We start from the raw sequence: 52640 nt of genomic DNA, 5'->3' as shown, positions 1-52640 counted from the left end.
CGGCTCCGTGTTCGGCACTCCGCTCGCCGGTACGGTCTTCAGCATCGAAGTGGCTGCGCCGAAACGCATGCGGTTCCGAGCCTTGATTCCCGCTTTGCTTGCCGCATTTACAGGTCATTATGTTACGCTTGCCTGGGGAGCGCATCATAGCCATTACAGGATTGGCCCGCTGCCCGAGCTCGATTGGCTCGTAACGGCGCAGGTGGCGGCGGCCGCGATACTGTTCGGTATCGCCGCCAAGCTGTTCATACGGCTTACCTCGTCGCTGAAATGGCTGTTTGTCCGGTATGTGCCTCATCCCGCGGTTCGCCCTATTGTCGGCGGTCTTATTATTATTGCACTCGTATATTGTCTCGGAACGCGCGACTACTTAGGTTTGGGACTTCCGTTGTTAGCGGATTCGTTTGATGGAACGGCAGCCCCTCAAGACTTTGCTTGGAAGCTTCTTTTTACATCTCTCACATTAGGAGCCGGCTTCTTTGGAGGCGAGGTCACGCCGCTCTTTGTCATTGGCGGCACGCTCGGCAGCGCATTGGCGCCGCTGTTATCGCTGCCCTCGCCGTTCCTGGCCGCATTGGGTCTTATCGCCGTCTTTGGAGCCGCATCAAGAGCTCCCCTCGCTTGTTTGTTGCTTGGAGTGGAGCTGTTTGGTCCAGCAGGTATTGCCTACTTCGCCATGGCATGCGGGATCAGCTACTATGCCGCCTATGGACGAGGCATCTACGAATCCCATATCCGTCACTACGTCCCGAAGCGTTGACGGTATCCGCACTTCCGGCACAGCTCTTCGACGGCTTCCCTGCGCGAGAAGCCGTCGTACAGCTTGACAGCCCGCTCTCCCTCCACAATATCCGCGAACGGACTATTGTGAATATTGCCCAGGTTAATGACTCCCTCCCCATCGAGGCAGCACGGAATGACCGTTCCGTCGATCAGCACGCCAGCCTGATTGCGAAGCGCATGACAGAAACCTTTTCCGTCATCCTCAGGCTCCTTCAGATCGGGCCACTTGAATTCCGGATCCTGATTAAGGTAGATCCTATCCTGGATCTTTACCCCTGTACCCGGCTTAAATTTCTCTTCAATGTGATAGTCGAGACCGTACGCTTCTTCGATCATGGAGAGCAGCTCTCTGTTTTTGTCCCGCTGTTGGTTAACTTCGTTATCCATATCCAGATTCCATAGCCTGTACGATACGATGAGATCGCTCTGGGCTGTCGCTTCGCGTACGAAGTCCAGGATAGCGGCCAGATAGCCGGCTTTATCCTTGGAGCCCGCATGTCCATCGAAGCTGTGAAGCGAGAAATTCATTTGTCGGAGGGCGGGTTTGCCCAGCAACTTGGAACGATTTTTGGAAATCAGCGTCCCGTTCGTCGTAATATTGACCTTGAAGCCCTTCTCATGGCTAATATCCAGCAGCTCGTCCAGCTTGGGATGCAGCAGCGGCTCCCCTTTGACATGGAAATAAATATAGTCGGTAAAGGGTTTTATTTGATCCAGCGTTTTAATGAAATCCTCCACCGAAATAAACCCTTTCGCCCGCTGCGTAGGCGGACAGAAGTGGCAGGATAAATTGCATATACTCGTTGTTTCGATATAGAACTTCTTAAATCGTTTCATGAACCGAGCCCCATCTATTTAGAATTAGTAACCTTCCGGCAGAAATCGTTCCCTAACTTCCTTGGTTGGCAGCAAACATTGCTCCGACTTGCCGAACCAGCGGTATCTGTTGCGTGCGATGAACCGATAGACGGCATCCCGGATTGGCGCGGGTATGACGATCAGCGCGTAAGCCAGCGAACGCCAGCCGCCAAGTCCCTTCCATACCCGGAGAGCTGCTCCCGACCGGTTGTAGTAACGGCCGTTAACGGCAAGGATGAAAGAATCGAAATCATCCATGTCCCCGTCCCCGCCATCATTCATTGCCTTGAGAATCGACCGGCCAGCGGGAGATTGCAACGCAGCGAATCGGAAGCGGGCGCGGGAATCGCGCTTTACCAAATAACGAACAATATCTTGACACAGGTAGCAGTGACCGTCAATCAAGATGACAGGCTGTTCGATCCGCCGCTCCTTCTTATTTTGTTCATCATTCTCCAATTCTCTCGCCTACTTTCCTCCAGCAGCTTCCCTCATCCTATCATAGATTCGGCATTCTTGCACTTGACCTTGCCGGGCATCCTGTACTATAATCAAACGAACCGAATATGGCAAAGGGATTCTAGGGTTCCGCGGCGCTCGCGCCGGACTGGTCCGAGGGAATCCGCGCGATAGCCGTTCTATTGCGAATGACACGGAGGGACAAAAGCCCGGGAGATATCGATACGATATTTCCCGGGCTTTTTTTGTTGTGATGCCCGCCACGGATTGTTTGCGCCCGCAAATGCCATGCTAGGTTTAACAAAAACGGAGAGGAGCAGATCTACATGTCTTCATCTAACAACAAATATTGGTTTATCGTCGTCATCGCTGCTTGTTTCGAGGTTATTTGGGTCATCGGCTTAAAACACGCGGACAGCGTATGGGAGTGGATTGTAACCGGGGTGGCTATCGTAGTCAGCTTTGGCTTGCTCATTTACTCCTCCAGGATATTGCCAACGAGCACCGTCTATGCGGTCTTTGTGGGATTAGGAACCGCCGGCAGCGTCATCGCGGAGATGACTGTATTCGGCGTACCGTTTAATTGGGGCAAGATCGCCTTTATTTCCTTGTTGTTAACCGGCGTAATCGGACTCAAGCTGGTTACGCATGAACGCGAAGGAGGAACATCGTCATGAGCTGGTTGTTCGTCATTTTAGCAGGAATGCTGGAAGTCGTCGGAGTCGTTGGCATCTCGGAGCTGAACAAGCGTGTATCTGCCCGAAGTATCCTCATGCTGGGCGGAGGCTTCCTTGCCAGCTTCATATTTATGTCGCTTGCCATGAAGGACCTGCCCATGGGCACGGTATATGCGGTTTGGACCGGCATCGGAACGGTGGGAAGCGCGTTAGTCGGCATCCTGTTCTACAAGGAGCCCCGAACGCCGCTCAGGCTCTTTTTTATGGCCCTCGTGCTTGCCAGCGTAATCGGACTCAAATTAATCGGCTAGGCTGTTCTTGAACAGACAACACCCCTTTCTACGGAGTAAACCTTCGAGAAAGGGGTGTTGTTGTTTCCTTATTGAGCTGTTAGAAATCGTTTTTTGGTTTGCGCGGCTGCGACTTCGCCTTGTTCTGAACCGGAGGAAGATGTCTCATGCTGCGGAGCATCGGCCCTTTGCAGATGGGACATTGCTGCTCTGTCGCTGCCGCGAATTCATCGCGTACCCACGCTTTGCATTCGGTATTTTTACATTTCCATATTTTTGTAGGTTTTAAGTTCGGTTTTGTACCGTCGCTTGTTGTCGTCACGTGAGTATCTAGTTCCTTTCTTTCGCCAAAAAATGCATGATGCTGTGATTTATTAAGATAAGTATACCGGAATGACGCACACAGGCTTGGAGGCCTCCGTGGAATGTCCCGTCCAAGTAAGCGTTCCTTGCTCCTTATCCACCAGATAGGTGACGAGATTATTGCCGTCGCGGTTGGCCGCGATCAAATAATTGCCGATCGGAGTTAAAGCAAAATGACGCGGATGGCCGCCTTCCGTCGAGATATGCTGAACAACCTTTAGCTCGCCGCTGCCTTCCTGTACTTGGTAGACGACGATACTGTCATGGCCGCGGTTTGAGCCATACACATACCTGCCATCGCCCGAAATCGTAATTTCCGCGCAGCCGTTCTCTCCGTCAAACTCTTTAGGCAATGTGCTGATTGTCTGAATCTCGCTTAACACGCCGTTCTCTGCGTCATATCGAAATGCCGTTACCGTTGAATCCAGTTCATTAATGACATAGGCGAATTCGCCGCCGGGATGGAACACGAAGTGCCGTGGACCTCCTCCGGTACGAATGACCGTTTCATTGTGGTAGATCAACTTGCCTTGCTCATCATCCAGGCGATAAGCTACAATGCGATCGAGCCCCAGATCCTGCACGAACAGGTAACGTCCATCGGGACTATAGAAGCTGGAATGCGGGTGAGGCTTGTCCTGCGGATCTACGCCCGTGCTCGCTCCGACGTGCTGGGCAGTGTCCAAAACAGCGCCGATCGTTCCCTTTTCTCCGATTGCGGACAATCCAATCATGCCGCCGTGATAGCTCGTTACAGTCAGAAAGCGGCTATCGCGGTCACGCTGAATATGACATGTTGTATTGGCTGCCATCTCGGCGCGATTAAGCTCCGTAAGCTCGCCCGTTTCCTTATCGATAGCAAACGAGACGCCAATCCCGACTTTATTGCCCGATTCCTTCGTAATGTCCGCTATCGCATAGAGACGGCCGCGAGCGGCATCCACGTTTAAGAAGGTCGGATTGCGCAGACCCGCGTATTCGTGTTTCAGCGTCAAGCTTCCGCTCTTTTCGTCCAGCGTAAACACCTTGACGCCGTTATCCTCCTGGTTAGCGTAAGAACCGACAAAAACGTACAATGGGCTCTCTTGCGTAGACATGTCTGTATCCTCTCCCTGCTGCCGTGATCTATTTTGTGCAAGCGGCCCCGGTTCCATACCGCAGGCTTGTTTGCACCTTCAGGACTTCTCCGCCCAAGCTTTTTTTAACGTCTCCAGGAAAACTTCCGGCGGCTGGGCACCGGACACCGCATATTTGCGATCGATGACAAAAAATGGCACGCCGCGAATGCCAAGCCGGCTGCCTTCCTGCTCCTGCGCCCGGACGGAATCCGCATAGCTGTCGGATTGAAGCACTGCCAGCGCCGCGTCCTTGTCCAGTCCGACCTCGTCTGCAAGCGCAGCGAGCTGTTCTGGATTATCGATGTTCAAGTTGTCCGTAAAATAAGCCTTAAGCAGGCGCTCGGACATGGCAGCTCCCTTGCCTTGCTCCTCGGCGTAATGCGCCAGCCTGTGCGCGTTAAACGTATTAAGCGACAAAGCGCCATCCAGGCGGAACGTCAATCCGACGGCTGCCGCTTGTTGAACTACGCCATCGCCAGTCGACTTTGCTTGTTCCAGGCTCATCCCGTATTTGCGCGACAGCATTTCATGGGTAGTCATGCCGAGGGAAGAATCCGTACTTGGATCCAGCTCGAAGCTTCGCAGCTCTGTAACAACGCTGTCCTTGTGCTCGAAGCTGGCAAGCGCGCTTTCGAACTTTCTTTTGCCAATATAGCAGAACGGACATACATAATCCGACCATATTTCGACCTTCATCTTGCACCTCCCAGTTATGTACCGATCTATTATAGCATGTCTTCACAAAAAAAAGCATGTCGATGGAAGCAGCAACATGCTGCTCCACGATCATGCTTTATCTATTAGACAGCAAAGATGTGACGGCCGATTTTGCCAATCTGCTTGCGGGACCAGATCCAGGATGATGTTGCCGTATCCGGGTTAAAATAATACAAAGCTCCGCCTGACGGATCGTAGCCGCGTACGGCGTCCAGCGCCGCCTTATATGCTGTCGTATCCGGCTTCATGTAATATTGACCGTCGTCCACTGCGGTAAATGCGCGCGGCTGCTCGATCACGTCTTTTACCGTATCCGGGAAGCTGGCATGAGCCACTCGGTTCATGACTACCGCGCCGACTGCTACCTGTCCCGCGTACGGTTCTCCTCTCGCTTCGCCGTATATAATTCGCGCAAGCAAGTCAAGCTCGTGTCTGTTGACCGATACCTTCTTAAGCATCTTCCATGTCGCAGGTCCAGCGATTCCGTCCGCTTTCAAACCGTAATCCCTCTGGAACAGCAGCACGGAATGGCGGGTAACGCCGCCGTAGTAAGAGGTGAGTCCTTCATTGAAGTAACCTAACGTCTTGAGTCTATATTGGAGATCCGGCACATCCGCGCCAGTGGATCCATATTGTAAAGTGGCCGGTGCCGCCGCCGAAGCCGGCTGCATCACAGTCCCTAACGTCAATGCAAACAGGACGGCGACCATGGCGCCGATTCGAAGTTTGTTTATCATCTTGGCATCATGCCTCCTCTTCCGATTATCGCCGGCCAATGCTGGCAAGCGACTCGTAAGAGTGTAACATAGCCCCGGCTGGAATGTAACCGATCTGCAGAAATTACATATAATTGCTATTTCTTTAAAAATACTCGTCCATGTAAGTCACCGAGCCTGTTGTCCCCGGCTGTTGCCGTTGTTACAATAAGAACATAGAGTCGGCTTATAAGCCGACCAGGCTGTGGTACAGGAGGCGTTAGTGCATGAACCTGCTTAAGCAGAAGGACCGTGAGGAGCTTGATGCCAAGCTTCCATCTATGCCTTGGTATATCGAGCAATTTATCGCTTATAAGCTTCCCGATTTGTCCCCTTCCTCTCTCCTCGAGTATGTAAGGGATTACGAAACATTTATGAAGTGGCTGATGGCGGAAGGATTGACGGAGGCATCTTCTTACCGCGAAGTCAAGCTGACTGAGCTGGAGGTGCTTAAGATGGAGAGCATCGACAACTACCGGATGTTTCTTTCGACGCACAAGCCGGAGCGCAATAATCGAACGACGATCTCGCGCAAGCTCTCGTCCCTTCGCTCTCTCTTTCATTATTTGAGCCAAATCGCGGAGGATGACGACTTCTATCCTTTGCTAAAGCGTAATGTTATGGCCAAAGTTACGATCAAACGGACGCATAAGCCCAAGGACACGGCGGCCAAGCTGGAGGGCAAGCTGCTGCAAGAGGAAGAGATAGCGGAATTTATGGCTTACGTTAAGGTCCATTACGGCACGGACGTAGCAGACAATAAACAAGCCTCCCATTCGTTTCAGCTAAATAGCGTTCGCGATGCTTGCATCATTAGTTTTATCCTTCATTCCGGACTGCGCGTATCCGAGGTCGTCAACTTGAACGTGGACGATATCGACTTAAAAAAGAAGCTTTGTTATGTTTTTCGCAAGGGCAAGAACGACGATACCTTTAAGACGCCCGTATACTTCCGTCAGGAAGCCGTCGAAGACCTGACTGCGTATATCGCCATTAGGGAAACCAGATACAAGTCGCCGCGCAAGGAGAAAGCGCTGTTCCTCGCCATCGCTAACGGCAAAAATGAAGGCTCCCGCATGACGAAACGCGCGATTCAGGCCATGGTGATCAAGTATGCCAAGCGATTCGGCAAGCCCTATCTCTCCGTACATAAACTCAGACATTCGTTTGCGACGGACTATTATTTGCAAAACGATATCTACAAGACGCAGGAGCAGCTCGGACATGCTTCTCCCGAGACGACGCAAATCTATGCGCATCTGACGGATAAAACAATGGCGGAAGCCATCGACAGAAGACAAAAAGAGGGCAAGCCGGATTGACGCCTCCCAGCGTCTCCCGCTTGCCCTTTATGTTGGATCTCCCTTTTTATCCGCTGACGGCTTTATTGTCCGGCTGCGAACTATAGCTCCATATCGACAGGCGTAATGCCTTCTTCAACGGCGAATTCGAAATCCTCGATGTCGTATACCTGTACCGGCACTTCCGCATCGATAAGCTTATCTTGAAATTCGAATTGATCGGACAACAGCGGAACGTTAAGCTTGAGGCTGGAAAGCAGCAATTCCGTCTCGACGGGGTCGAAAATCTCCCCATATTGCGCGTTGTCCACGGCATTGACGATTGTAAATTGGATACTGTCGTTCAGCAGCAACGGAGCGCTCTCTCTCCACGGCACCTGCAAAGCCTTTTCGATCTTCTTCCGATTCAGGGAATCCTCGAAGAATGCAATAAGTTCATTAATTTTGGCCTTGACGTGCGCATCATCATCCGGGTCATCCATGACGGGCTCCTGGCTATCTCTCATATCGTAAAGCTCCGCAATCGATGTATATGGAATGACATAATCAACGGGACGACTCGGGACGAGCAGATGGCCATACGTGGCTACCATTACTGCTTCGATTACAAACCGTCGTTGCATGGCTTCTCCCCCTGTAAGATCTTGTTGGTGGTTTACTTAAGCGTTTCCTCCTATTATACAATATTCCGTAGGCTGTACAAGACAGACATTCGCCAAATTTGCCATTGGCGAAGCTTCGGGGGTAATATAGAGGAAAATGTTTGCACCCGTTCTAATGTAAAGTTAGTTTATCATTCAGGAGGATCGGCATCATGTCATTGGAATCAGCCATAATAATCGGGGCGGGGCCTTGCGGACTGGCGGCTGCCATCGAGCTGCAGCAAGCAGGCCTGAACCCGCTTGTCATTGAAAAACGTAATATCGCATACTCCATCTCCCAATACCCTACGTACATGAATTTCTTCAGCACGGCGGACAGGCTGGAGATCGGCAATGTTCCGTTTACGTCCGCCAACGAGAAACCTTCGCGGATCGAAGCTCTGCACTACTATCGAACTGCCGCACAGCGTCATGGGCTGCGTATCCGGCCTTACGAAACGATCACTTCCATCGAACGCAGGGAGGACGGCAGCTTCGTACTGGGAGGACATGACCGCCACGGAGATGCATTGTCCTACGAAAGCAAAAACGTCATCATTGCGACCGGCTACTTCGATCATCCCAATATGATAGGCATTCCCGGCGAGACATCGGAAAAAGTGAGCCATTTTTTCCGCGAAGCGCATCCCTATATCGGCATGGAGGTTGCGATCATCGGCGGACGCAACTCTGCCATCGATGCCGCGCTTGAACTGGAGCGGGTCGGCGCCAGAGTCACGATCGTGTACCGCGGCGAGGACTATTCTCGAAGCATCAAGCCCTGGGTACGGCCTACCATCGAGAACAAAGTAAACAATGGCGCCATTGTTATGAAGTTTAATTCCCGAGTCGTCGAGATTACTCCACGCGCGGTTATCATCGAATCTCCCGAAGGCATAACGGAGCTTCCTAACGATTTCGTGCTTGCTCTCACAGGTTTCCATCCGGACCGCCAATTTCTGACCGCTTCAGGCATAACGATGGAAGACGAAGGTTACCCGACGTTCAACGAAGACACGATGGAGAGCAATGTACCTGGAATTTACCTTGCCGGCGTAGTGGCCTCCAGACATGAGGCGAACGAAATTTTTATCGAATCGGGACGTTTCCACGGGCAAAAGATCGTTGAGGATATAAGAAGCAAATTATAAGCTTGCTTATAGAGGATATTCACTCACTTATAATCACTGCTTTGCTGCCAAAGACGCAAAAGGACCTCGCATTCCACCATGTCGTGGATTTCGAGGTCCTTTGAATTGAGCATCTTTAATCCCGGGATTTTCTTCGTCTGCTTCCCGAAGCACGTTCGGCGGAAATTTGTTCCTCCACCCAACGACGATGCCCTTCGAGCTGTTCCTCGCCTGGCTGAGCTTCTCCATATCTCACAGAAGCATAACCTCGGACAAACTCCTCGCCTCCCGGCCTTTCGCCGTCGCCGCCTCTCCACTGCGCCAAGTCATGCGCAACTTCTTGCGGCGTGAGATAAGGCTGCGGCTCGTAGCCTTGGCGCATACTCCCTCGCAGCCATCTTCGATACAACCAACGCATCCGCTCTTTTCCCTCCGAAATCTCATCCCAGCCTGGCTCGGAATCGCCTTTGGCGCCACGGCGAGACTTCAGCTTGTCAGCCATCCGGTCTCTCCATTTGGTTAATGACATTAAGCTCTCGATCTCATCTGTATAAGCTCCTTCGTCTTGGCTTATAGAAGACTGTCTTTGAAGCAGCCTGTCCAGCCAATTCCTGCCTATAACAGCTAACCGCTTAACCAGCCAATATAACAAGAATAGAGCTGCGGCTATGATCAAAATCGTGACGACAATCTTGACGATTTGCTCCAGCCATACCAGCCATTGAGCGGGCTCGCCTCTCTCCATCGGCGGCATCTCAGGCTGTTGCTGCGGCGGCTGATCCGGAGGGGGCTGCGGCGGCTCCTCTCCGTTGCCCAGCCTGGCAAACAAACCTCTTAGCCCTGCCAATACAGTGTCCTCAATCCATTGCTGGATTTGCCGAAAAGCCGCAAGCACAAGCATAAAAACGGATAAGGCTACTAGCAGCCACCTATTGCGCCGACGCGCCTCAACCAGCGTCCTGGACTTGGAACCATCCACGGACTCCTTCGACAGATGGCGGTCATTCAGGATGTACAACCCCAAAAGGACAGCTAGAATGCCGCATAACGCCAAGACGATTCGCAGATCCGCAAGCTCATGAAGGAACCAATAAGAAAAAGGAATACACAACATATAAGCCAGTACTCCGACGCCCATCTTCACTGTATGGAACGACTCCGCCCAGCCTTTTCGGATCATGGCGGCTCCTTGCTCAGCCATGCCGATGCCGCAAACGATGGCCGCGATCCATAACTTGTAATCGCTAAAGCCCCCGCCAAGTCCGCCAATTACAAGGCCCGTACTGGCGGCTAAAACAAGCGAGATTAACCAACGCGACGCAATACGCATGACGGGACGGCGATCCGCAATCGCAGCAGCGACAACATATACAGCGAGCAACAACAGGCACCAAAGGATGATGAACGCTGAGGGGATGAGATACAGCCCAGCCGTCAGCCAGATCGGCATAAAAAACAATAGCTCGGCCAGCCCCTTGGCCACGTTCTTGAGAAGGGAATTCGATGATCGCCATTCGTTCATGCGCCAGCCCTTCCTTCCTGCAACGAGTCGCCATCTGCCAACGCCTTGGCGGATGGCAAAGTCCATACGGAGACGGCATGTCCAAGTCCGCGCAGACGTTCCGACTCACGCTCCAGCTCGTCATTCCAATAGGCGGATATAATGAGCAGGTCGAGGCAATTATAGCCGACTCCCGTTTCCTGCGCGAGCAGCGTACGGAACGGCTCTGTCCGCTCCAGCTTCAGCCTTGCCATCGTATCCAGCAGAATGTTCATCTGATCATGCCCGCTTCTGGGGAGTACGCGAACGGAGTCTATTTCGCCCACCTTGGCCATATTCGCCGCGAAACCGACTTCCATGCCTTCATTAATTACCGCCAGCGCCGCTCCTGCCGCCCATTCGATGCCCAGCTCGATTAGGGCCTCGTTCGTCACCGTCCGCCACATGGATTCTCCGTCTTCTACATTCACGTAGATCATCAGCGTCCGGCTCGCCGTGTAAGCGTATTGATGGACTTGCAGACTGCCCGAGCGGGCCGTTGCCTTCCAGTTGACCTGACGATAGGAATCGCCGGGCTGGTAAGCTCGGGCTCCCGCTACGACAAATGGATCAGGGACGATAAATCGTCTAACCTCCGTCTCGCCTTGCCAGCTATGATGCGGCAGCTCATGCACGGGAACGTCCGCGGCTTTGGGATATACGAGAAGCTCGCCTTGCAAGTGGATCTGCTGGGAGACGCCAATGCTCCCGAACAGATCTCCGCCCGTCATCGTAATCGAACTGAGGGTATACACACCTCTGCGGACAGGCGTCAAGCGATGCGTGCGCGTAAGCTTCGTATAGGGAGCAAGACTGAAGAAGCTGCGATGATTCTGGTAATGCTGGCCGCTGCTGACGGCGAAGTTGTCTCCGCCCCGGAACTTCAGATGAGCCGACAATTGCGATTCCGCCCTCAGCCATGGGACGGGGAGCCACTTCTCATTCGACAATTCCTCGATCAGCTCGATCTCGTCGCCGCGCACGCATGTGTTCTTCTGGAACCGTCTTGTATACTTCAAGTTTCTAAGCGAATAACGGCGGAATAACACGCCCTGCACGTATATAATAAGAGCGGCAGTCAACAGGAACCAGAAAAAAATCATGCCGTCAACCTACGGTCAGCCCGGCTTCCGCCGGCACTTCCGTTCCCTTGATGATATCGTCGATAATCCTCTCGGCTTCTCCTTGGGCTCCTCTTGCCATTCCGCGAAGCGATAATCGATGGCACATCACCGGCTTAGCCATTGCTTTTACATCATCAGGCGCGACGAAGTCCCTGCCTTTGAGAACGGCATGCACCTGAGCAGCGCGCAGAAGCGCTTGACTGCCACGCGGACTGACTCCGATCGCCACATCCTCCCGTCCCCGTGTACGCTCAACCAGCTGCAGCAAGTATCGGAGCACGTCGTCGTGAATCGGAACCGTCGCATATGCGCGCTGTGCCGCTTCAATCTCGGCTGAGCCTGCAATGGCTTCCAATCGGGCAAGCGGATCCTCCGACTTGAATCGCTTTAGCAACGCCATGCCTTCGTCCTGACTCGGATAGCCCATCCTCACCTTGAACAAGAAGCGGTCGAGCTGCGCCTCGGGCAGCGGGAACGTGCCTTGATGCTCGACGGGATTCTGCGTTGCGATGACCATAAACGGACGATCCAGCGTTTTCGTCTCTCCGTCAATGCTCACCTGTCTCTCTTCCATACATTCCAGCAAGCTGGACTGCGTGCGTGGCGTCGCACGGTTAATTTCGTCCGCCAGCAGCAAATTCGTAAAAAGCGGGCCGGCTCGGAAGACGAAGTCGTTCCGCTTCTGATCATAGAAATGAATGCCGCTGAGATCGGATGGCAGCAAATCAGGCGTAAATTGTATCCGTTTGAAGTCGAGCGACAACGATTTTGCGAACGACTTGGCCAGCATGGTTTTGCCGGTGCCCGGCACGTCCTCCAGCAGTACATGACCGGAGGTGATCAATCCGATCAACAGCAGATCAATCACATCCTCCTTGCCTACGATTACTTTCCCGATATTCGTCTTCACATCTTGCGTCAGCGTCCTGATGAAATCATATGACATCCATTCCACAGTCCCTTCTTGTTATTGACCTTGCCCTGCCCGCTCCTGCTGAAGCTTGCGGAGATCGCTCCAACGGATCATAATAACCCCTTCGTCCTTCAAATGCCGCTTGATCTCCTCATCCCGGAAAATATCGTACTCCATCACCCGCTTCGCAGGCTCCAGATGGAAGACGTTCAATTCTTCGTTAGCAACGGAAGGATGGATGATCAGCTCGGTTACGCCCGGTTGCAATCCCGACAATAAGGCTTTCATCGACGACTTGAAGCCGTCGTAGGTTTCATTCTCCTCCAGGCGGAAAGGCAGTCCCACCAAATAATCGAGAATGACCACGCCTTTGGAATCCGCGAGCGCGGCAACTTGCCTGGCCTGTTCCTCCACATGCGGCGGAGCGACCTGTCCAGGCTCCGTCGTCACAAATCTCGGGAGGCGGAACGGCAGGCCGTACGCCGCGCATACGTCCAGCACTTGCGACATAAAGTGTTTGCCTGTCTGCAGGCCGTACAGACTGCCCATATGATTGTCCGCATGGGAAGGCTGCATGCCCAGAGCTATCGCGCGTTCGACTTGATTTATCAACTCGATTTTTACTTGCTCGCCATCGGCATGCTCCTCGAACGATTTGGAATCGGCATGGAAATATCCTTCCTTCGTTACGAGCGAGGATACATCCGCATTAGTCGTAACAGGTCCCCACTTATAAGGCCCCCACTCGCTTGTGAAGGTAAAGTGGATGCCAACATCCAGATTCGGACGTTCGGCACTCCATAACGCAGCCTCTCTCGCCCAGGCACACGGCGTCATCAAAGTAGCCGAGCTGATATCGCCCGATTCCAACAAGGCCTGAGCCGCTATGTTCACAGAATGGTTTAGACCGTAATCGTCTGCATTTACTAACAGCAATCGGTCAGATTCCTTATATCCTAACGCTTGTGCAAGACTCATTCCTGATTCCTCCTAAGTAGTGTGAGTTCAAAAATCAAGAGGGTTAAACGCAAGCCATTCGCAACCAAAAGCGCAGTTGTCCACTATGTCCGCCAATACTTCCGGACCGTCCAGACCATCGCGGTAACGAACGGCGAAGTGAAGCGCTACGTCAAGTAAACGCAGCCTCATTAGCGTCGGAAGCAGATTCCTCTCTACGGAGGTGAGAGGGACCGCGGTCTGGAAGGCCCGCGCGGCGAGCTCCAACCGTTCCTTGCTTCCTGTCGCCAACTCCGGCTTCAGCAGATCAACCAGAAGGACGGCAAGCTCCATGGCACGGCAATCCATCGTGACGAATTCGAAGTCGAGAAGGCCTGAGATGGCGTCCCCGATGCTCAGCGCGTTTCCGAAGCAAATGTCGCCATGAATCCATTGCTGCGGCAATTGGGCCACGCTCATGCAAGCCTGAAGCGCGCGTTCCCTTTCTTTTTGCAAATATTCCAGCTTCGGGATCCGTTCGGCAATGCCGGCATCGCTGTCGGCAAGTCCGAGGAGCGAAGCCTTGTCCATGGAGGCATATGTCTCTGCCAAATCATAATAGGGGCTGTACCCGGAAACTGCTCTGAATTTAATGCCGCTAAGGATTCGGCTTAGCTCGCCGCATGCCGATCCGAGCGCCTCCACATGGGTACTTTTCTCTGGCGAAGGACGTTCTCCTTCTATGTAGTTAAACAGGCAAGCAAGCTTGCCATCCGGTAGTTGCGTTATTGTACTTCCATCCAGGTTGTAGACAGGACTCGGGATCCGGAACGCTAATTTCTCGTTCGAAAGCGCCTTCAACATGTCATGCTCCTGACGAACGGTATCCGCATCGCCATGGTTGTTATAGAGTCTGAGCACGTATTTGTCCATGCCGCAGCTGATGATTCGTGTCGTATTGTTCATGCCGCTGACTGCGGCATCTTCTATGCGATAAGGACCTTGCCAGCCATATCGCGACGCTGCGTTTGCCGCTTGTTGTTCAATGTCGGACACCATGCTTCTCCTCTCCGCTCGGGTAACGTTATGCTCCGCCGCGAAGCTTGTCCAGCCGCTTGCCCAGCTGCTCTTGCCAGCTGGCAGCCAGCTCTTTCGCGCTCAGCAGCTTCAGGATGGCGGACTCGTTATCCTTTTGATGATACATGATGAGATTCGCCTCCATGACGGTAATTCCGGCAGGATGGCGTTCTGCGATCTTAAGCTTCTCTCCGGCAGCCAAATATCCTTCCTTCAGCACTCGGAAATAAAAGCCGGAGTAACCCGTCTGCTGAACTCGTGCAGGCAGCTCCGGGAGCTCATTGCGAAGTCCCAGCTTGTAACAAGGCTGCCTCGGCTGGCTAACCTGCAGCAGAACTTCGCCTGCCGCTACGATATCGCCAATGCAGAGCTCCTGTTCCGTCCAGGATCCGATCGTCAGATTTTCTCCGAAGGCTCCTGGCAGAAATGGCCTTCCGAATTCGGACTCCCAGTAAGGATATCGGGCCGCGCTATATACGCATATCGCTTTGTCCGGTCCTCCATGGTTGATCAAGTCGCCTTGACCATCCCCCTCCAGGCCATTTGCACCTGCAAATACCGCATCCGTTGTTGATGCCTTGAAAATGCCGCTGAGCACCTCCTTGGCGCCATGGGCAATAAGGACGGGTTTCCCGACCTGCAGCGATAAGATGGCAGGCGTGACCGCCGTATGTACCATGCAACTGCCCCTCCTAGTAACTGTTCTATCCTTCTTATTATACGCCCAGGAGGGAGATCATGGCAAAAACTCGTTTATTTCCCGACCAAACCTGCCACCTTTCATAACTTCTCCCTTTTCGACACATTCTCCTCCCATTATTGGACGGCGCTGTCGAAACAATCTTCATTCTGTAAAAACTTGCGCTTCCCCGGGAAATGATTATTATAAACAGACCTTCATTTCCCAACCTTCCCCTTCCATTTCCCGTTACTCTCTTCCCTGTCATAATTGTCTGAACATTCTCAAGATTCTTGTGTCGACGTGTTCATAATCCCGGCTATCCTTCTCAATGGCTTGACGGTTGCTTAACCGCAATTAGGCCAGCGCCCGCAGTCCCGGCAAGCATGACGACTGCAGCAACGATACCTCCGAACGAATGAACGATACCCGCTGTCAAAATAGCGCTGAATACGAGCCAGACCAACGCCACCAAGCGGATGGCTTGCCCCCAATTCCCCAAATGCCAGGGAGGCGGCGGATCGCTGGCCCCATGTCGCGATTTAAATGCCTCTTTCGTCATCCGACGCTTGGCCGCCCCAGCCTTTCGATCCACTTGCCATCTGAGGCCGATCGGGATTGCGGCTGCTAGATGCAATAAGACAATCGAAGCCGATACAAGGGCCATAAAGCTCTCGTTTGCTTGCAATACAACTGTACTGACAAGCAGCGAGATAGCCGCCGTTGCGGCAAACCAAATCGCGTACAGGGGAGCGTTTCGTCGATAGGAGAACATCGACAGCCTGCTGCTGAACGGAATCGCTCCATCCCTCGCCAAGCTAAACGCGACTCTGGAGCAAGACGTCATTGTTTGCAGACCGCTCTGCCACAAAGAGAGGAGAATTAGCGCCGGGAGCATGTAAGAGCCTCCCCAGGCAGCGGCGGCATATTCCGTAAAACTCGTAAGTCCCGTCGTTTGAAGAACACCGTAAGCTTCCCCAAGCACCCCGCTTCCAGGCAGGGCGATAAGCGACATAAGCAGCAAAACGATCAACAAGCCTATATACGTATAGGAGCTGGACAAAAAAATTCCCCACGGGACGCGTATACGCGGCTCCACGATCTCCTCTGCTCCATGCCCGGCCCCATCCATGCCCGTAAACAAGGCAGACAGCAACAACAAACCGATGACGAACGGCAGCAGCCCGACAGGATCCGTTAAGCCGATATCCAGTCCTTGATACAAAACAACGGGAGAATAATCCCCTGGCCAGAACAACCATGTGAGCCCGGCAAGCGCCAATAACATTATGATTAATTGAAGCCATGTGCCCCCTGCTTCTATTTTCTCCGAGATTCCGGATGTATATTGCCCAATTAACGCTTGAGTCAAAACAGCTGTTGCGGCAACGATAAACAACGAAATCGCCGAGCTTTCATACCCCAATCGCGAGGCCAGCAGACCATCAGCCAAATATGCAAAGCCTCCTATAAACAATGCAAGCTTGACCATTTTTCCCGCAAGCTGAAGCCAACCCGCCCTCATCCCCCACTTGCGTCCTCCGAGCTGATAAGCGGCATGGTAGACGCCTCCTGCAGTCGGAACTCCCGAAGCCAGCTCGGCGATTGCCGCGCTGACGCAGAGTGATAACAACGCGACCAGCGGTAAGCCGAACCCAATGACAGACGGTCCGCCGGATACGAGAGCCGGACCAAATAATAAGGCGGCGCCGCCGACCATGCCCATTGCGTTAAACGACTTCGCGGCGGCGGACAGACCTCCCCCCTTACGGGGCAGAACCTGCGGCAGACCGAACCGCTGGAGCTCGCTTTTATCCTGTGCGGCTTGCATGTCCTTGCCATATGGAATCAAACTTTGGTATGTGCCGGCACGCAAGCCTCGCTGAGCCTTCCGGGCGACCAGTACACTGAACAAGCACGGAATGGCGGCAAGCAGCACGCCTAATATTGCAACGACCATCGTATCGCCTCCTACGATAATGTATGATCGCGCTTCATACAGCATGACCCTTATTGCCGGCAAATACCGCCAAGCGCACCAAGAAGCGCCCCGCCAACAGGCAGGACGCTTCAATTATTACGATATTTTATTTATGGAATCTACTATAAGTCGTTTCTACCCTTCCAGCATTGGAGCAAGCGGTCCATCCTCCGCAATGATAGCTTGCAGTTCGTAAACCGGGATAGGGAAATAAATAAAGCCGTATACGTAAGCAGCCAATTCATACAATTGGAAGTAGATCACAAGCGAACGGTCGGCAACGTAAAACGATTGCTCCGGCGAGATTGCCTTGAAAGGCTCTAGCGTTTCGATTCCCCTTGCCTTGATTCCAGCCGCCACAATCTTGCTAATTACTTCAACATAATCGCTTCCGGGCTTAAAGAGCTGTTCAAGCTCATAAGTATGGCCCGTCGAAGATCGGAACGTCAGGGAGACCTGAAGCGTCATGCCATGAGCTCCTCCCGTGTAGGCATAGTTGATCAACGACAAGCTGAATACGTCCTTTTCGTTCGTCTTGAGCTCGAAGTAGCCGATCATCTCCGCTTTGGGGTCTTCCAAGCTTCCCTGCTCGTGAACAAGCTGGCGGACATGGGCCATAATCGTTTCGTTCATAAGCAAGTCGGCGCCTGGATGAGAGCTCCCCGACACTTGCGGTATTTTAATACTGGCCTTCGGAAATGTAAATACTACCGTCCGCACGACGAGCGGATTGGGAGTAGGCATAGAAGAACACACCTTCCTGTCTTGAAAGATGCTCTATTCTATGCTCCGTTCTGCCTATTCCATTCGAGATCCATCCAAAAATGCAATTTTCCCGAAATAAGTTAATCCAACTGTCGTTTCTCTCGTTCGGTCAATCTGCGGCCGTACACATCAAGCACCAGCTGCCCTCCGTTAAGGCCGAGAATCCGGTCCGCATACCTTTCTGCCCAGTCGCCTTGATGCAGGACGGCTATGACGATAATGCCTTCATCCTTGCATAGCGCTTTCAACTCGCCCAGCACGGCATCCGCCGCATGCGGATCAAGTCCGGATACCGGCTCGTCCGCCACGATTACCTTTGCACCGTGCACAAGCGCCCTGGCAATCGCCATTCGCTGACGTTCGCCGCCGCTGAGATGCTTCGCTTTCATATGGGCCTTGTCGATCAAACCGCGCTTCTCGATCATGTCCATGGCGCCCATGTAATCGTCATTGCGCATCATGCCTGTCCATCGTCTCCACGCGGGTGTCTGACTGACGGAACCGATAATGACGTTTTTGAGACCTGTTTTGTCCGGATTCAAGTAAGGCTTCTCTTCCAGATAGGCTACCTGGCGTTTGACCTTCATCTTGGCAGACCAGCCGCCCCCGAGCACGTCCTTGCCGTCGAAATGATAGCTTCCGCTCGACCATGCTTCCTGCAAGGCAAGACATTTCAGCAGCATCGACTTGCCGCTGCCGCTGCTTCCTTTCACCGCGATAAAATCCCCTTCGTAAGCATCGAAGCTGATGTCGCTGAGTACTTTCGGTCCTCCGGGAATACGTTTCGTCAATCCTTTTATCCGTAGCATCTTCCGCTCCCTTTCTGTCGCTGCAAAAGCTTCTATAAATCTAGTTTACGTGAAATAAAAAACACTTTCCACCCGAACAAATGTTTGGTATAATAAAAATAGGAACAAACGTTCTAAAACTTCATAAACCCTATAAGGAGGCTAGATCACCATGAAGACCAACTGTGAGAATTTCCGCTATGTCGAGAAAGCACGTCCACACCGAGATTTGACTTTCAAGTTTTACAATGACGGGAAACTTGTTATCATCGATAACAACACGGAGGAGGTGATACGCCCCAAGGATTTAAGGGGAGATAGCCGTGACTTCTACGTACGCAAGCGCATCGCATTCATTAAAAATGTCGTGGCTGCTTCGCAATTGAAATACGCTTAATTCCGACTTGATTTATTATATAGGAATAAGGGGCTGTTCAAGTCAATGCGACTTTGACAGCCCCTTTGTTGTAGCGCTTAAGCAACATAGCGATCAGGCGATTCCCGTTATGGGAACGGCTTCCCTTGGCTAACTCTGCTGCTTGTTAATGCCATTTAAGCTTGGCGGGCGTTTAGCCCCCTTCTCCGCTTTGACCGTCACTTCCGGTTCGTTGATGCTGGATTCGTTGTAAAGGTTGTCCTTTTTGTTGCTTTTGTTATGCGGCATGTCCTCACCTCCACTACCATTATGCGAAGGTGAGGACCAATCTATGTAGCTCCTCTGGATTGACTCTGCAATGGCTTTACGGTAGATTGATCATACACAGCTATACCCTTGCCAAAGGAGACTGCACATATGAAACAACAGATCCTGTTCGATCTCGACGACACGCTTATCTATTGCAACAAATACTTTTTCTTCGTAGTGGACCAATTCGTTGACTCCATGACCACCTGGTTTCAAGGGTACGAGGTCGTAACGGCTGACTCCGTAAGGGAGATGCAGCACGAAATCGATGTTGCTCTTATTGGGAACAGCGGCTTCAAGAGCGAACATTTCCCACAATCCTTTATTGATACCTACGCGTATTACAGCGATCTGACCGGACGCAAGCGCTCAGCCGTGGAAGTCGATTTCCTGTGGAAGCTGGGTCTTGGCGTCTACGAACATCAGACAGAGCCTTATCCCCATATGGAGCAGACGCTTGACGCGCTGGCCGAGGCGGGACATGAGCTTCATCTCTATACAGGCGGAGAGCTGCTTATCCAACGCCGCAAGATCGAGCAGATGAATCTGGAGCGTTACTTCGGCTCGCGCATCTACATTCGCCAACTGAAAAACAACGATGCCTTGGAGCAAATCCTGAAGAACAGCGATTTCGATCGGAAACACACCTGGATGATCGGCAACTCCATCCGTACGGACGTCGTACCGGCGTTAACAGCCGGCATCCACGCCATTCATATGCGGACATTGGAGGAATGGCAGTACAACGTCATTGGCATTAACGTGCAGCCTAAAGGCGCGTTCCTGACGCTGGATCATCTGCAAGATGTTCCTCCGGCGATTCACCGCTTTATTGGCAAATAATAAATAAAGGTACACAAACTAATTCTCAACAGCCAACTCGCCGTTTGCGGCGTTTCGAACGACAATGCGGCCTTCGATGCTGCTGCCGTCATCCAGGACCAGCTTCAGCTTGGCTGTCTTGCCTTTCTCCGCAAGCGCCTTGACCTGCGCCTCCGTCAAGTTTCGGCCGAAGCTTTCCTTCCAGATGACGAACTTGCAGCCGCTGCGATAATTGGAGCAGCCATAGCCTTTGCGTCCCATAAAGAGGCGACCGCCGCAGCCCGGTCTCGGACACGCCGCTATAGTCCGGGGCTCTCCGTCCTGGACCTGCTCCGAAGATTTACTCGTTGTTTTTGACGCTGTTTTTACTGCTGTTCGACTCGCTGCTTTTACAGCTCCACTGGCGGCTACGCCGGTCTCGCTTCTCCCTGCGGCTCCAGTTCTCCCTCTTGTAGATGAGCGTGGTCCACGAGCCGCCCCTTTTCCTCTGCCGCGCTCCGCCGACTGCTCAGACCCAAATGCCGCTACATCCGCACGCGACTGCAGTCTGACCTTCTCCACAATCATAGTGGCGAACTTCTTCACGTTGTCCATGAACTGCAGATTGGATGCCCCTCCGCGCGCAATTTCAGTCAGTCGTTTCTCCCACATCCCCGTCATTTCGGGTGAAGTAAGCAGCTCTACGCCAGCCGCACGGATGAGCTCGATGGCCGTCCTACCCTTCTGCGTGACCAAAATCCTTTTGCCTTGCATCTCGATGTAACCCACATTTTTAAGCCGTTCTATCGTGGCCGCGCGCGTCGCAGGCGTTCCGAGCCCGGAATCCTTCATGGCATCTCGAACTTCCTCATCCTCGATCTGCTTGCCTGCGCTTTCCATCGCTTTAAGCAGCGTGCCTTCCGTATAAGCTTTGGGAGGCTGAGTGTCCTTCTCCTTCATCGCCGCATTCCGGCACAACACGGGACGATCGCGGTCAAGATTAAAGGGCTCGTTCACTTCGTCTTCTTGCACGGCATCCTCTTCTTTGCCCTTCTTCGTGCTTTTCTCATTGCCTTTGCTCTGGTCCGCATAAATCGCCTTCCAGCCCAAACTGAGCAATTCCTTTACGTTCGTTTTGAAGTTTTCTCCCTCTACCTCCGTCACAACGGTATGCGTTTTATATTCCGCTGCCGGATAGAAGTGGGACAAGAATCTTCGGACGATCAGATCGTACAACTTCTGTTCATCGGGGGACAATCCTCCGGCTTTGCGATTGGTAGGCAAAATCGCATGATGATCCTCGACCTTGGCGGGATTGCATACGAACTTATTCCCCTTATGGACCAGGGAACGGTTCGCGCCTTCGGCCCATTCGTTATAGGTCGTCCCTTTTAACGATTGCAAGGTTTTATGCATCTCAGGGATGTTCTGTTCCGTCACGTAGTTAGAGTTGGTTCTCGGATAAGAAATGACCTTGTGTTTCTCGTACAAGGATTGGGCGGTGTCTAACGTCTTTTTGGCCGAGAAGCCGTACTTGCCGTTCGCTTCCCTCTGCAGCAAGGTCAGGTCATACAGCTTGAACGGGTATTCCTTGACATCCTTGATCTCGTAGGTGGTAATCCTCCCCGATTTGCCCTTTACCTTGGCCGCAATCGCTTCTGCTTTTTCCTTCTCCGTCATCCGTTCGCCTTGCCACATCCCCCGATACGTCGTATCGTCCTGGATGAAGGTCGCCTCCACCTCAAAATATTTCAGGGACGTAAACGCCTCGATCGTTTTCTGCCGATCGTAAATTAGGGCCAGCACGGGAGTCTGCACGCGCCCTACGGAAAGCAGGACATTATGCTTCGTCGTAAACGCGCGCGAGCCGTTCATGCCGATCAGCCAGTCCGCTTCGCTGCGCGCGGTGGCAGCCTTGGTCAGATTGTCATACTCGCTGCCTTCCTTTAGCTCCGCGAATCCTTTGCGAATCGTCTCCGGCGTCAAATCGGAGATCCAGAGCCGCTTAACGGGCTGCTTCAGCTTCAAGTGACGTTGAATAAGCGAGAAGATGTATTGCCCTTCCCGCCCGGCATCGCAGCCATTTACAAGCGAGCCGCATCGCTTGGCCAGCTCCCCGATGACTTTAAGCTGGTCGATCGTTTTGCGATTGGGCACTAGCTTGAATTGATCAGGAATAATGGGTAAATGCTGAATATTCCACTTCTTATATTTCTCATCATAAGCGTCGGGCTCAGCGAGTCCGATTAAATGACCGATCGCCCATGTAATGATATACTGTTCGCCTTCGATATAAGTTCGATGATTTTTCGCCTTCGGTTCAATAGCGGAAGCGATGTTGCGTCCCATATCCGGCTTTTCTGCAATGACCAGCGTCTTCATCATGAGCTCCGCTCCCTCTCTTGCTTCATTCCAGGCTGCTAGGATCCATCCAATGACATTACAATGTCACGCATGATCAAGCTGACGCCTTTCGACCAGTTTGGATCCTCCGCGTATTCTCTGTTAATCCAGACAATAGGATCCACATCCGACGGCCTGTCCTTGCTGAGACGATTAATCGTCCTAGCGGCTATAGCCGATGATTGTTCGATATTCGTATTAAACTCTTCCCAGCTGTGGAAGACGTTAAATGGATTATTCGCAATTTGTTTGGCCTTCTTGTGAGTGACAGGCACGAACCCCTGCTCTTGCCCCGTAATCGCGAACAGCAATGCAGGATGAATGTCGAATTGCTCCGCGGTGTTTAGAATCGCATCCAAATAATGCTTTTCCGCCAATAACGAATTCCGTTCACTTAAATAAGCCATTAACCGTTCCCGATCGACTTCAGCATACCGCAATCCGGCAGGCAATTCGTTAAGAGCGGCCGGTGGAGCCTCGACAAGCTGCTGATCAGGCACTGGTACAACGACGGAAGGACGCCCTCCTTGCAGGATGGGGGTTGCTGACTGCCACGTATATAAGGTAATAGATGCAACGATTAGCAGACATAGAAGGCCATACGTTAGCACTCGCCGACGCATGCGTTTGTTATGACTGTCTGGCATTGCAGCCGCGTTAATCGGAGACTCGCTTGACCAATCCCTTATTCCGATCTCCGCAGTACTTAATTCTGCAGTTGATTGCAGCTTGCGCTCCTGCTCCCTGACCCACCGATCAAGAGGCCGGCGTATCGCTTCATCATTGTGATCAAGCTCTATACATAGTTGGAAAATATCATCGCTGCAGACAGATCGATTCTCCTCTAATACGATCGTACGGATCAGTTGGCTTGTTAATGCATGTTTAACAGCCCCGTCGAAATCGGGAAGCTGTCTGTAAATGATTCGCGATACCGCATCGGCAACGATCTCAGCGCGCTTGCGGCTTGGCATCCCGGCGTATTTGTTCAATACGTAATTTCGTATCTGGCGTACGTCCCGAGGTGTAAGCACATAAGCTTGATCGGCTGTCATCCGCAGTTCCCCTCCTACGAATCTCTTACACCGATTCTACCATAACTTCCCTGCTTACGGCGAAGTTAGATTGGCGATTTCGCTTTGAACCGCTTCGCTGGCAATAAAAGCAGCAATTTGCTCCTTCTCCCCCACTGTGAAGCCGTATTCGCAGTCGCAATCCTCATCTTGCGGCAGCATTTGTACGACGGTCCCGTCATGCGTGCAGATGACCCATATCGTAAAGGCGATCATATCGCTTGGGACCGATGTCTCTTCCTCCAGCCCAGGCTGCAAGTAAATATCGACCCATTGTTCATCCCTGCGCTCGATACGGAATTCGAAGGAGCTGAATTTGAGCTCGGCGACCGTATCCAATCCATATTTGATCATCGTTCATTCCTCGCTTTCTATACGATAATACCATAAAAGCAAGAAAAAGCGCCCGAGGGCGCTTTTACCTTCTCTTGACTCTTCCATGTCCTATGGAAGACGTTCCTCGGCTGCGTTAAGGCAGCATTGAGGAACCCATCAAATATTTATCAACTTCGCGAGCTACCTCGCGACCTTCGTTAATCGCCCATACGACAAGGCTTTGTCCGCGGCGCATATCGCCTGCAGCGAATACTTTATCAACGTTGGTGCTGTATTCGCCGTATTTCGCTTTGACGTTGGAACGGCGATCTTGCTCTAGACCGAGCTGGTCGATCAGCGTCGACTCCGGTCCTTCGAAGCCTACCGCGATGAAAACCAGATCTGCCGGCCATACTTTTTCCGTACCCGGGATGTCCTTGTAGATTCTGCGCCCCGTCTCATCGACCGTACGTTCGATTTGAACGGTGTGCAGTTCCTTTAGATTGCCGTTTTCGTCGCCTACGAACTTCTTCGTAAGGACGGAGAAAGCACGGGGATCATCGCCGTACAACGCTTTGGCTTCTTCTTGTGCGTAATCCAGCGTATACACATTCGGGAATTGCGGCCAAGGATTTTTGATCGGATCGCGCGTAAGCGGCGCCTTGCCGACCGTGCCAAATTGCGTAATCGACTTGCAGCCATGGCGCAATGCCGTTGCGACACAGTCTGTTCCTGTATCGCCGCCGCCGATAACGATCACGTTTTTGTCCTTGGCGGAGAGGTATTTGCCATCCTCCAGATTGGAATCCAGATAGCTTTTGATCGTACCGTTCAAGTAATCCATCGCCATATGAACGCCGTTTAGATCGCGGCCTTCGATCTCTACGTCGCGCGCCTTCGTAGCGCCTCCGCATAGAACGACAGCGTCGAACTGCGCAAGAAGCTCACTTGCTGCAATATCCTTGCCGATCTCGGTATTCGTCACGAACTCGATGCCTTCTTCGATCATCAGATCAACACGTCGTTGTACGACATGTTTTTCCAGCTTCATTGTCGGGATGCCGTAAGTGAGCAAGCCGCCGATACGGTCAGCGCGCTCGTACACCGTTACTGTATGCCCGGCTTTGTTGAGCTGTGCCGCCGCAGCCATCCCGGCAGGGCCGGATCCCACGACGGCAACTCGTTTGCCTGTACGCATTTTAGGCGGTTGCGGAACAACCCAACCTTCTTCGAAACCACGATCGATGATCGCTTGCTCGATCGTCTTGATTGTAACGGCATCGCCGATCAGGCCTACCGTGCAAGAACCTTCGCATGGAGCAGGACAAACGCGGCCGGTAAATTCCGGGAAATTATTTGTTTTGTGCAGGCGTTCCAGCGCTTCGCGCCATAACCCTCTATAGATCAAGTTATTCCATTCTGGTATGAGATTGTTGACCGGACAGCCGGAGACGGATCCAGCCAGCTCTATGCCCGTATGGCAGTAAGGAGTGCCGCAGTCCATGCAGCGCGCGCCTTGCGTGCGAAGCTGCTCGTCTGACAGATGCTTGTGGAACTCGTTCCAATCTTTAATGCGCTCAATCGGGTCGCGATCGGCTGGCAGTTCGCGCTGATATTCCATAAATCCCGTTGGTGTAGACATGATCGCTATTCCTCCATCCGTATTCCCGTTTGCTGCATCTCCTGCTCTCTCTAAAAATATATCGGGAATCCATTCATTTTTCAACCGTTTCAACCCGTTGTAAATTTCGGTAACTATAATATAATATCCTAGCATTCCGGTGACGGGATGGTTAATGGATTATCCGTACAATCATTTGCACTTATTGACAAATCGTTCGTCAAATCATGTCTACACCGCAGGAAGCAGTCAAATTCATCTATAGTCGCTCATGGGTTACGAAAGTGAAGGCGTAGGCATTGCGTTCATCCGGCTCCTTGCGATCGCCGACGATACGCCGCCATTCCTTTGGATTGAATTCGGGGAAAGCTGCGTCTCCACCTATGATCTCTGTCTCAACTTCCGTCAGCAATATTTTGTTTGCGTAAGGAAGGAACTGCGCGTAAATGTCGGAGCCTCCGATAATCATCAGCTCTTCGTCCTCCGGGATCAATCGAAGCGCTTCTTCAACGGAATGAACAATCTCGCTGCCCGGAAGCTCGAGGTCTGTCTGACGGGTCAATACAATATTGCGTCGATTGGGAAGCGGCTTGCCGCCTAGCGATTCGAATGTTTTGCGTCCCATCAATACGGTCTTTCCCAAAGTGTTCGCTTTGAAAAAAGCCATCTCCGCAGGAAGCTTCCATGGCATGGCATTGCCCTTGCCTATTGTACGATTGCGGTCCATCGCCGCGATTAATGTTATGGTCAATGTTCTAACCTCTCTTCCGGGGCATCAGACTGCTACCGGCGCTTTGATCGCCGGATGCGGATCATAACCTTCCAATAACAAGTCCGAAAGCTCGAACTGGAATACAGAACACTTGTCCGGATTTATGCGCAAGATCGGCAACGCTTTTGGCTCGCGGCTCAACTGAGCTTCGATTTGCTCCAAATGATTGCTATAAATATGCGCGTCTCCCAGCGTATGGACAAAGTCACCGACTTCCAAGCCGCATTCGTGCGCCACTAGATGCGTCAGGAGTGCGTAGCTTGCTATATTAAACGGGATGCCCAAGAAGATGTCGCCGCTGCGCTGATACAGCTGACAGGACAGCTTGCCTTCCGCCACGTAGAATTGGAACATCGTGTGGCACGGCGGCAAAGCCATGGTCGGCACATCCTCCGGATTCCAGGCCGATACGATTAATCTGCGCGAATCCGGATTGCTCTTGATCGTGCGGATGACATCGCCAAGCTGATCGATCGTCTCCCCCCGCGCGGTCTTCCATGCCCGCCATTGTTTCCCGTAGACATCCCCTAGCTCGCCATAACGCTCGGCAAACGACTCGTCTTCCAGAATTTTGGACTTGAAGGCAGCCATCTCCAGCTTGTACGCCTCCGCGAACGTTTCATCCCGTTGGGAGCGCAGGCCGAAGTCGGTCATATCTGGACCCGAATATTCGCTGCTTTCCACCCATCGCTTAAACGCCCATTCATTCCATATATTGTTGTTGTTTTGCAACAAATATCGGATGTTTGTATCGCCTCGCATGAACCAGAACAGCTCGCTCGCAATCATTTTAAAGGATACGCGTTTTGTTGTTAATAATGGAAAACCTTCCGACAGCGGGAATCTCATCTGATAGCCGAACGTCGAAATCGTGCCCGTACCCGTTCGGTCTTCCTTGCGGACGCCATTTTTGAGCACGTCTCGCAGCAACTGCAAATATTGGTTTTCGCTGCTCATAACCCTATCGCTCCTTGCTTATTTATCCCAGTATTATATCACGCCTTTGACGTTCTGTCGCTCTTGCGAGCCTTCCGAAGCTCATGTCTCGCCGGAGCGCTGGCATGAAGCTGACGTTCCAATTCCGACTCGGGGAACACTTTGGATATCTCGGCAGGCTTGCCGTTCTCATCCAGTGCCACAAAGGTAAAGAAAGCAGTAACAGTCGTTTTACGTGAGCCTGTGTACAAATTTTCGGAGTTCACGGACACATAAATTTCCATGGAGCTGCGTCTGGTCCACGTCACGAATGCTTCCACTTCAATAACCTCGCCTACATGGATAGGAGCGAGAAAATCAAGGCTGTCTGTCGACGCAGTCACAACCCGCATGCGAGCGTGCCTCATGGCGGATATGGCCGCAACTTTGTCCATGTATTCCATAAGCTTGCCGCCGAACATTGTATCATGATGATTAGTATCCAGGGGGAAGATGAGCTGTGTCATCAACGTTCTGGAGTCTTTGGACGGTTTGGCTGGAAGCTGAACCTTTTCGTTGCTTTCAGACATCATGTTATCCATCTCCTTACGATCATTAACGCCGTTAACGAAAAGATTGACAATGAGCAAAAGAGGCCGCGCCGCATCCAATGCGGCGAGACCTCTTGTCGATTATAGGATAATACTCAATTATTTGACGAAAGTGTGGATCGGATGTCCGAGCGCAACCTCGGCAGCGTCCAGCACGATCTCTCCCAGTGTAGGGTGAGCGTGAATCGTCAGAGCGATATCTTCAAGCGTAGCGCCCATCTCGATAGCCAGAGCAAGCTCGGCGATCATGTTGGATGCTTCCAGACCGATGATTTGCGCGCCAAGTACAAGACCGGAGTCAGCGTCGGATACCAGCTTCACGAAACCTTCGTTGGCGTTAAGCGACATGGCGCGGCCGTTGATCGCGAACGGGAATTTGCCCACTTTTACATTGTGGCCTTGCTCCTTCGCTTCCTTCTCGCTCAGGCCGACGCTTGCGCATTCGGGATCGGAGAAGCAGACGGCAGGCACGCATTTATAGTCGACAACGCTTGGCTGACCAGCAATCGCTTCTGCGGCAATGCGTCCTTCGTACATCGCTTTGTGCGCAAGAGCAGGACCTGCAATAATGTCGCCGATGGCGAAGATATGCGGGATGCTCGTGCGGCATTGCTGGTCGACTTCGACCAGACCGCGGTCCGTCATTTTGACGCCGATCAGGTCCAGACCTAGCTCGCCGTCCGTATTAGGACGACGGCCGACCGTTACGAGCAAGTAATCAGCCGTTACTTTCTCTTCTTTGTCGCCTACCGTGTAAGTGACCGTAACGTCTTTGTCCGTTTGCTCCGCGCTTTTCGCTTGCGCGCCGGTAACGATATCGACATTCGTTCCTTTCAGCTTCTTCGCGACGATCGAGGACATGTCTTTGTCGAAGCCAGGCAGGATGGAATCGGAACCTTCGATTACCGTTACTTTCGTGCCGAACTTGGAGTACATTTGGCCAAGCTCGATGCCGATGTAGCCGCCGCCGATAACGACAAGGCTCTTCGGAATTTCAGGCAGGCTCAGCGCGCCTGTCGAGGAAACGATGCGGCCGCCGTAAGGGAATGCCTTCAACTCGATCGGACGGGAACCCGTAGCGATAATGCAGTTCTTGAAACGGTAGCGCGGCGCTTCTTGATCGTTGAAGACGCGTGCTTCGTTCTCGTTGATGAACATGACTTCGCCATGGAAATATTGGATTTTGTTCGCCTTCAGCAGGGAAGCAACGCCGCCCGTCAGCTTTTTGACGATTCCGTTTTTGAATTCTTGCATCTTGTTAAAGTCGACCTTCGCTTCTCCCACTTCAATGCCGAATGCGGAAGCGTGGCTGATGGACTCGTATTGATGAGCTGCGCTGATCAGAGCTTTGGAAGGGATACAGCCAACGTTAAGACATACGCCGCCGACATGTTCCTTCTCTACGACCAATACGTTTTGGCCGAGCTGAGCCGCGCGGATGGCGGCTACGTAACCGCCGGGGCCTGCGCCGATGACTAGAGTGTCAATATCCAGGGAAGCATCTCCAACTACCATATGTTAAACCTCCATAATGAACAGTTCAGGCTGCGCCAGAAGCTGTTTAATGTAGTTCATAAAGTTCTGAGCCGTTGCGCCGTCGATGAGACGATGGTCGAAGCTCAGGGACAGAGCCATAACCGGAGCGGCGACGATTTCACCGTTGCGAACAACCGGCTTTTCCGAAATCCGGCCGGTACCTAGAATAGCGACTTCAGGGAAGTTGATGACCGGCGTAAAGAACATGCCGCCAGCGGAACCGATATTCGAGATCGAGATCGTGCTGCCTCTCAGTTCATTCGCCGTCAGTTTGCCGTCGCGGCCGCGAGCTGCAAGGTCGCGGATGGAATCGGCAACCATAAACAGGTTTTTGCGATCTGCGTCTTCGATAACCGGAACGATCAAGCCGTTGTCCGTATCCGTTGCGATACCGATATTGTAATACTTGCGATAGACGATCTCTTGATTTGCTTCGTCCAGCGTCGAGTTCATGATCGGGAACTGGCGGCAAGCGGCCACGAGCGCCTTAACGATGAACGGCAAGTAAGTCAGCTTGGAGCCTTTTTTCTCTGCGTATGGCTTGTATTTCGCACGAAGGGCAACCAGCTCGGTAACGTCCACTTCGTCCATAATGGTCACATGCGGAGCCGTGTATACCGATTTGACCATCGCGTTTGCGATTGCTTTGCGGATACCCTTAAATGGTACGCGCTCTTCTGGACGGTATGCCGTTCCGGAAGCTGCCGGAGCCGCGGATTTCGTTTCGCTTGCAGCTGGAGCTTCTTGTGCCGCGCTGGCTGCAGGAGCTTCAGTCGAAGCTGCAGGAGCGCCGCCAAAGCCGTTTACGTCTTCGCGAGTTATGCGGCCGTTTTTGCCCGTGCCGGACACTTGCGCTAAATCTACGCCCTTTTCGCGAGCGAACTTGCGCACGCTTGGCGTTGCAAGCACATGCGAGTTTGCCTGTTTCGCTTCGGATTGAGCCGGAGCGGATGGTGCTGCAGCTGCCTCAGGAGCAGGAGCCGCTTCTTCCTTTTTCTCTTCGGATGGTGCTGGCTGCGCGCTCTCCGGAATGTCGCCTTCCGCGTCGATTACCGCGACAAGCTCTCCGACGTGGCATACCTGACCGTCTTTAACCAATACTTCTAGCACCGTGCCATTAACAGGACAAGGGACTTCTACGATTGCCTTGTCATTCTGTACTTCCATAATAATATCATCGTCCGTTACTTTAGCGCCCGGCTTGATGAGCACTTTGACGATTTCGCCTTCATGCAGGCCTTCGCCTAGCTCGGGGAATCGATATTCGAATTTAGCCACCAATGACAACCTCCTTTAAGTGGTTGTTCAAAAAGTCCGATTCCCATTACGAAGTATGCCAAGAAGCATAGTCGACATCGAATATTGAATGCAGGCGAAACTTCCGGTGCTCACATAGCTCTGCTATGCTCTGCTCCTCATTTTCTACCTGCCTTCAATCTTCTCGGTACTGATAACCGAACTTTTTGAACTCGATCTTTAAAAACTTCTTAATAACCGTATTCCAATCGGAATGAAACAATAAATTTAGAAATTAATGACTTTCTGAGCAGCGGCGACAATACGAGCCGGAGTAGGCAGCCAAGTGTCTTCGATCTGAGCGAACGGATATACCGTGTCAGGACCGGCTACGCGAAGCACCGGAGCCTCCAGATGCAGAATCGCTTTTTCGTTAATTTGGGCAATAACCTCAGCCGCTACGCCGGAAGTTTTCTGAGCTTCTTGCACGACGATCGCACGGTTCGTCTTTTGGATAGAAGCGACAAGGGTGTCGATATCGAGCGGCACCAGGGAACGAAGGTCGATGACTTCGGCTTTGATGCCTTGTTTCTCAAGCTCGTCTGCTGCTTTAACCGCAGTATGCACCATCATGCCATATGCAATGATCGTCACGTCGCTGCCTTCGCGAACAACGTTCGCTTTGCCGATCTCGATCGTGTATTCGCCCTCTGGAACGTCAGCTTTAAACGCGCGGTACAAATTCAGATGCTCCATAAAGAAGACCGGATCGTTATCGCGGATAGCGGAGATCATGAGACCTTTTGCATCGTATGGATTGGACGGAATAACAACCTTGATGCCCGGCGTTTGAACAGCCAGACCTTCCAGGGAATCCGTATGCAGCTCGGCTGCCTTAACGCCGCCGCCGAAAGGTGTGCGGAATACGATCGGCGAGTTATAGCGGCCGCCGGAGCGGTAACGCATGCGGGCAGCTTGAATGAACATTTGATCAAGTGCTTCGTAGATGAAACCAACGAATTGGATCTCGGCGATGGGACGGAAGCCTTGAAGCCCCATGCCAACAGCCATACCCGCAATCGCGGATTCCGCAAGGGGAGTATCGAACACGCGGTCTTCCCCGAATTCTTCCTGCAAACCTTCCGTTACGCGGAATACACCGCCGACCTTACCTGCGTCCTCGCCAAAGATCAGCACGTTCTCATCCCGTTTCAATTCTACGCGCATCGCATCGCGAATCGCTTCAAGCATATTCATTTGTGCCATGTTGGTTTACTCCTCCCCTATTATTGGAAATCCGCTTTTTGTTCTTCCAGGTACTTAGGCGTTGTTTCGAACATCGTATCGATCAGGCCGGCAACTGTCATTTTTTCCACAGCTTCGGCTTTTTTGATGTTTTCGTTTACGGTCGCTTTCGCTTCTTCTTTAACACGGTTCGTATCTTCCTCGGACCACAGTCCTTTTTTCTCGAGATACTTGCCGAATCGGATCAACGGATCCTTTAACGACCATTCTGCTTCCTCGTCCTTCGTCCGGTACTTCGTTGTATCGTCAGCCATGGAGTGCGGACGGAAACGATACGTCAGAAGTTCGATCAGCGTAGCGCCTTCGCCATTGCGGCCGCGCTCCGCTGCGTCACGCACGGCTTTGATGACGGCCAGAACGTCCATGCCGTCCACTTGCACGCCTTTGATGCCGGCGGCAACCGCTTTGTGAGCGACGGACAATGCAGCCGTTTGCTTCGAATACGGAGTCGTGATGGCGTAACCGTTGTTCTGAACCACGTAGATCGCAGGCAGCTTGTATACGCCGGCGAAGTTAAGACCTTCGTAGAAATCGCCTTCGGAGGATCCGCCGTCACCTGTGTACGTAATGGCAACGCGCTTTTCGCCTTTTTTCTTAAATGCCATGGCAACGCCAGTCGCGTGCAGGACTTGCGCGCCGATGATGATTTGCGGCATCAGAACGTGTACGTCCTCCGGAATTTGGCCTCCGGCTTGATGGCCGCGCGAGTATAGGAATGCCTGGTACATTGGAAGACCGTGCCACACAAGCTGTGGCATGTCGCGGTAGCCCGGGCAGATAAAATCGTCTTTGTTAAGGGCGTATTCGCTGCCGATCATGGAAGCTTCCTGGCCGGATACAGGCGCGTAGAAGCCGAGACGTCCTTGACGGCCGAGGTTAACGGCACGCTCGTCCCATGTGCGGGTAAATACCATGCGGTACATAACTTCTTTCAGTTGCTCGTCAGTTAATTCCGGCAGCAGGTCCGGATTTACCACTTCTCCATCGAGCGACAATACGGACATTGGTGTAACCGGTTCCGTCTGAACTTCGTATGGCAGTTTGCTCATTTTGAACGCTCACCTCAATCAAAATATTTGAAAAACGGGTATCTCTGTTATAGAATTATTATAAACCTGTTTAACAAAAATGGTCAAAGCAAAAAACAAAAAAACCGTTGTTTTTTCGCTGATTCAGGCTGTTCTGTTAAGAAATTGTATATGCTACAGAATCCAATTCCCACTATAACAGCATAATACAACTGTTTCCCTTCGGACGTATGTTGCACTTTACCTTACTATTGTTTGCCCACATCTGCCGTATTCCATTCCAAATATAAAGGAGATTTCTCGCATGACGGACGATCGTTATTTAAAGAGAACCATACTGAAGGAAACCGTACCCAGCCGCTATCTTGCGGAGGGAGAACGCCAATTGCGCATTTTCCTTCCCCCGGGATATAACGAGCTGTTAAGTTATCCTGTCGTATATTGTCAGGATGGCGAAGATTTTTTTAATTTCGGCAGAGTTGCTACATCCGCAACAAAGCTCATCCTCGATGAAGGTCTGGAACCTTTCATCATCGTCGGCGTCGATGTCGACAAGAAACACCGCACCGACGAATACGCCGCCGATGGCAGCCGTCATGGAGCATATCTTCGGTTCTTTGCAGAAGAGCTGCTGCCGTTCGTAGAGGAACGGTATCCCGTTCGCAAAGAGCCGGAGGATCGACTGCTCGCAGGAGATTCATTAGGCGGTACGGTTTCGCTTCACTTGGCGCTTGAATATCCTCAGCTGTTTACTAGAGTCATATCCATGTCCGGCGCCTTCTTTGCCAGCTCGCAAGCGGTCATCGATCGAAACTATGATCTGGAATGGCTGGATATCTATATGATCGTCGGGCTTCAGGAAACGGAATACGAAACGACGGACCGCGGCGTACACGATTTTCTCGCGCTCAACCGTAATGCCAAAGCTCTGCTGGAGCACAAAGGCGCCCGCATCTACTACGAAGAGAAGGACGGGAAACATCAGTGGGGCTTTTGGCAGAAAGAGATTCCGGCTGCTCTCGCTTATTTCATCGAGGTGGAATAATACCTCGCCAGGCGAACAAAAGACTGCATGCAGTACAAGCCCGACATGCAGTCTTTTTTGTTGTTTAGGGGATTAAGAATGAAGGCGGCTTCCTTCTTGAGATCTTAAGAATGGATTTTCCTTCCTCACAGGTTCTTCTCCGCCCGGATCCGTCCCAGCAACGCCTTGCATCCCGCTTCCACCAGCTCATAAACTTCTTCGAAATTGCCCGAATAATAAGGGTCTGGCACATCCGAGATGCCGTGACCAGGCAGCAATTCCATGAATGTAAATACGGCTGGGTCCCCTTCCGCTCCATTGCGGTCGGAAGCGGCTTGGAAGACAGCCTTGGCGTCTTTCAAGTTTTTGGCGTCCATGCAGACGATATAGTCGAACCCATTAAAATCGCCGCCATTTACTTGTCTTGCAGTCATGCCTTCATACGTAATACCGTGATGATCCAGCAGCTTGCGCGTGCCTTCATGCGGCGGATGACCGAGATGCCAGTCGCCCGTTCCCGCCGAATCGACCTTGATAGCCTCCTCCAACCCCTCCTGCTTCACCAGATGACGCATAACGGCCTCCGCCATCGGCGAACGGCAAATATTGCCGAGACATACGAACAGTACATTGGTAGTTGCGCTCATGACTTATCCAACTCTTTCTTTTTCATTTTATTATTCCGTTCCGCCGCAACCGCAGACGCAGCGAATGCGCCCCTTAATGATCGGCGAGGCAGCCGCCACTTGTAATAGACGGACATCATGCGGAACATAATGATGATGCCGAACAACACCAGCAGTTCAATCGACGTTTTGGCCCATCCAAGTCCAATGCATAGTCCGCCAAGCATCGCCCACACCGCGTAGATTTCGTCCTTGAGCACGAGCGGCTTGCGTCCCGCAAGCACGTCGCGGATAATTCCCCCGCCAATTCCCGTCAACATGGCTGCCACAAGCACTGCGCTTATAGGATGCCCCATTTGGGTGGCATATAAGGCGCCTTGGATGGCGAACGCCGATAAACCGATGGCATCAAAGAAGGCCTCGCTCCTTCTCCATCGTAAGATCCAACGCACCGGCAGAACAAAGGCAATTGTCATGGCGATAAGCGCCACCTTGAACAGATAGCCCTGACTCCACAGCATCGTGACCGGCATGCCGATAAGCAGGTTTCGAATAACACCCCCGCCGAATGCCGTAACGAGCCCAAGCACGTATACGCCCAAAATGTCGTATTCTTCCTCCATCGCGACTACCGCTCCGCTGACCGCGAACGCAATCGTGCCGATCAAGCTGAAGACATTAAAAATATCCATACCCACCGCCCCGATCAATGTAGCGAATGATCGCCTTATGTCCTTTCCCATTTTAGCGCCGCCCCGCAACTTCCGCAACGACAATTTTCGTCCAGATTTGCATTGCCCTATATACGCTGCGGGCGCTATACTGTACACAGCTTTAACCTGCATGGAAAGGATGTTGAATGGCATGCTCGACAGCTATACAATCGTCATTACTTCGGGAGGATCTTTAGGAGACTGGGCAATCCCCTATGTGCGAGAGGGCAAAGTGCTCATCGGCGCGGACAGCGGAGCACTATTCCTGATCGAACAAGGTTATCGTCCTGATATCGCGATCGGCGACTTCGATTCTGTGACGGCTGAAGAGCTGGAACGGATTAAGGACAACAGCCGCAAGACGATTCAGTGCGATCCCATCGACAAAAACTTTACCGACACCGAGATGGCCTTCCGTCTTGCGCTGGACATGAAGCCAACAAATATTGTGCTGCTGGGCGCGCTCGGCACACGCTTCGATCACTCTCTGGCGAACGTCCATCTGCTTGCGCTCGCGGACGAGAATGGCGTCGCCGCCTCCATCGCGGATGCGACGAATCGGATCAGCTTGATCTCGCAAGATGCATACGTGGATCGACTGGAGCATCCGCAAGTGTCTCTGCTTCCATTGTCGCATGCCGTGACCGGCATTACGCTGGAGGGGTTCCAGTATCCGCTTGGCGACGCCACGCTTACAATCGGACAATCATTGGGAATAAGCAACGTCCTCCTTCAAGAAAGAGGCATGATCCGCCTCAAGCAAGGACGCCTTCTCGTTATCCAAAGCCGGGATTAGGATCGTTCGTCCGGTTTGATGATGATTTCGACGCCTTCCGCATGCTTGCGGTTCATCAGATGGCGGGCCTTGCGGTTCTCCTTCGACTCGAATACGATATCGAGGTCATACGATTCGCCAGGGTACAGCTTCTCCTTGGCGATATACGGCTTCACGCGCTTGTGATTGAACTTCAGCTTCTGCCCCTGTACTTGAACGATTAAATTGCCGCGTTCATCCGTCTCCTTAAATACGACTCCGGCGCACTTTAGCGGGTAGATCCATACGACGTCGCCTTTGGCGTAAGCTCGCGTTTTGCCACCTGGAGAATCAGCAGGTAAATCAGCCTCGCCGGCTGCTTCATGGCTTTCCTGCCTGGCGTCATCATTGCCCGTAATCTGGCTGTTGATATCGCCGCTGATCGCCGCAGGAATTTCCAAATACGTTTCGCTCCCTCCTTTAAAACTCAGCAATTCCTCCGCCCTGGCCATAACGGTCTCGGGAATTCCAAATCGTCTCGCGATCGCGAAAGCATGACTGTCGCCCGCTTCCCCTATCTCCAAACGATAGAGCGGCCTGAGCGTATCGGGATCGAACGCCATTCTCCCGTTCTGACAGCCTTCGGTTCGAGATGCGAACGTCTTGATCTCGTTGAAATGGGTCGTTGCGGCCAGCTTGGCGCCTTGGCGCTTCAACTGCTCCAGAACGGCGATCGACAACGCGATCCCTTCGGAGGGGTCCGTTCCGGCTGCAAGTTCATCAAGCAAAAGCAGGGACTTGCCCGCAGCCAAACGGAGCATATCTTTTAAGACTGATATATGGGACGAGAATGTGCTGAGCGACTGCTCCAGACTTTGCCCATCGCCGACATCCGCTTCGACGTGCGCAAACATGCCCAGCACGCTTTCCGGCGCCGCTGGCACAAGCAATCCGCATTGGTTCATGATGACCAGCAGTCCCATCGTCTTTAACGTGACCGTCTTGCCGCCGGTATTGGGTCCCGTGATCATAAGCTGATTCCACTTCAGTCCCAGCTCGACGCTTAGAGGCACACAGCTTTCTCCAAGGAGAGGATGCCTTGCTTCTACAAGCGACACGATCGGTTTGTCGGACAAACCGACGCGAACGCCGCAGCAGCTTCTTGCATACTTGCCTCTCGCAATGATGAAGTCGAAGATCGCCATCGCCTGCACGTTCGTTTTCAACTCGGAGGCATATTTTTCAGCTTCGTCTGACAAACGCGACAACACGATCGTTCGTTCCCTCTCTTCGGCCGCTTTCCATTGATGGAGCTCCAGCTGCATCTCCGCCACTTCCACGGGTTCGATAAACAAAGTCTGACCGCTGGCCGATTCGTCCAGTACAGTACCGGGTACATTTTTGCGGAGCTCCCGCTTGACAGACAACACGAATCTTCCGCTTCTTTTGCTAATGACGGCTTCTTGCAGACTGCTCTTGTATTTCCCCATCGCTCCAGCCATACGTTTCCCGATTTGATCCTCCACGATATGTGTCTGACGCCGAATATAGCTTAAATCAGGACTTGCCTCATCTGTCAGCATCCCGAATCGAATACATGTGTTCAACTGCTCGCGCAGATCAGGGCAGTCGTTCATGGAGTCCGCATATCCGGCTATCGTTGGGGCTTGCTGTCGCTTGGCGTTCATATACCTTTTCATTTGGTACACAGACGACAACCATACGCCAAGCTGCTCCAGCTCCTGCTCGTTATATATTCTGCCCTTGCCTAAAAGAGAAAGGAAAGGATCAATGCCTTCCATGGCTGACAAAGGGATGCTGGCACCTCCTGCAAGCAGATTTGCAGCCTCCTCCGTCTCGCGGAGCCATGCGGCTACACGAGTGTAGTCTCCGCTTGGCCGCATGGCTTCCGCCAATTGGAGTCCCGCCGAGGAAAGAGTAAAATGCGCCACTTGTTCTTTCACTTTATGAAATTCCAGTTTTCTCAACGTTTGTTCGTTCACTTATCAACAGCTCCTTTTTTGAGAAAAAAAAATAGACAGGAACAGAACGCGGGCGCGTTCCGTTCCTGTCCAGTTATGGGCATGGCAGTCCAAACTTCTGCATGCTTACGTTCCGTTCTCCCTGGAGGCCGACGAAAAGGGTAACGGAAAATAGACGCAAAAAAACCGTGCTGCAAAGAGCACGGTGATCAGACTGTCAGCCCGTAGGTAAACAGACGGAAATCCACATGTTCTCAACTCTAGGATTCGAATTACAAAATACACCCTGCGTAGTCCGTTCTGCGAACAGACCTATAGCGGGAGAACTTCATAATTCCAATATGATCCTTTTTTAAGAGTTAAGAACACCGGCAGTCATTAAAATTTCCCCTTCCGAATACCAAAAACTATCCCCATCATACAAAATGAAGTCGCCTTCGTCAAGCGTTAATGGTTCCGTTAAACTTCGCAGCCCTTTTCAGTCAGGAACGGGTTACCTCGATTTGCATGCCTGTATGCGCAAAAGCCATTCCTGCCGGAAGTTCATCCCCTCTGGCTACATCGATGTCGTGAGACATATGTGTCAGAATGGTCCTTCCAGGCTTCCACTTCCGCGCCAGTCCGATCGCCTCCTCGACATCATAAACGGATCGCGTCTCCATCGGATATGGCTCTCGGAAGAAGCTTGTTCCCAGAATAATCAGATCCGCCCTTGCCATCGGCTTCTGCTGTTCCTCTGTCAGTTCAATCGCATCCGGGCAATAGATCCAGCGATACCCCGTATGAGCGTGTTGGAACGAAAAAGCATAAGCGTATCCGTTCTTTCCATGATTGACCCTCCAGCTGCTAGCCTTCCAAGCCCCAATCATCATCGGAGCGTCGAACGGCTTGAACTCGATTCGGCTGGCGATCCACGGGAATCTCTGAAGGATTTCCTCAATAACCTCGGTCGGGGCGTGAGCCGCTCCTGTCTTCCCCGTCCAGCGGCAAACATCATACCACTCGGGTAGACCGCCAATATGATCGTAATGGGCATGCGTAATAAGCATACGGTCTATATCCCGCAGATGGGCCGCTTCCATTTGCCGACCGAAGTCCGGGCCGCAATCGATCCAGGTTGTTCCTGCATCGGCATCCTGCCATTGCAAGGATGGCCGCAAGCGCAGGTTTTCGCCTGTCCCTCTCGCTTCCATGCACACCTCGCATTCGCAATAGATGCGAGGCACTCCCTGAGAATCTCCCGTCCCCCGAAATATCAATGTACTCATAGAGCGAGCAGACGTACTTCTTCCCGGGATCTCAGCTGCTGGATCATGTCCAGCCATGCTTGAGGCTTATTCGGCAGCGCGGAATAATAAGTCGTCAGGAACTCTACGACGAGCGCGGCAGGAATGGCATCAAGCTCCTCGCTGCGGGGTAGAAAACAGAGATCCAACTCGGACACCGCTTCACCCGTATGCTCCCAGGAAGGATGAACGTAAGTCAGGTCCAGACGCCGGTATCCGATATGCGACAATACCTCACGACGCACAATGGGATTCATTGGAGATACGCCGCCGAATTCATGCGAGACCGCCCGATAGGGATCGTATACCTCCGCAAACATGCCGATAGGCTCCGTACCTGATTGCTCCGCAAGCCGCTTCAAATCCTTCTCCCTGTTCGTCAGCAGGAATCGGCCGATTCCGAGTGCAGGCTTGCCAATGATGGTGAAATCCGTCATCGCTACGCGCATGTCCGGATAATAGCGATATTCGGTCGCGCCGACCACAGCTTCCTCCTTGAGCGCAACATAAACATGGATGCCGGGATCTTGCAGCGGCTCAGCCCAAAGATCATAAGCCAACACTTCCTCAGGCGGGAATATCGTGCCAAGCAGCTCATGGAGGGAGCGGAAATGCGGATCTTGAATAGATTGGATACGATGATAAGTCAACATGGATATTCCTCCTGCGTGTCATATATGTAATGAAGTAGGTTAACTTTTGAATGGATTACGCCATTCCATCAGAACGGCATAGTTGAGCGACTGCTCATCCTCCAGATAGCCGTCCGCGATGCCCACCGGCATGCGGCCGCAGCGCAGCAGGAACGAAATGACGGGATCGTTCCACTCGCCGGACAACACTTTGGCTACGTATTGTTCGGGAGTCTCCGTGCCGGCTCGTTCTCCGTACCCCGGCATGCGGCCTCCTCCAAGCAGTCTGTCCAGTCCAAGATGGACGACCGTCTCGTATAAGGTCTGCATCATCCACTTGCCCAGACCCGATTGACGGTAAGCAGGAACGACTCCGATATCTACCACGTACAACGTTTGGCCTCGCGGGTTATGATTCCGGATATAACCGTCATCGGTTACCGCCGACCAGCTGTGATCATGGCCGTAATCCGCCATATCGACGATGAGCCCGGTCATGGAGCCTACAATAACGCCATCGATCTCGGCGCATATTGCGCCCTCGGGAAATGTCTTTACATGGCAGGCAAGCTGCTCCTCGTTCCATAGCAGCTCTTCCGGGAAAGGCGGCGGGAAACAAGCCTTCTGAACATCGATCAGACCAGCGAAGTCGTCTCTGCCGTAATTACGAATGACAGCTTTGACGAGCCGGCCCTCCGACCGAACATACAGCTCCTTCCTCATCGCGGGCTCCAGTCCGTATACAGATCGACTCTACGGTCTCTCCAGGTCATGACCGATCCATCCTTCCTAACCTGCTCCAGCAAGGTTAGATCCAGATCGCCAACGACGAGCATATCATCGTTCACGATTCCTTCCGCGATAATGCCGCCTGGCGGGAACGGAATATCGTTCGGAGCAATTATGGCGGCCTGTCCGAAGTTGGCGCGCATAAAGTCTACGGTTCGGAGCGAGCCGACCGTTCCTGTCGTCACGACGTAGACCTGATTTTCGATCGTTCTCGCATGACAGCAGTATCTTACACGGTAGAACCCATGCCTGTCATCCGTGCAGGAAGGACAGAAGATGACATCCGCGCCCTTGGCTCTAGCCATTCGAACAATTTCCGGAAACTCGATATCGTAACAGGTTAACATCGCGATCGTACCGAATTCCGTCTGGAACACCTCGACGCCTTCCCCCTTGGACATTTCCCACTCCGTCACTTCAGTTGGCGTGAGGTGGATTTTGTCCTGGGTATCGATCTTCCCGTCCGGATGGAACAGGAAAGCTCGATTACGGCGTTTGCCGCCCTGGGTAGCGACTACATGCGTTCCGCCTATGATATACATGCCGTATTCGGCAGCAAGCGACCGGAACAACTCCACATAAGCATCCGTAAAGGTTGGCAGGAGATCGATCGGAAGTGCCTGGCCATGCTCATCTCCGATCGACAGCAATTGAGTTGTCATAAACTCCGGGAATAACAAGAACTGAACGCCGTACTCCGACGCGTTGCGTACGTAATGAGTTACTTGAGCACGGAATTGCTCGAAGTCGGTTATATCCGTCAGCCGATATTGCACGGCAGCCGTACGAAATTTCATGATGCACCTCCGGTATTAGTTCGTGTTCAACCTCTATTAAGATTTCCGCTGCTTGAATTGCAGGGTGATCGTCGTCCCGAGATTCGGCAGGCTAAATACGTCGATCTTGCCTTCGTGCATATCGACGATCCGTTTCGCGATGGACAATCCTAATCCTACGCCTCCCGTCGTGCGGCTTCTTGCGCTGTCCACACGGTAGAATCGCTCAAAGAGATGCGGGATTTCATTTTCCGGAATGCCCATGCCTTTATCTTTCACTTCAATTTTGACGATGTTTTTGGATTGGGAAACAGAGATGTCGATCGGCTCCTTGGAGTATTTGATCGCGTTGTCCAATAGGGTAACGAGCAGCTGACGAATTTTATCTTTGTCGCCAGACATTCGAATGACTCGGGAGAACGTCTTGACCCGAATCTGCCGCTGGAACGTCGTTTGCAGCATCGTGGACAGCTCGTCTACGACCTGCACCACGTCGAACATCTCCAGCGTGAGCCAATCCTCTTGCTCCGCTTCTGCCAGCATCAGCATCGACTTGGTCAAATTCTGCAGCCTCGTCGCTTCCTTCGCGATCGCATCGATCGCTTCGTCCCGCACGCTTTCGTCATCGCGGCCCCAACGCTTGAGCAGACCCGCGTAGCTGCTGATGACCGTTAGCGGCGTCTTGAGCTCATGCGAAGCGTCGGCGACGAATTGCTTCTGCCGCTCGAAGGTCCGGTCCAGCCGTTCGATCATCTGATTGAATGCCCGCACGAGCTGTTGCAGCTCCGCGGAGTCTTCGCGGCCCGTGACATCGATCTGTCGCAGCTTGCCGCTGCGATCGATTTCCCGCATCGTATTGACCATTTGCTGGATGGGTGCGGTTAACCTTGAAGTGAACCAATAGGTTCCGAATATCGCAAACAGGATCGCTCCGGCGCTCGTGACGCTTAACGCTCCAACAAGCACTTGCAGATAATTGTCGAGCTCATCCAAAATCCGATTGATCTCCAACATCGCGATAACCTGACCATCAGAATATAGCGGGACACGCATGTAGATAATACGTTCCCCGCTCTTGGTCAGCATGCCGGTATGATGATAAGGTTCGAACGTTGCGGGCAGCTCCAGCAAACTGGCGTTAGTACCCGTAATATTCAGCACCCTGTTATTCGGACCGATGATCCTGATCATCTCGTTCGCGTTATGATATTCCTTGAGCAGATCCGGAGAGGAGAGTCCGCGCCCGCTCTGAATGCGAGGGTTCTCCAGCATCAGATTCATCTTGGTCGTAATGACCTCTTCTTCGCTCTCCGTCGTAATTTTGATTACGTAAAAATAGACGAAAATATTAAAAAAGATGAGGATAAGAATTAACCAGAAAATCGTAAAGAGCGTAAACCGTTTGCGAAGCGTCATGCATCCGGCTCCTTAATCATATAGCCGACTCCTCGCACGGTATGAATCAGCTTATGCCGATACCCCTTGTCCAGCTTTTGCCGCAGATAACGGATATACACGTCGACCAGATTCGTCTCCCCGATAAAGTCGTAGCCCCATACTTCCGACAAAATATCCTCGCGAGACTTCTCCTCGTTGCGATTCTCAACCAGGTAAACAAGCAATTCGAATTCCCGAGGCGTCAGTTCAATGAGAATATCCTTGCGGTACACCTTGCGGGAGCGCAGCTCGATGGACAGATCGCCCAGCTTGATAATATCGGAGCCTTCCGCTTCTTTAGGGTACTGCTGGAAGATACGGAGAATGTTGCGGACACGCGCCAGCAGCTCCTCCATTGCGAACGGCTTCGTTATATAATCATTGGCGCCGTGCTCGAAGCCGCTTACCTTGTCAGGGACCGTATCCCGAGCTGTCAATAATATAATGGGAACAGGGTTGCCCGCCTGACGGATCAAGCGCAACACCTCGATGCCGCTCATCTCCGGCAGCATGACATCCAGCAGAATCAGCTGCCACTCGCCCGTGGAAGCCATCTCATAGCCCGACCGTCCATCCGGAGCAACGCCTACGGTATATCCCTCATGCTCCAATTCCAATTGCAAGATTCGAGCGATTCCTGCTTCATCTTCTACGACCAAGACGCGTTCATTCATAACGTGAAGCACCTTCCCTCTAGCAAAAATAATATATTCATCATAATTGAAGGCGCCAGAGGATTGCAAGCCGCATCATATTCGCCGGGGTCCTGGGAACGTCTCACTCCATCAACTTATCGATTAATGGCTGCAAAGCGATTGACAGCATTTGATCGAGCTGCTTGTGATCGGTGAGCCACTTCCCGCTCCAAATCAAGCTCCATAATTTTTCTTGCGGCAGCAGCGGGACGATTGCAGAAGGAGCGTCAGGCAGCATCGACAGCCAATATCTGTCATATCCAAAGTTTGTATGTTTGTTTGCAACATAATGGAAGACGCGACCTTGCTGAAGCGACTCCCCGCGGAGCCGTTTCAGCCTCTCCAGCCGTGCCGGCTGCCACTTGTATACATCGGGATCGGCAATAACGATTATGTGATCGGCTTTGCGAATGAGCGGGACGGATTCCGGAGCTTCCCAATCGCCGGATAAATCCACAATTTCAAATTCGCCTCTGTTCAGGCGAAGCTCTAGCTCGAAACGCGACCATTTGTCATCCTCTTCGTCGTTTGCAAATAATTCATGATCGGCCAGCAGCCACCTTACAGGCGCAGCCGCGCTCTTGGACTTGCCCCGTCCTCTGTTATTAAGCCCCTTCGCTCCTCCCCCCTTCTTCCAGTAAAGCTCTGACTCCCCCCTTATCGCAGCTGGCAGCAACTCGCACCACACCGGAGGCAATCCGGCATATTCGGCAGCCGTCACCGTCCTTCCACGTCTAGCAAGCAGAACGGCCAGCGTAATGGTTAACAGGGTTGCTCCAGCACCTCCCGATAAACTTAATAAAACAACTCGCACAGGACTTTCATTTGTTGCTTCGTTCTCGATTCGTGCAAATCGTGTTTGCTCTCTCTGAACTTTGTCCTCTCCAAGCAAAGTTCTCATCGACGTTTCAACTTCGCGCATCGATTGAAAACGCGATTCCGGATTCCAATGCAGCAATCGTTCCAACAATTCTGCAAAGGAGCCGCGAACAGCTGCCGGCAGCCTGAGCTTCCCTCTCCCGTTGTCCCCATAACGAACGCCTCTTTCATCAGAAGTAGGTGTTCCTGTCAGCAAACTCAGCATCACGGCTCCCAGGCTGTAAATATCGCTTCGGGCGTCGCTCTGCAATCCTCGCAGCATTTCAGGCGCGGCGTAACCTGATGTTCCGAGCACCATCGTATCGCCTTGCTTTCCTTCCTTGTATATTCTCGATATCCCGAAGTCAATGAGCTTGACCGTCCCCGAACTGTCGATCATGATATTGGAGGGCTTCAAATCCCGATGAATGATCGGTCTCTGCTGCTCATGCAGATATAACAATGCAGAACATAGCTGCAAACCGATCCGGAGCACATCGAGATTCGTCATCGGTTTGCGCGTTTCTACCAGCCACTCGGCCAAGGTACTGCCTTCGATGTATTCCATGACGAGCGCCTCTACGCGATGAGGTTTATCCAGAGGGTAATAGTCCGTTATACGCGGAAGGTTCGGATGATCCAATCTCATCAACGTTGCTGCTTCGGACGATTCGGACGAGTTGCCGCCCTTGGATCTCGTTACCTTAAGGGCGACCCTTCGTCCTGCCAGCTTCGTGTCTCGGGCAGCATAAACAATCCCCATACCACCTTGTCCCGCAACTTTCTCAATGAGGTATCTTCCAGCAAATACATCGCCAATCTGAGGCATCTCACCAGTTTCCGTCTCCTCTGCCATTCCGTTCCCATCCCTTCCGGCCATATATATTCCCAATAATTTGACAAAAAAACATCCCGGCAGCATCTGAAAAAACTCAGATGCTGCCGGGATGCTTCCCCGATAATGCCATATTGGCTACATTATATCATAATGAAGCATGTTCTCAAGCCTTAAGAGGATGTTCAAAAAGTCCGCTTTTGATCACGAAGTATGCCTAAGAAGCCCACTCGACATCGAATATTGAATTCAGGCGAAACTAAGCGGATGCTTTCGAAGTATGTTTCCTCCGGAAACATTGCAGGTGCTCACGTAGCTGCCACTACGCTCCGCTCCTCAGTTTCTACCTTCATCCAATCTTCTACAGCGTTTTTGAAAAAAACGCAGCATCGGAAGCATACGCTATTGTGCTGAAAACCGGACTTTTTGAACCCGCATTTAAAGGCTACTTCTTCTTCAGGAACAAGGTGATTTCCTCGCGGTTATGAAACAGTTGTTTGGCTCCAAGTACTACAAAACCTGTCTCTAATCGTTCCTTTACCTCCCTGATCGTCTGCAGCGGTTTCTTGTGCATCAGCTTGATCGTAATGATGGCCTTTGCGTCCCGCTTCAGGGCATCATTGAGGTCCAGCACGAGACGGGACATCAACATAGGACTCCAACTCATATCACAGACGAGCAGGTCGAAGGAAGCCGCCGCGAGCTTGATATCGGATGCATTTTGCTTGAGATGAAGCAAAGCCGGATGCCCTTTAAGCGACGCATGCATATCCGCCGGATCCACAGCAGTGACCCGAAGTCCGCGCTCTAGCAGCAGCGAGGTCCAGCCGCCCGGTGCGGCTCCGATATCAAGCGCATGGCCGAATTCCTCATACCGAATGCCGAATGCCCGCTCCGCCTCCAACAGTTTGAACTTCGCGCGCGAGATCTGTCCTTCTTCGCGTTGGAAGCGTACGGCTCCGCCAGGCCAATCCGACAGCATCTCCCGAGGCGTGCCGAAGCCAATGTATAAAACGTTATCGGCGCCATAAACGGAGATAATTACATCCGGCTGTTGAACGGCAGGCTCGCTGCCTATCTCCGCAAGTACAGCATCCAAGACGGATTTCGAATCCGCAGGCGTGTAATGAAAGATCGAGCCGGAATTCCGCCTGATATGCACGGCAGTACGACGATTGCCGAATATCGACCTGTCATTGCGGATCAGATCGGCTAAACCGTCCAGATCGCTTGCATCTCCCTTGACGACCAGTTCCCTGTCAATCGGCTGCAAATGTCGCAAAAAAATCGGCGGATTTGCCCCGATCAGTCCGAGCGCTTCTTCCTTGCCCATAGGACAAACCATACGGAATACTTCGCCAGGCGCAAGCTGCGTAAAGCTGGCTCCAGGCAGAAGGCGCCGCAGTTCTTCCATCGCGTACGACGCATATTGTTGATTGGCGGTTCCGATCCATTCGCTCACTATGTATTAGCCTCTTTCATTCATAATCTAATTAACCCCGATGATTTCTTGCGATCTCGTCCAGCAGATCATGAGGCATTGGCCCTCCGAACAGTTGCGTACGATCCGGCAAAGAAGCAGAGAGCGTATGATACATGCTGTTTCTTCCCGATACGCTGGATGTATGCAAGTAGATCCGGCTCGGAAAGCGCCCCGTGCTGACGATATGCCGCACGACTTCGTCCCCGGTAGGCTGCCCCCACCCAAGATCAAAGTCGAGCGACAGAACGTCTATCTCTTCGTACTGGATCAATTGCTTGCATTCTTCCGCATTACGCGCCAATACGAATCCATCCGGGCATCGGCGGTAATCGTCCAAGTAGACATGGATCATGAGGCTCCCCTCCTCGCGGTATCGATAATTACTTCTGGCAATCCGGACAGCTGTAACACTTGCGGCCGGCCACGGAAGATTTTTTGATCGTCCCTCCGCATCGCTTGCAGGTTTGGCCTTCCAGTTCGTGTACGGCCAGCCTCTCGCGATACAGACCCGAGATTCCGTCCCCGGCGAATAGAGGCAACTCCCTCACGCCTCCATGCGAGATGGAATCGCGGACGATATGATTTAATGCGGAGTACAGAGATTCCCATTCTTCATGGCTTAATTCCGCCGTCTTTCTGTCGGGTCGCAGCCCGGCCTCGAACAAAATTTCATCCGAATAGACGGGACCGATGCCGGCAAGCAAACTTTGATCAACAAGAGCGGTTTTGATCGAGCTTCTTTTTTTAGCGTAACGCTCCATGAACTTCGCCAGTGACAGTCGCTTGTCAAGGGGATCGATCCCCCTGTTCTTCATGATGGATTCCAGTTCCTTGACCGACATCAATTCGATGTCTGCCGCCGTTACCCCGTGCAAGGCCAAAAAACGTTCATCGAATCGAATATAGATGGACGCTTCCCTCTCCAGCGTTTCATTCGATGAACCCACATAGATAGAAGCTTCGTCAGAGAGACGGAAAATCAAACGTTTGCCGTTATCCAGATGGAATACGATCAGCTCAGCCCGTCTCTCCACGAACCAGACGCTTTTGCCAACGACATCTTGTTGCAGTTCCATTGCAACCTCGTTAATAAGATCCTCATGAAATTCCAATGCCGTGATTGCGGCTCCGGAGAATCTCTCCGCCAATAATGCTCTGTATAGTTCTAATTCCGGAAGCTCTTGCATCTTGCCTTTAAACCTCCCAGCTAGTGTCCGATAATGAAAGCTTCTGCAATGACGGCAGGTCGGCAGTAAGCTCATCCAGCGTGTCATAGATGATGTCCGGCGTGCAGCCCGCGTGATTCTTGTAGTCGTCGTAATTCTCCCTCGTCGTGAGACCCGTAAGGACAAGCGCGGTACCGCAGCCAGAAGCTATGCCTGCAGCGATATCCGTAGCCAGATTATCCCCTACGACCCATGTCTCGCGGTGAGTCAGCCCAATGCTGTCTAGCGCATAATTCATAAGAATGGAGGAAGGCTTGCCGATAATGATCGGTTCCTGACCGCTGGCCGCCTGGATCATGGCTCCTATGGAGCCTGCTCCCGGCAATAACCCGTGAGTAGATGGTACGAGACGGTCGGGATTCGTAAGAATAAAGGGAACCCCGCTCCGAATATGCTGAACCGCTTGTGCGACACGGTCATAAGTGAACTCTCTGTCTATCCCTTGTACAACGAAATCTGGATGTTCGTCCGATAACCGAAGTCCCGCTTCCGTCAAAGTTTCGCGCAGCCCTTTCTGTCCTATGACAAATACGGAGGAGTGAGGTGCAAGCTTGGCGATATAGACGGCTGCAGCCTGTGCGGAAGTGCATACATCCTCGGGACGCGCGGGAATTCCCATTGCGCTGAGCCGGCTTGCTACTTCAACTGGAGTAGCCGAAGAATTGTTCGTGACGAAACGATAAGCAATGCCCTCTCGCTGCAAGTGGCGAATCAACCGGTCCGCGCCGTCTACAGGACGCGAGCCCTGATACATCGTGCCATCAAGGTCGATCAACAATCCCTTCAAGGCCCCATGCTGATATTGTTTCATTTGGTTAATGCTCCCAATTCTAGTTTATGAATTTTAGACTGTATTCTTTGAATTCGTTTGCGAACGTCCTGCAGCGCTATCGTCTCCTTATCGCTCAAGCGGCGGCCGCCCGATACGCTCTGCATTCGCACAAGCGCCTCGGCGCAATAATGGAGCGACTGATGCAGTTCCTTGCTCCTATGCTCAAAATACATGGATAATTCAATACAGGCATCATGCCCGGATGCAGACAAAGAGCTGCCGGATGCATGAACAACCTTCTGCCACAATACCACAGCACGTTGCCAATTACCAGCCTTCTTATCTCTCGCCGCAAGCTTGTTTAGCGCGGATGGAGAAGGTTCCTCATGCAGCAACGCCTGCCCAAATAATTCCTCTGCCAGCTCCGACTTTCCCATATGCTCCAGCCATAATCCCGTTCTCACCAATTCCTCTGTTTCTTCCGGATACGGAATGCGCCGGAATATATCCTCCCGCAGCAGATGTCCAAAACGGATCGACAAGCAAGCAAGCGCCAGAAGGTCAAGCTCGTTATGAAGAAACACGCCCTCCAAAGGAGCGGGGTCTCCATCCGCCAGAAACTGAAAATATAGCTGAGGAGCAAGAGAGCCGGGAACATCCTCCGTTCGAAAAATGCCCAATCTCTCTTCTTCGATATGGCTGAGCTTGCAGGATGCCAGAGTGTTGCGCCAGATGGATCGCGAAGGATGCAAAAAATCCAGATGAAGCGGCTGCTTGAGTTCTCTCCCCATCGCGTTCATGATCATCCGATTCTGCACAAGCGGCCAATCGAATGTCTTGCCATTATATGTGGCCAAATAACGATAATTGCTTAAGCGCTGCTCCAAATCGTACAGCATGGCATATTCCTCGGCAGGATGGCGAATCAGCGACTGCTCTACGATAAACTTGTTCCCTTGCACAAAGGCAAAGCCGGTCATAAAAGGCACATTGCCCGTCCCAACGCCCAATCCGGTCGTCTCCAGATCCAGATACAAAATAGATTTGGGCTCTACTGGCTGCTGGGCAGCATGGAACTCGGACAATCCCGTTGCCGCTTCAATTAATTCTCCTAATTGATGAGTGCCGTGTTGGTAGTCAAGACTAAATTCCGTTCGACGCACCAAATAATCGCCCTTCGCGCCTCTTCGGAGCGTAACACCGAAGGATGCCCATCCCGGATGCAGCTCCTCCTGCGGCTCGCATTCTGATTCTGACGAAGACACAACCGTTTCGGTCGCCGTGCGAGCTTCGCTTGCAGCGCTGGCTCGAAGCCTGTTCATACGTTCCCGCATGCTCATGCGCCTGCACCTGCTTCCTTCAGCAGCGCCAGCGCCTGTTCTTTGCCAAGCAGCCCGACCTCTTCGATCGGCCCGACGCAAGCCGGACATCCGCTCATACAGCTGCAAGAAGTAATGAGCGTCCTTGCCCGCTTAATCAGCTCGTCGTGTACGTCGTACAACCTTTCGCTAAGCCCGATGCCTCCGGGATAACGATCATAGAAGTAGATCGTCGGTTTTTGCGAATGAATGGCTTTTACTTGAGGCACGACCCGAATGTCGAAGGGATCGCACATGAGATATAGCGGAGCGATATGAACGAGCACGTTCGCAATGCCCAGCAGCGCGAACTGCATTTCGTTTTTGGAACGCGTAGCCGCAGCCTCGTCGCTGAAGGAAAACCAGTAGCTGCTCGTATGCAGCTCCTCTTCGGGCAGGTGAATCGGCCCTGAGCCGATGTTCTCGTGAGTGCCCAGTCGTATTTTTTTAAAAATGGTCGCCTTCGCATTTACGGTTACTTCGCCATATTGCCTAAGGAGCTCCCCCGACGTGGTCTCCTTGTCTACATGCAGCACCTTCAGTTCGACCGCCAGGTTGGCATCCGTATAATACTCGACATCGACCTCGCGCACATAAGCCTTCTTCTCCGGGTAGTCCAGCTTCTCCACCTGGAATTGCACGCCTTCATGAATATAGATAGCCTCTTCGTGGATCAAGGTCGGTGCGCTAAACCGATCAACCTCGCCAAGGACCCTGTGGTCGCTTGTCGTCATATCGATGATAACGAAGTTCTCCTGCGCAGCGGACCTCAACGAGATGTTATGCGCAGGGAAAGACTGTTCCATCCAGAACCAGCGGTCATTGGCGTAATGGAGCACTCTCTCTTCGACTAAAAACTCCATCATATCCTCCAGCTTCTCGCCTCCGAACGAATCCCCTCGCTTGAACGGCAGCTCGTAGGCCGCACATTTTACATGATCGATCAAGATCAGCAGATTATCGGGATGGATCAGCGCCCGCTCGGGAGGACGATTGAAAAAGAAGTCCGGGTTCTGAATCATGTATTGATCCAGCGGATTGCTGCTCGCCACCATAAACGTTACGGAGCTCTCCTGCCGTCTGCCTGCTCTGCCTGATTGCTGCCACGTGCTTGCGATCGTACCGGGGTACCCGTTAAGCACGCAAGCCTGCAACTGACCGATATCGATGCCAAGCTCCAGCGCGTTCGTACTGACAACGCCTCGTATCTCGCCGCTGCGAAGCCCGCGTTCGATCTCTCGCCGCAGCTTTGGCAGATAGCCGCCTCTGTATCCCCGTATGCTCTTGTCGCCAAGCTTGTCCTTGACCAGCTCCTGCAAATAAGTCAGCAGCAGTTCCACGCGCACGCGGCTGCGGGCGAATACAATGGTCTGCACGCCCTGCTTCAGAAGCAAGGCCGCGAGTCTGCGAGTCTCCAGCACGCTGCTTCTCCGTATGCCGAGCTGTCGGTTCACAACAGGCGGATTATAGAAAATGATATGTTTTTCGCCCATCGGCGCGCCGTTGTTGTCGATCAGCGTCACCCGCTCGCCAATCAGCCTCTCCGCGTGTTCGCGCGGGTTGTCGATCGTAGCCGAGGCGCAAATAAATTGAGGTTGGGAGCCGTAAAAGCGACATATTCGTTTAAGTCTCCGGATCACGTTTGCCACATGGCTTCCGAATACGCCGCGATAGGCATGGACCTCGTCAATCACGATGTATTTGATATTCTCGAACAGCTTGACCCACTTCGTATGATGCGGAAGAATGGCCGAATGCAGCATATCGGGATTCGTCACGACGATATGTCCCGCGTTGCGAATCGCCGTACGAACGGTGGGCGGCGTATCGCCATCGTAGGTATGCGTCTTGATATCGACGCCCATGAGGTCGGCGACCGCCTGCAGCTCCGCCACCTGATCCTGCGCAAGTGCCTTGGTCGGAAAGAGATACAACGCTCTCCCTTCGTCGTTCTCCAGCAAGCTTTGCATGACGGGCAAGTTATAGCATAACGTCTTGCCCGAAGCCGTCGGAGTCACGGCGACGACATGATCGCCCCGCCTCGCCGCCCGGAATGCATCGGCCTGATGCGCATACAGCTCCGTCACTCCGCGAAGCCGAAGCCCCTCTTTCCAGATGGGATGCAAATCCTCCGGCAAGGGGACGGACACGGCCGGTCTGGACGGGATGGTACGCCAATGCGTGACATTCGCCATAAG

General features: G+C 52.5%; 53 protein-coding genes and 1 riboswitch. Of the genes, 9 read left to right on the top strand and 44 right to left on the bottom strand.

What is annotated here, in order from left to right:
* On the top strand, positions 1-760 hold a 760-nt coding region (locus PAT3040_RS38595), incomplete at its 5' end, for a chloride channel protein (protein ID WP_258234957.1).
* Here PAT3040_RS38595 and PAT3040_RS12445 read toward each other — a convergent pair.
* The gene (locus PAT3040_RS12445) at positions 742-1620 is read right to left on the bottom strand and encodes a radical SAM/SPASM domain-containing protein (protein WP_087569242.1); all 879 of its coding nucleotides are present in this window, start codon (positions 1618-1620) and stop codon (positions 742-744) included. The two genes, PAT3040_RS38595 and PAT3040_RS12445, sit on opposite strands and share 19 nt — an antisense overlap.
* Positions 1621-1644: 24 nt before the next feature.
* Positions 1645-2100, bottom strand: coding sequence for a thiol-disulfide oxidoreductase DCC family protein (locus PAT3040_RS12440; protein WP_258234956.1), 456 nt, complete (start codon positions 2098-2100; stop codon positions 1645-1647).
* Between the two features lie 110 nt (positions 2101-2210).
* A riboswitch (guanidine-I (ykkC/yxkD leader) is annotated at positions 2211-2318 on the top strand.
* Positions 2319-2426: 108 nt separating this feature from the next.
* On the opposite strand from PAT3040_RS12440, the gene PAT3040_RS12435 reads away from it, so the two are divergent.
* Together PAT3040_RS12435 and PAT3040_RS12430 are read left to right on the top strand one after the other, a co-directional pair.
* On the top strand, positions 2427-2777 hold the full coding sequence (locus tag PAT3040_RS12435; protein ID WP_087569243.1) for a DMT family transporter: 351 nt from the start codon (positions 2427-2429) through the stop codon (positions 2775-2777).
* A complete protein-coding gene (locus PAT3040_RS12430; RefSeq protein WP_087569244.1) occupies positions 2774-3088 on the top strand; it encodes a DMT family transporter in 315 nt (104 codons plus the stop codon). Before PAT3040_RS12435 ends, PAT3040_RS12430 begins: the two co-directional genes overlap by 4 nt.
* 79 nt (positions 3089-3167) lie before the next feature.
* On the opposite strand, the gene PAT3040_RS12425 is transcribed toward PAT3040_RS12430, so the two are convergent.
* From PAT3040_RS12425 to sleB, 4 genes are all read right to left on the bottom strand, one after another.
* Positions 3168-3389: a cold-inducible protein YdjO-related protein gene (locus PAT3040_RS12425; protein WP_087569245.1), complete on the bottom strand. Its 222-nt coding sequence runs from the start codon at positions 3387-3389 to the stop codon at positions 3168-3170.
* 52 nt (positions 3390-3441) lie between these two features.
* On the bottom strand, positions 3442-4527 hold the full coding sequence (locus PAT3040_RS12420; RefSeq protein ID WP_108992897.1) for a lactonase family protein: 1086 nt from the start codon (positions 4525-4527) through the stop codon (positions 3442-3444).
* 78 nt (positions 4528-4605) lie between these two features.
* Positions 4606-5244, bottom strand: a complete 639-nt coding sequence (locus PAT3040_RS12415; RefSeq protein WP_087569247.1) for a DsbA family oxidoreductase — start codon at positions 5242-5244, stop codon at positions 4606-4608.
* Between the two features lie 104 nt (positions 5245-5348).
* Positions 5349-6002: a spore cortex-lytic enzyme gene (gene sleB / locus PAT3040_RS12410; protein ID WP_108992896.1), complete on the bottom strand. Its 654-nt coding sequence runs from the start codon at positions 6000-6002 to the stop codon at positions 5349-5351.
* Positions 6003-6247: 245 nt separating this feature from the next.
* On the opposite strand from sleB, the gene xerS reads away from it, so the two are divergent.
* Positions 6248-7342, top strand: coding sequence for a tyrosine recombinase XerS (gene xerS, locus PAT3040_RS12405; RefSeq protein ID WP_087569249.1), 1095 nt, complete (start codon positions 6248-6250; stop codon positions 7340-7342).
* A gap of 80 nt (positions 7343-7422) precedes the next feature.
* Here the strand turns inward: xerS and PAT3040_RS12400 are convergent, their stop codons facing one another.
* Entirely contained in the window at positions 7423-7944 is a 522-nt protein-coding gene (locus PAT3040_RS12400) for an ADP-heptose synthase (RefSeq protein WP_087569250.1), read from the bottom strand.
* Between the two features lie 191 nt (positions 7945-8135).
* Here PAT3040_RS12400 and PAT3040_RS12395 point away from each other — a divergent pair, with 191 nt between their 5' ends.
* Complete coding sequence (locus PAT3040_RS12395) at positions 8136-9113, top strand: YpdA family putative bacillithiol disulfide reductase (protein WP_181376588.1); 978 nt, start codon at positions 8136-8138, stop codon at positions 9111-9113.
* A 115-nt stretch (positions 9114-9228) separates the two neighbouring features.
* Here PAT3040_RS12395 and PAT3040_RS12390 read toward each other — a convergent pair whose 3' ends face one another.
* The 9 genes from PAT3040_RS12390 to PAT3040_RS12350 all read right to left on the bottom strand — a co-directional run bounded on the left by PAT3040_RS12390 (position 9229) and on the right by PAT3040_RS12350 (position 18916).
* Positions 9229-10614, bottom strand: coding sequence for a DUF4129 domain-containing protein (locus PAT3040_RS12390; RefSeq protein ID WP_181376587.1), 1386 nt, complete (start codon positions 10612-10614; stop codon positions 9229-9231).
* On the bottom strand, positions 10611-11735 hold the full coding sequence (locus PAT3040_RS12385; RefSeq protein ID WP_108992894.1) for a DUF58 domain-containing protein: 1125 nt from the start codon (positions 11733-11735) through the stop codon (positions 10611-10613). Before PAT3040_RS12385 ends, PAT3040_RS12390 begins: the two co-directional genes overlap by 4 nt.
* A 4-nt stretch (positions 11736-11739) precedes the next feature.
* A complete protein-coding gene (locus PAT3040_RS12380) occupies positions 11740-12702 on the bottom strand; it encodes an AAA family ATPase (protein ID WP_108992893.1) in 963 nt (320 codons plus the stop codon).
* Positions 12703-12723: 21 nt separating this feature from the next.
* Positions 12724-13647 carry a polysaccharide deacetylase family protein gene (locus PAT3040_RS12375; protein ID WP_087569254.1) on the bottom strand — a complete coding sequence of 308 codons (924 nt, stop codon included), beginning with the start codon at positions 13645-13647 and terminating at the stop codon, positions 12724-12726.
* A 27-nt stretch (positions 13648-13674) separates the two neighbouring features.
* Positions 13675-14664, bottom strand: coding sequence for a phosphotransferase (locus PAT3040_RS12370; protein WP_108992892.1), 990 nt, complete (start codon positions 14662-14664; stop codon positions 13675-13677).
* Positions 14665-14689: 25 nt separating this feature from the next.
* Positions 14690-15361 (bottom strand): MOSC domain-containing protein, encoded by a 672-nt coding sequence (locus PAT3040_RS12365; RefSeq protein ID WP_108992891.1) that lies wholly within the window; start codon positions 15359-15361, stop codon positions 14690-14692.
* 328 nt (positions 15362-15689) lie between these two features.
* Positions 15690-17321 carry an amino acid permease gene (locus PAT3040_RS12360; RefSeq protein WP_181376586.1) on the bottom strand — a complete coding sequence of 544 codons (1632 nt, stop codon included), beginning with the start codon at positions 17319-17321 and terminating at the stop codon, positions 15690-15692.
* A gap of 156 nt (positions 17322-17477) precedes the next feature.
* A complete protein-coding gene (locus tag PAT3040_RS12355; protein ID WP_108992889.1) occupies positions 17478-18086 on the bottom strand; it encodes a DUF3298 and DUF4163 domain-containing protein in 609 nt (202 codons plus the stop codon).
* A 101-nt stretch (positions 18087-18187) separates the two neighbouring features.
* Positions 18188-18916, bottom strand: a complete 729-nt coding sequence (locus tag PAT3040_RS12350; protein ID WP_108992888.1) for a phosphonate ABC transporter ATP-binding protein — start codon at positions 18914-18916, stop codon at positions 18188-18190.
* A gap of 151 nt (positions 18917-19067) precedes the next feature.
* On the opposite strand from PAT3040_RS12350, the gene PAT3040_RS12345 reads away from it, so the two are divergent.
* Complete coding sequence (locus PAT3040_RS12345) at positions 19068-19292, top strand: hypothetical protein (protein WP_108992887.1); 225 nt, start codon at positions 19068-19070, stop codon at positions 19290-19292.
* Positions 19293-19421: 129 nt separating this feature from the next.
* Here PAT3040_RS12345 and PAT3040_RS36980 read toward each other — a convergent pair whose 3' ends face one another.
* On the bottom strand, positions 19422-19559 hold the full coding sequence (locus tag PAT3040_RS36980; RefSeq protein WP_179215653.1) for a hypothetical protein: 138 nt from the start codon (positions 19557-19559) through the stop codon (positions 19422-19424).
* A 129-nt stretch (positions 19560-19688) separates the two neighbouring features.
* Here PAT3040_RS36980 and PAT3040_RS12340 point away from each other — a divergent pair, with 129 nt between their 5' ends.
* Complete coding sequence (locus PAT3040_RS12340) at positions 19689-20423, top strand: HAD family hydrolase (RefSeq protein ID WP_087569261.1); 735 nt, start codon at positions 19689-19691, stop codon at positions 20421-20423.
* 18 nt (positions 20424-20441) lie between these two features.
* Here the strand turns inward: PAT3040_RS12340 and PAT3040_RS12335 are convergent, their stop codons facing one another.
* The 11 genes from PAT3040_RS12335 to pdhA all read right to left on the bottom strand — a co-directional run bounded on the left by PAT3040_RS12335 (position 20442) and on the right by pdhA (position 33217).
* A complete protein-coding gene (locus tag PAT3040_RS12335) occupies positions 20442-22763 on the bottom strand; it encodes a type IA DNA topoisomerase (RefSeq protein ID WP_108992926.1) in 2322 nt (773 codons plus the stop codon).
* A 38-nt stretch (positions 22764-22801) separates the two neighbouring features.
* The gene (locus PAT3040_RS12330; RefSeq protein ID WP_108992886.1) at positions 22802-23839 is read right to left on the bottom strand and encodes a glucosaminidase domain-containing protein; all 1038 of its coding nucleotides are present in this window, start codon (positions 23837-23839) and stop codon (positions 22802-22804) included.
* Positions 23840-23893: 54 nt separating this feature from the next.
* Positions 23894-24211, bottom strand: a complete 318-nt coding sequence (locus tag PAT3040_RS12325; protein WP_108992885.1) for a hypothetical protein — start codon at positions 24209-24211, stop codon at positions 23894-23896.
* 115 nt (positions 24212-24326) lie between these two features.
* A complete protein-coding gene (locus PAT3040_RS12320; protein ID WP_087569265.1) occupies positions 24327-25814 on the bottom strand; it encodes a glutamate synthase subunit beta in 1488 nt (495 codons plus the stop codon).
* Positions 25815-26052: 238 nt separating this feature from the next.
* On the bottom strand, positions 26053-26544 hold the full coding sequence (locus tag PAT3040_RS12315; protein WP_108992884.1) for a dihydrofolate reductase: 492 nt from the start codon (positions 26542-26544) through the stop codon (positions 26053-26055).
* A gap of 24 nt (positions 26545-26568) precedes the next feature.
* Complete coding sequence (locus PAT3040_RS12310; RefSeq protein WP_108992883.1) at positions 26569-27522, bottom strand: thymidylate synthase; 954 nt, start codon at positions 27520-27522, stop codon at positions 26569-26571.
* Positions 27523-27560: 38 nt separating this feature from the next.
* Positions 27561-28073 (bottom strand): acyl-CoA thioesterase, encoded by a 513-nt coding sequence (locus PAT3040_RS12305; RefSeq protein ID WP_087569362.1) that lies wholly within the window; start codon positions 28071-28073, stop codon positions 27561-27563.
* 117 nt (positions 28074-28190) lie between these two features.
* A complete protein-coding gene (lpdA, locus tag PAT3040_RS12300; RefSeq protein WP_108992882.1) occupies positions 28191-29606 on the bottom strand; it encodes a dihydrolipoyl dehydrogenase in 1416 nt (471 codons plus the stop codon).
* Between the two features lie 3 nt (positions 29607-29609).
* Positions 29610-30905: a dihydrolipoamide acetyltransferase family protein gene (locus PAT3040_RS12295; RefSeq protein WP_108992881.1), complete on the bottom strand. Its 1296-nt coding sequence runs from the start codon at positions 30903-30905 to the stop codon at positions 29610-29612.
* Positions 30906-31151: 246 nt separating this feature from the next.
* Positions 31152-32129 (bottom strand): alpha-ketoacid dehydrogenase subunit beta, encoded by a 978-nt coding sequence (locus tag PAT3040_RS12290; RefSeq protein ID WP_087569270.1) that lies wholly within the window; start codon positions 32127-32129, stop codon positions 31152-31154.
* Between the two features lie 20 nt (positions 32130-32149).
* Complete coding sequence (pdhA, locus tag PAT3040_RS12285) at positions 32150-33217, bottom strand: pyruvate dehydrogenase (acetyl-transferring) E1 component subunit alpha (protein WP_087569271.1); 1068 nt, start codon at positions 33215-33217, stop codon at positions 32150-32152.
* A gap of 283 nt (positions 33218-33500) precedes the next feature.
* Between pdhA and PAT3040_RS12280 the strand changes: the two genes are divergently transcribed.
* Positions 33501-34241: an alpha/beta hydrolase gene (locus PAT3040_RS12280; protein ID WP_108992880.1), complete on the top strand. Its 741-nt coding sequence runs from the start codon at positions 33501-33503 to the stop codon at positions 34239-34241.
* Positions 34242-34366: 125 nt separating this feature from the next.
* Here PAT3040_RS12280 and PAT3040_RS12275 read toward each other — a convergent pair whose 3' ends face one another.
* Positions 34367-34867 carry a low molecular weight protein-tyrosine-phosphatase gene (locus tag PAT3040_RS12275; RefSeq protein ID WP_108992879.1) on the bottom strand — a complete coding sequence of 167 codons (501 nt, stop codon included), beginning with the start codon at positions 34865-34867 and terminating at the stop codon, positions 34367-34369.
* A complete protein-coding gene (locus tag PAT3040_RS12270; protein ID WP_108992925.1) occupies positions 34864-35538 on the bottom strand; it encodes a trimeric intracellular cation channel family protein in 675 nt (224 codons plus the stop codon). The genes PAT3040_RS12275 and PAT3040_RS12270 overlap by 4 nt, the downstream gene beginning before the upstream one ends.
* A gap of 172 nt (positions 35539-35710) precedes the next feature.
* On the opposite strand from PAT3040_RS12270, the gene PAT3040_RS12265 reads away from it, so the two are divergent.
* Positions 35711-36355, top strand: coding sequence for a thiamine diphosphokinase (locus tag PAT3040_RS12265; RefSeq protein WP_108992878.1), 645 nt, complete (start codon positions 35711-35713; stop codon positions 36353-36355).
* Here PAT3040_RS12265 and PAT3040_RS12260 read toward each other — a convergent pair.
* The 14 genes from PAT3040_RS12260 to PAT3040_RS12195 form a co-directional block, all read right to left on the bottom strand.
* Positions 36352-38316, bottom strand: coding sequence for an endonuclease MutS2 (locus PAT3040_RS12260; RefSeq protein WP_108992877.1), 1965 nt, complete (start codon positions 38314-38316; stop codon positions 36352-36354). The genes PAT3040_RS12265 and PAT3040_RS12260 overlap by 4 nt on opposite strands.
* Positions 38317-38777: 461 nt before the next feature.
* On the bottom strand, positions 38778-39521 hold the full coding sequence (locus PAT3040_RS12255) for an MBL fold metallo-hydrolase (RefSeq protein WP_307719164.1): 744 nt from the start codon (positions 39519-39521) through the stop codon (positions 38778-38780).
* 38 nt (positions 39522-39559) lie between these two features.
* Entirely contained in the window at positions 39560-40231 is a 672-nt protein-coding gene (locus PAT3040_RS12250) for a GNAT family acetyltransferase (RefSeq protein ID WP_108992924.1), read from the bottom strand.
* A 42-nt stretch (positions 40232-40273) separates the two neighbouring features.
* Positions 40274-40936, bottom strand: a complete 663-nt coding sequence (locus tag PAT3040_RS12245; RefSeq protein ID WP_108992875.1) for a GNAT family N-acetyltransferase — start codon at positions 40934-40936, stop codon at positions 40274-40276.
* A complete protein-coding gene (locus PAT3040_RS12240) occupies positions 40933-41799 on the bottom strand; it encodes a carbon-nitrogen hydrolase family protein (protein WP_108992874.1) in 867 nt (288 codons plus the stop codon). The genes PAT3040_RS12245 and PAT3040_RS12240 overlap by 4 nt, the downstream gene beginning before the upstream one ends.
* A gap of 36 nt (positions 41800-41835) precedes the next feature.
* Entirely contained in the window at positions 41836-43194 is a 1359-nt protein-coding gene (locus tag PAT3040_RS12235) for a HAMP domain-containing sensor histidine kinase (protein ID WP_087569279.1), read from the bottom strand.
* Positions 43191-43889: a response regulator transcription factor gene (locus PAT3040_RS12230; protein WP_087569280.1), complete on the bottom strand. Its 699-nt coding sequence runs from the start codon at positions 43887-43889 to the stop codon at positions 43191-43193. The genes PAT3040_RS12235 and PAT3040_RS12230 overlap by 4 nt, the downstream gene beginning before the upstream one ends.
* Positions 43890-43992: 103 nt before the next feature.
* Positions 43993-45624, bottom strand: a complete 1632-nt coding sequence (locus PAT3040_RS12225) for a serine/threonine-protein kinase (RefSeq protein WP_181376585.1) — start codon at positions 45622-45624, stop codon at positions 43993-43995.
* Between the two features lie 424 nt (positions 45625-46048).
* Positions 46049-47065: an SAM-dependent methyltransferase gene (locus PAT3040_RS12220; RefSeq protein WP_181376584.1), complete on the bottom strand. Its 1017-nt coding sequence runs from the start codon at positions 47063-47065 to the stop codon at positions 46049-46051.
* 31 nt (positions 47066-47096) lie between these two features.
* Positions 47097-47438: a cyclic-phosphate processing receiver domain-containing protein gene (locus PAT3040_RS12215; protein WP_108992872.1), complete on the bottom strand. Its 342-nt coding sequence runs from the start codon at positions 47436-47438 to the stop codon at positions 47097-47099.
* A 28-nt stretch (positions 47439-47466) separates the two neighbouring features.
* A complete protein-coding gene (locus PAT3040_RS12210; protein ID WP_181376583.1) occupies positions 47467-48273 on the bottom strand; it encodes an Fpg/Nei family DNA glycosylase in 807 nt (268 codons plus the stop codon).
* 7 nt (positions 48274-48280) lie between these two features.
* A complete protein-coding gene (gene nucF / locus PAT3040_RS12205; RefSeq protein ID WP_108992870.1) occupies positions 48281-49123 on the bottom strand; it encodes a 5' nucleotidase NucF in 843 nt (280 codons plus the stop codon).
* Positions 49120-50424: a ribonuclease H-like domain-containing protein gene (locus tag PAT3040_RS12200; RefSeq protein WP_108992869.1), complete on the bottom strand. Its 1305-nt coding sequence runs from the start codon at positions 50422-50424 to the stop codon at positions 49120-49122. The genes nucF and PAT3040_RS12200 overlap by 4 nt, the downstream gene beginning before the upstream one ends.
* The coding region (locus PAT3040_RS12195) for a DEAD/DEAH box helicase (RefSeq protein WP_305778777.1) at positions 50421-52640 on the bottom strand (2220 nt) is incomplete at its 5' end. The genes PAT3040_RS12195 and PAT3040_RS12200, both read right to left, overlap by 4 nt.

Source organism: Paenibacillus agaridevorans (genome assembly GCF_003112455.1).
In the GTDB taxonomy this organism is placed as follows: domain Bacteria; phylum Bacillota; class Bacilli; order Paenibacillales; family Paenibacillaceae; genus Pristimantibacillus; species Pristimantibacillus agaridevorans.
This window is presented reverse-complemented; position numbering and strand designations above follow the sequence as displayed.

Excerpts from the sequence above, each read along its gene's own strand:
- PAT3040_RS12385 (WP_108992894.1), bottom strand. The coding sequence starts at position 11,735 with ATGATTTTTTTCTGGTTCCTGTTGACTGCCGCTCTTATTATATACGTG.
- PAT3040_RS12200 (WP_108992869.1), bottom strand. The coding sequence starts at position 50,424 with ATGAGCATGCGGGAACGTATGAACAGGCTTCGAGCCAGCGCTGCAAGC.
- PAT3040_RS12230 (WP_087569280.1), bottom strand. The coding sequence starts at position 43,889 with ATGAATGAACGCGTCTTGGTCGTAGAAGATGAAGCAGGAATCGCTCGA.
- PAT3040_RS12335 (WP_108992926.1), bottom strand. The coding sequence starts at position 22,763 with ATGAAGACGCTGGTCATTGCAGAAAAGCCGGATATGGGACGCAACATC.
- PAT3040_RS12355 (WP_108992889.1), bottom strand. The coding sequence starts at position 18,086 with ATGCCTACTCCCAATCCGCTCGTCGTGCGGACGGTAGTATTTACATTT.
- PAT3040_RS12235 (WP_087569279.1), bottom strand. The coding sequence starts at position 43,194 with ATGACGCTTCGCAAACGGTTTACGCTCTTTACGATTTTCTGGTTAATT.
- PAT3040_RS12420 (WP_108992897.1), bottom strand. The coding sequence starts at position 4,527 with ATGTCTACGCAAGAGAGCCCATTGTACGTTTTTGTCGGTTCTTACGCT.
- PAT3040_RS12270 (WP_108992925.1), bottom strand. The coding sequence starts at position 35,538 with ATGGATATTTTTAATGTCTTCAGCTTGATCGGCACGATTGCGTTCGCG.
- PAT3040_RS12435 (WP_087569243.1), top strand. The coding sequence starts at position 2,427 with ATGTCTTCATCTAACAACAAATATTGGTTTATCGTCGTCATCGCTGCT.
- PAT3040_RS12345 (WP_108992887.1), top strand. The coding sequence starts at position 19,068 with ATGAAGACCAACTGTGAGAATTTCCGCTATGTCGAGAAAGCACGTCCA.
- PAT3040_RS12400 (WP_087569250.1), bottom strand. The coding sequence starts at position 7,944 with ATGCAACGACGGTTTGTAATCGAAGCAGTAATGGTAGCCACGTATGGC.
- PAT3040_RS12225 (WP_181376585.1), bottom strand. The coding sequence starts at position 45,624 with ATGGCAGAGGAGACGGAAACTGGTGAGATGCCTCAGATTGGCGATGTA.
- PAT3040_RS36980 (WP_179215653.1), bottom strand. The coding sequence starts at position 19,559 with ATGCCGCATAACAAAAGCAACAAAAAGGACAACCTTTACAACGAATCC.
- PAT3040_RS12275 (WP_108992879.1), bottom strand. The coding sequence starts at position 34,867 with ATGAGCGCAACTACCAATGTACTGTTCGTATGTCTCGGCAATATTTGC.
- xerS (WP_087569249.1), top strand. The coding sequence starts at position 6,248 with ATGAACCTGCTTAAGCAGAAGGACCGTGAGGAGCTTGATGCCAAGCTT.
- lpdA (WP_108992882.1), bottom strand. The coding sequence starts at position 29,606 with ATGGTAGTTGGAGATGCTTCCCTGGATATTGACACTCTAGTCATCGGC.
- PAT3040_RS12280 (WP_108992880.1), top strand. The coding sequence starts at position 33,501 with ATGACGGACGATCGTTATTTAAAGAGAACCATACTGAAGGAAACCGTA.
- PAT3040_RS12360 (WP_181376586.1), bottom strand. The coding sequence starts at position 17,321 with ATGGTCGTTGCAATATTAGGCGTGCTGCTTGCCGCCATTCCGTGCTTG.
- PAT3040_RS12320 (WP_087569265.1), bottom strand. The coding sequence starts at position 25,814 with ATGTCTACACCAACGGGATTTATGGAATATCAGCGCGAACTGCCAGCC.
- PAT3040_RS12290 (WP_087569270.1), bottom strand. The coding sequence starts at position 32,129 with ATGGCACAAATGAATATGCTTGAAGCGATTCGCGATGCGATGCGCGTA.
- PAT3040_RS12310 (WP_108992883.1), bottom strand. The coding sequence starts at position 27,522 with ATGAGCAGCGAAAACCAATATTTGCAGTTGCTGCGAGACGTGCTCAAA.
- PAT3040_RS12395 (WP_181376588.1), top strand. The coding sequence starts at position 8,136 with ATGTCATTGGAATCAGCCATAATAATCGGGGCGGGGCCTTGCGGACTG.
- pdhA (WP_087569271.1), bottom strand. The coding sequence starts at position 33,217 with ATGAGCAAACTGCCATACGAAGTTCAGACGGAACCGGTTACACCAATG.
- PAT3040_RS12415 (WP_087569247.1), bottom strand. The coding sequence starts at position 5,244 with ATGAAGGTCGAAATATGGTCGGATTATGTATGTCCGTTCTGCTATATT.
- sleB (WP_108992896.1), bottom strand. The coding sequence starts at position 6,002 with ATGATAAACAAACTTCGAATCGGCGCCATGGTCGCCGTCCTGTTTGCA.
- PAT3040_RS12215 (WP_108992872.1), bottom strand. The coding sequence starts at position 47,438 with ATGATCCATGTCTACTTGGACGATTACCGCCGATGCCCGGATGGATTC.
- PAT3040_RS12380 (WP_108992893.1), bottom strand. The coding sequence starts at position 12,702 with ATGTCATATGATTTCATCAGGACGCTGACGCAAGATGTGAAGACGAAT.
- PAT3040_RS12350 (WP_108992888.1), bottom strand. The coding sequence starts at position 18,916 with ATGCTACGGATAAAAGGATTGACGAAACGTATTCCCGGAGGACCGAAA.
- PAT3040_RS12210 (WP_181376583.1), bottom strand. The coding sequence starts at position 48,273 with ATGCAAGAGCTTCCGGAATTAGAACTATACAGAGCATTATTGGCGGAG.
- PAT3040_RS12305 (WP_087569362.1), bottom strand. The coding sequence starts at position 28,073 with ATGATGTCTGAAAGCAACGAAAAGGTTCAGCTTCCAGCCAAACCGTCC.
- PAT3040_RS12330 (WP_108992886.1), bottom strand. The coding sequence starts at position 23,839 with ATGACAGCCGATCAAGCTTATGTGCTTACACCTCGGGACGTACGCCAG.
- PAT3040_RS12370 (WP_108992892.1), bottom strand. The coding sequence starts at position 14,664 with ATGGTGTCCGACATTGAACAACAAGCGGCAAACGCAGCGTCGCGATAT.
- PAT3040_RS12430 (WP_087569244.1), top strand. The coding sequence starts at position 2,774 with ATGAGCTGGTTGTTCGTCATTTTAGCAGGAATGCTGGAAGTCGTCGGA.
- PAT3040_RS12390 (WP_181376587.1), bottom strand. The coding sequence starts at position 10,614 with ATGAACGAATGGCGATCATCGAATTCCCTTCTCAAGAACGTGGCCAAG.
- PAT3040_RS12445 (WP_087569242.1), bottom strand. The coding sequence starts at position 1,620 with ATGAAACGATTTAAGAAGTTCTATATCGAAACAACGAGTATATGCAAT.
- PAT3040_RS12245 (WP_108992875.1), bottom strand. The coding sequence starts at position 40,936 with ATGAGGAAGGAGCTGTATGTTCGGTCGGAGGGCCGGCTCGTCAAAGCT.
- nucF (WP_108992870.1), bottom strand. The coding sequence starts at position 49,123 with ATGAAACAATATCAGCATGGGGCCTTGAAGGGATTGTTGATCGACCTT.
- PAT3040_RS12340 (WP_087569261.1), top strand. The coding sequence starts at position 19,689 with ATGAAACAACAGATCCTGTTCGATCTCGACGACACGCTTATCTATTGC.
- PAT3040_RS12375 (WP_087569254.1), bottom strand. The coding sequence starts at position 13,647 with ATGAGTCTTGCACAAGCGTTAGGATATAAGGAATCTGACCGATTGCTG.
- PAT3040_RS12265 (WP_108992878.1), top strand. The coding sequence starts at position 35,711 with ATGCTCGACAGCTATACAATCGTCATTACTTCGGGAGGATCTTTAGGA.
- PAT3040_RS12240 (WP_108992874.1), bottom strand. The coding sequence starts at position 41,799 with ATGAAATTTCGTACGGCTGCCGTGCAATATCGGCTGACGGATATAACC.
- PAT3040_RS12325 (WP_108992885.1), bottom strand. The coding sequence starts at position 24,211 with ATGATCAAATATGGATTGGATACGGTCGCCGAGCTCAAATTCAGCTCC.
- PAT3040_RS12365 (WP_108992891.1), bottom strand. The coding sequence starts at position 15,361 with ATGGTACATACGGCGGTCACGCCTGCCATCTTATCGCTGCAGGTCGGG.